The organism is Lysinibacillus sp. A4, assembly GCF_024919535.1.
Taxonomy (GTDB): Bacteria; Bacillota; Bacilli; order Bacillales_A; family Planococcaceae; genus Lysinibacillus; species Lysinibacillus capsici.
In genome coordinates, this window is record NZ_JANWTB010000007.1 from 173,015 (window position 1) to 229,837 (window position 56,823).

Annotated in this window: 64 protein-coding genes, 5 pseudogenes and 1 riboswitch (1 of these 70 running past the window's edge); of the genes and pseudogenes, 26 read left to right on the forward strand and 43 right to left on the reverse strand. The window is 36.2% G+C overall.

Features of this window, described 5'->3' with window-relative positions:
- The 4 genes from NY607_RS15840 to NY607_RS15855 form a co-directional block, all read right to left on the reverse strand.
- Positions 1 to 834, reverse strand: the 5' portion of a protein-coding gene (locus NY607_RS15840; RefSeq protein ID WP_237898832.1) for a hypothetical protein. 1,737 nt of this gene lie to the left of the window's left edge; the window shows 834 of its 2,571 coding nt (coding positions 1-834); its start codon is at positions 832 to 834; the stop codon falls past the left edge of the window.
- Between the two features lie 20 nt (positions 835 to 854).
- Entirely contained in the window at positions 855 to 1,886 is a 1,032-nt protein-coding gene (locus tag NY607_RS15845) for a hypothetical protein (protein ID WP_131520957.1), read from the reverse strand.
- Positions 1,887 to 2,139: 253 nt separating this feature from the next.
- Positions 2,140 to 3,780 (reverse strand): ribosomal protection-like ABC-F family protein, encoded by a 1,641-nt coding sequence (abc-f, locus tag NY607_RS15850; RefSeq protein WP_259419960.1) that lies wholly within the window; start codon positions 3,778 to 3,780, stop codon positions 2,140 to 2,142.
- A 320-nt stretch (positions 3,781 to 4,100) separates the two neighbouring features.
- Positions 4,101 to 4,463 (reverse strand): hypothetical protein, encoded by a 363-nt coding sequence (locus NY607_RS15855; protein WP_131520959.1) that lies wholly within the window; start codon positions 4,461 to 4,463, stop codon positions 4,101 to 4,103.
- A gap of 132 nt (positions 4,464 to 4,595) precedes the next feature.
- Here NY607_RS15855 and NY607_RS15860 point away from each other — a divergent pair, with 132 nt between their 5' ends.
- From NY607_RS15860 to NY607_RS15870, 3 genes are all read left to right on the forward strand, one after another.
- Entirely contained in the window at positions 4,596 to 5,486 is an 891-nt protein-coding gene (locus NY607_RS15860; RefSeq protein ID WP_237898835.1) for an endo alpha-1,4 polygalactosaminidase, read from the forward strand.
- Positions 5,487 to 5,557: 71 nt separating this feature from the next.
- Entirely contained in the window at positions 5,558 to 6,040 is a 483-nt protein-coding gene (locus NY607_RS15865; RefSeq protein ID WP_237898836.1) for a DUF2243 domain-containing protein, read from the forward strand.
- A 13-nt stretch (positions 6,041 to 6,053) separates the two neighbouring features.
- Positions 6,054 to 6,854, forward strand: coding sequence for a cytochrome c oxidase assembly protein (locus tag NY607_RS15870; RefSeq protein WP_237898837.1), 801 nt, complete (start codon positions 6,054 to 6,056; stop codon positions 6,852 to 6,854).
- Positions 6,855 to 6,868: 14 nt separating this feature from the next.
- Here NY607_RS15870 and NY607_RS15875 read toward each other — a convergent pair whose 3' ends face one another.
- Both NY607_RS15875 and NY607_RS15880 read right to left on the reverse strand, forming a co-directional pair.
- A complete protein-coding gene (locus NY607_RS15875) occupies positions 6,869 to 7,378 on the reverse strand; it encodes a DNA-deoxyinosine glycosylase (protein WP_259419963.1) in 510 nt (169 codons plus the stop codon).
- An 18-nt stretch (positions 7,379 to 7,396) separates the two neighbouring features.
- Entirely contained in the window at positions 7,397 to 8,191 is a 795-nt protein-coding gene (locus NY607_RS15880) for a DUF2268 domain-containing putative Zn-dependent protease (protein ID WP_131520964.1), read from the reverse strand.
- A 105-nt stretch (positions 8,192 to 8,296) separates the two neighbouring features.
- On the opposite strand from NY607_RS15880, the gene NY607_RS15885 reads away from it, so the two are divergent.
- Entirely contained in the window at positions 8,297 to 8,557 is a 261-nt protein-coding gene (locus NY607_RS15885; protein ID WP_004231722.1) for a hypothetical protein, read from the forward strand.
- Positions 8,558 to 8,622: 65 nt separating this feature from the next.
- Here the strand turns inward: NY607_RS15885 and NY607_RS15890 are convergent, their stop codons facing one another.
- Positions 8,623 to 9,357, reverse strand: a complete 735-nt coding sequence (locus NY607_RS15890; protein ID WP_131520966.1) for a polysaccharide deacetylase family protein — start codon at positions 9,355 to 9,357, stop codon at positions 8,623 to 8,625.
- Positions 9,358 to 9,628: 271 nt separating this feature from the next.
- Here NY607_RS15890 and NY607_RS15895 point away from each other — a divergent pair, with 271 nt between their 5' ends.
- The 4 genes from NY607_RS15895 (at position 9,629) to NY607_RS15910 (ending at position 11,662) form a co-directional block, all read left to right on the forward strand.
- Positions 9,629 to 9,751 (forward strand): hypothetical protein, encoded by a 123-nt coding sequence (locus NY607_RS15895; RefSeq protein ID WP_255501615.1) that lies wholly within the window; start codon positions 9,629 to 9,631, stop codon positions 9,749 to 9,751.
- 181 nt (positions 9,752 to 9,932) lie between these two features.
- Positions 9,933 to 10,235, forward strand: coding sequence for a YunC family protein (locus NY607_RS15900; RefSeq protein WP_004231716.1), 303 nt, complete (start codon positions 9,933 to 9,935; stop codon positions 10,233 to 10,235).
- Between the two features lie 108 nt (positions 10,236 to 10,343).
- A complete protein-coding gene (locus tag NY607_RS15905; RefSeq protein WP_131520967.1) occupies positions 10,344 to 10,970 on the forward strand; it encodes a DUF2238 domain-containing protein in 627 nt (208 codons plus the stop codon).
- A gap of 47 nt (positions 10,971 to 11,017) precedes the next feature.
- Positions 11,018 to 11,662 (forward strand): SIMPL domain-containing protein, encoded by a 645-nt coding sequence (locus NY607_RS15910; RefSeq protein WP_131520968.1) that lies wholly within the window; start codon positions 11,018 to 11,020, stop codon positions 11,660 to 11,662.
- Between the two features lie 41 nt (positions 11,663 to 11,703).
- On the opposite strand, the gene NY607_RS15915 is transcribed toward NY607_RS15910, so the two are convergent.
- The 3 genes and pseudogenes from NY607_RS15915 to NY607_RS15925 all read right to left on the reverse strand — a co-directional run.
- Positions 11,704 to 12,351 carry a uridine kinase family protein gene (locus tag NY607_RS15915; protein ID WP_259419967.1) on the reverse strand — a complete coding sequence of 216 codons (648 nt, stop codon included), beginning with the start codon at positions 12,349 to 12,351 and terminating at the stop codon, positions 11,704 to 11,706.
- Positions 12,352 to 12,426: 75 nt separating this feature from the next.
- Positions 12,427 to 12,969, reverse strand: a complete 543-nt coding sequence (locus tag NY607_RS15920; protein WP_259419969.1) for a histidine phosphatase family protein — start codon at positions 12,967 to 12,969, stop codon at positions 12,427 to 12,429.
- An 85-nt stretch (positions 12,970 to 13,054) separates the two neighbouring features.
- A pseudogene (locus NY607_RS15925) lies at positions 13,055 to 13,183 on the reverse strand (EamA family transporter); the annotation flags it as partial.
- Between the two features lie 320 nt (positions 13,184 to 13,503).
- Here NY607_RS15925 and NY607_RS15930 point away from each other — a divergent pair.
- On the forward strand, positions 13,504 to 13,746 hold the full coding sequence (locus tag NY607_RS15930; protein ID WP_259419970.1) for a group-specific protein: 243 nt from the start codon (positions 13,504 to 13,506) through the stop codon (positions 13,744 to 13,746).
- A 49-nt stretch (positions 13,747 to 13,795) separates the two neighbouring features.
- Here NY607_RS15930 and NY607_RS15935 read toward each other — a convergent pair whose 3' ends face one another.
- From NY607_RS15935 to NY607_RS15970, 8 genes are all read right to left on the reverse strand, one after another.
- Entirely contained in the window at positions 13,796 to 13,954 is a 159-nt protein-coding gene (locus NY607_RS15935; protein ID WP_004231699.1) for a DUF1540 domain-containing protein, read from the reverse strand.
- Positions 13,955 to 14,051: 97 nt separating this feature from the next.
- The gene (locus NY607_RS15940) at positions 14,052 to 14,936 is read right to left on the reverse strand and encodes a helix-turn-helix transcriptional regulator (RefSeq protein WP_259419973.1); all 885 of its coding nucleotides are present in this window, start codon (positions 14,934 to 14,936) and stop codon (positions 14,052 to 14,054) included.
- 69 nt (positions 14,937 to 15,005) lie between these two features.
- Entirely contained in the window at positions 15,006 to 16,262 is a 1,257-nt protein-coding gene (locus NY607_RS15945) for an erythromycin esterase family protein (protein ID WP_310794751.1), read from the reverse strand.
- Between the two features lie 24 nt (positions 16,263 to 16,286).
- Positions 16,287 to 17,024, reverse strand: coding sequence for an ABC transporter permease (locus NY607_RS15950; RefSeq protein WP_131520972.1), 738 nt, complete (start codon positions 17,022 to 17,024; stop codon positions 16,287 to 16,289).
- On the reverse strand, positions 17,024 to 17,731 hold the full coding sequence (locus tag NY607_RS15955) for an ABC transporter permease (RefSeq protein ID WP_237898846.1): 708 nt from the start codon (positions 17,729 to 17,731) through the stop codon (positions 17,024 to 17,026). The genes NY607_RS15950 and NY607_RS15955 overlap by 1 nt, the downstream gene beginning before the upstream one ends.
- Complete coding sequence (locus NY607_RS15960; RefSeq protein WP_131520974.1) at positions 17,728 to 18,639, reverse strand: ABC transporter ATP-binding protein; 912 nt, start codon at positions 18,637 to 18,639, stop codon at positions 17,728 to 17,730. Before NY607_RS15960 ends, NY607_RS15955 begins: the two co-directional genes overlap by 4 nt.
- Positions 18,640 to 18,749: 110 nt before the next feature.
- Entirely contained in the window at positions 18,750 to 20,123 is a 1,374-nt protein-coding gene (locus tag NY607_RS15965) for a HAMP domain-containing sensor histidine kinase (RefSeq protein ID WP_237898847.1), read from the reverse strand.
- Positions 20,120 to 20,788, reverse strand: coding sequence for a response regulator transcription factor (locus NY607_RS15970; protein WP_016992630.1), 669 nt, complete (start codon positions 20,786 to 20,788; stop codon positions 20,120 to 20,122). Before NY607_RS15970 ends, NY607_RS15965 begins: the two co-directional genes overlap by 4 nt.
- A gap of 428 nt (positions 20,789 to 21,216) precedes the next feature.
- Between NY607_RS15970 and NY607_RS15975 the strand changes: the two are divergent.
- Positions 21,217 to 22,080, forward strand: a pseudogene (locus tag NY607_RS15975) (LysR family transcriptional regulator).
- A gap of 56 nt (positions 22,081 to 22,136) precedes the next feature.
- On the opposite strand, the gene NY607_RS15980 reads toward NY607_RS15975, so the two are convergent.
- Positions 22,137 to 22,577 carry a VOC family protein gene (locus NY607_RS15980; protein WP_048394038.1) on the reverse strand — a complete coding sequence of 147 codons (441 nt, stop codon included), beginning with the start codon at positions 22,575 to 22,577 and terminating at the stop codon, positions 22,137 to 22,139.
- Between the two features lie 332 nt (positions 22,578 to 22,909).
- Here NY607_RS15980 and NY607_RS15985 point away from each other — a divergent pair, with 332 nt between their 5' ends.
- On the forward strand, positions 22,910 to 23,755 hold the full coding sequence (locus NY607_RS15985) for an aldo/keto reductase (RefSeq protein ID WP_016992626.1): 846 nt from the start codon (positions 22,910 to 22,912) through the stop codon (positions 23,753 to 23,755).
- A gap of 55 nt (positions 23,756 to 23,810) precedes the next feature.
- Here NY607_RS15985 and NY607_RS15990 read toward each other — a convergent pair whose 3' ends face one another.
- A complete protein-coding gene (locus tag NY607_RS15990) occupies positions 23,811 to 24,194 on the reverse strand; it encodes a winged helix-turn-helix transcriptional regulator (RefSeq protein ID WP_016992625.1) in 384 nt (127 codons plus the stop codon).
- Positions 24,195 to 24,304: 110 nt separating this feature from the next.
- Here NY607_RS15990 and NY607_RS15995 point away from each other — a divergent pair, with 110 nt between their 5' ends.
- From NY607_RS15995 to NY607_RS16015, 5 genes are all read left to right on the forward strand, one after another.
- Positions 24,305 to 25,489, forward strand: a complete 1,185-nt coding sequence (locus NY607_RS15995) for an MFS transporter (protein WP_054549682.1) — start codon at positions 24,305 to 24,307, stop codon at positions 25,487 to 25,489.
- A gap of 158 nt (positions 25,490 to 25,647) precedes the next feature.
- The gene (locus tag NY607_RS16000) at positions 25,648 to 26,598 is read left to right on the forward strand and encodes an ABC transporter substrate-binding protein (protein ID WP_066037947.1); all 951 of its coding nucleotides are present in this window, start codon (positions 25,648 to 25,650) and stop codon (positions 26,596 to 26,598) included.
- A gap of 440 nt (positions 26,599 to 27,038) precedes the next feature.
- Positions 27,039 to 28,610, forward strand: coding sequence for a helix-turn-helix domain-containing protein (locus tag NY607_RS16005; protein WP_259419978.1), 1,572 nt, complete (start codon positions 27,039 to 27,041; stop codon positions 28,608 to 28,610).
- Between the two features lie 114 nt (positions 28,611 to 28,724).
- On the forward strand, positions 28,725 to 29,129 hold the full coding sequence (locus NY607_RS16010; protein ID WP_241489992.1) for a YuzC family spore coat inner layer protein: 405 nt from the start codon (positions 28,725 to 28,727) through the stop codon (positions 29,127 to 29,129).
- Positions 29,130 to 29,210: 81 nt separating this feature from the next.
- Positions 29,211 to 29,316: riboswitch (SAM riboswitch) on the forward strand.
- A gap of 89 nt (positions 29,317 to 29,405) precedes the next feature.
- Entirely contained in the window at positions 29,406 to 30,143 is a 738-nt protein-coding gene (locus tag NY607_RS16015) for a cyclase family protein (protein ID WP_048394025.1), read from the forward strand.
- Between the two features lie 30 nt (positions 30,144 to 30,173).
- On the opposite strand, the gene NY607_RS16020 is transcribed toward NY607_RS16015, so the two are convergent.
- Together NY607_RS16020 and NY607_RS16025 are read right to left on the reverse strand one after the other, a co-directional pair.
- Positions 30,174 to 30,770 carry a DedA family protein gene (locus NY607_RS16020; protein WP_066037945.1) on the reverse strand — a complete coding sequence of 199 codons (597 nt, stop codon included), beginning with the start codon at positions 30,768 to 30,770 and terminating at the stop codon, positions 30,174 to 30,176.
- Between the two features lie 61 nt (positions 30,771 to 30,831).
- Complete coding sequence (locus NY607_RS16025) at positions 30,832 to 31,605, reverse strand: Cof-type HAD-IIB family hydrolase (protein ID WP_054549687.1); 774 nt, start codon at positions 31,603 to 31,605, stop codon at positions 30,832 to 30,834.
- 321 nt (positions 31,606 to 31,926) lie between these two features.
- Here NY607_RS16025 and NY607_RS16030 point away from each other — a divergent pair, with 321 nt between their 5' ends.
- The 3 genes from NY607_RS16030 to NY607_RS16040 all read left to right on the forward strand — a co-directional run bounded on the left by NY607_RS16030 (position 31,927) and on the right by NY607_RS16040 (position 34,538).
- A complete protein-coding gene (locus NY607_RS16030; RefSeq protein WP_016993422.1) occupies positions 31,927 to 32,610 on the forward strand; it encodes a DUF2225 domain-containing protein in 684 nt (227 codons plus the stop codon).
- 22 nt (positions 32,611 to 32,632) lie between these two features.
- Positions 32,633 to 32,986 carry a hypothetical protein gene (locus NY607_RS16035; RefSeq protein ID WP_016993423.1) on the forward strand — a complete coding sequence of 118 codons (354 nt, stop codon included), beginning with the start codon at positions 32,633 to 32,635 and terminating at the stop codon, positions 32,984 to 32,986.
- 139 nt (positions 32,987 to 33,125) lie between these two features.
- Entirely contained in the window at positions 33,126 to 34,538 is a 1,413-nt protein-coding gene (locus NY607_RS16040) for an erythromycin esterase family protein (protein WP_048394022.1), read from the forward strand.
- A 49-nt stretch (positions 34,539 to 34,587) separates the two neighbouring features.
- Here the strand turns inward: NY607_RS16040 and NY607_RS16045 are convergent, their stop codons facing one another.
- The 3 genes from NY607_RS16045 to NY607_RS16055 form a co-directional block, all read right to left on the reverse strand.
- On the reverse strand, positions 34,588 to 35,763 hold the full coding sequence (locus tag NY607_RS16045) for a DUF4272 domain-containing protein (protein WP_259419980.1): 1,176 nt from the start codon (positions 35,761 to 35,763) through the stop codon (positions 34,588 to 34,590).
- A gap of 1 nt (position 35,764) precedes the next feature.
- The gene (locus NY607_RS16050) at positions 35,765 to 37,066 is read right to left on the reverse strand and encodes an SMI1/KNR4 family protein (RefSeq protein WP_259419981.1); all 1,302 of its coding nucleotides are present in this window, start codon (positions 37,064 to 37,066) and stop codon (positions 35,765 to 35,767) included.
- 184 nt (positions 37,067 to 37,250) lie between these two features.
- Positions 37,251 to 38,081: a MerR family transcriptional regulator gene (locus tag NY607_RS16055; RefSeq protein ID WP_009370580.1), complete on the reverse strand. Its 831-nt coding sequence runs from the start codon at positions 38,079 to 38,081 to the stop codon at positions 37,251 to 37,253.
- A gap of 86 nt (positions 38,082 to 38,167) precedes the next feature.
- Here NY607_RS16055 and NY607_RS16060 point away from each other — a divergent pair, with 86 nt between their 5' ends.
- Positions 38,168 to 38,635, forward strand: coding sequence for a GNAT family N-acetyltransferase (locus tag NY607_RS16060; protein WP_048394017.1), 468 nt, complete (start codon positions 38,168 to 38,170; stop codon positions 38,633 to 38,635).
- Complete coding sequence (locus NY607_RS16065; RefSeq protein ID WP_259419984.1) at positions 38,622 to 39,965, forward strand: MATE family efflux transporter; 1,344 nt, start codon at positions 38,622 to 38,624, stop codon at positions 39,963 to 39,965. The genes NY607_RS16060 and NY607_RS16065 overlap by 14 nt, the downstream gene beginning before the upstream one ends.
- A gap of 42 nt (positions 39,966 to 40,007) precedes the next feature.
- Here the strand turns inward: NY607_RS16065 and NY607_RS16070 are convergent, their stop codons facing one another.
- The 3 genes from NY607_RS16070 to NY607_RS16080 all read right to left on the reverse strand — a co-directional run bounded on the left by NY607_RS16070 (position 40,008) and on the right by NY607_RS16080 (position 42,915).
- Entirely contained in the window at positions 40,008 to 41,039 is a 1,032-nt protein-coding gene (locus tag NY607_RS16070; RefSeq protein WP_066037941.1) for a S66 family peptidase, read from the reverse strand.
- Positions 41,040 to 41,264: 225 nt separating this feature from the next.
- Positions 41,265 to 41,798, reverse strand: a complete 534-nt coding sequence (locus NY607_RS16075; RefSeq protein WP_259419985.1) for a GNAT family N-acetyltransferase — start codon at positions 41,796 to 41,798, stop codon at positions 41,265 to 41,267.
- Between the two features lie 64 nt (positions 41,799 to 41,862).
- Positions 41,863 to 42,915, reverse strand: a complete 1,053-nt coding sequence (locus NY607_RS16080) for an AI-2E family transporter (RefSeq protein ID WP_048394009.1) — start codon at positions 42,913 to 42,915, stop codon at positions 41,863 to 41,865.
- Positions 42,916 to 43,337: 422 nt separating this feature from the next.
- Here NY607_RS16080 and NY607_RS16085 point away from each other — a divergent pair, with 422 nt between their 5' ends.
- The gene (locus NY607_RS16085; RefSeq protein WP_131520996.1) at positions 43,338 to 43,727 is read left to right on the forward strand and encodes a RidA family protein; all 390 of its coding nucleotides are present in this window, start codon (positions 43,338 to 43,340) and stop codon (positions 43,725 to 43,727) included.
- Between the two features lie 86 nt (positions 43,728 to 43,813).
- Here NY607_RS16085 and NY607_RS16090 read toward each other — a convergent pair.
- Positions 43,814 to 44,032 (reverse strand): annotated as a pseudogene (locus NY607_RS16090) (TetR/AcrR family transcriptional regulator); the annotation flags it as partial.
- On the opposite strand from NY607_RS16090, the pseudogene NY607_RS16095 reads away from it, so the two are divergent.
- Positions 44,015 to 44,224, forward strand: a pseudogene (locus tag NY607_RS16095) (MFS transporter); the annotation flags it as partial. The pseudogenes NY607_RS16090 and NY607_RS16095 overlap by 18 nt on opposite strands.
- A 48-nt stretch (positions 44,225 to 44,272) precedes the next feature.
- Here NY607_RS16095 and NY607_RS16100 read toward each other — a convergent pair.
- The 5 genes from NY607_RS16100 to NY607_RS16120 form a co-directional block, all read right to left on the reverse strand.
- Positions 44,273 to 45,211: a ring-cleaving dioxygenase gene (locus NY607_RS16100; protein WP_193767365.1), complete on the reverse strand. Its 939-nt coding sequence runs from the start codon at positions 45,209 to 45,211 to the stop codon at positions 44,273 to 44,275.
- A 75-nt stretch (positions 45,212 to 45,286) separates the two neighbouring features.
- Positions 45,287 to 45,880 (reverse strand): NADPH-dependent FMN reductase, encoded by a 594-nt coding sequence (locus NY607_RS16105; protein ID WP_004231581.1) that lies wholly within the window; start codon positions 45,878 to 45,880, stop codon positions 45,287 to 45,289.
- A 137-nt stretch (positions 45,881 to 46,017) separates the two neighbouring features.
- Positions 46,018 to 46,362: a YunG family protein gene (locus tag NY607_RS16110; protein WP_131520998.1), complete on the reverse strand. Its 345-nt coding sequence runs from the start codon at positions 46,360 to 46,362 to the stop codon at positions 46,018 to 46,020.
- A gap of 22 nt (positions 46,363 to 46,384) precedes the next feature.
- Complete coding sequence (locus NY607_RS16115) at positions 46,385 to 46,909, reverse strand: GNAT family N-acetyltransferase (protein WP_237898866.1); 525 nt, start codon at positions 46,907 to 46,909, stop codon at positions 46,385 to 46,387.
- A gap of 16 nt (positions 46,910 to 46,925) precedes the next feature.
- Positions 46,926 to 47,345 carry an Lrp/AsnC family transcriptional regulator gene (locus NY607_RS16120; protein ID WP_131521000.1) on the reverse strand — a complete coding sequence of 140 codons (420 nt, stop codon included), beginning with the start codon at positions 47,343 to 47,345 and terminating at the stop codon, positions 46,926 to 46,928.
- Positions 47,346 to 47,455: 110 nt separating this feature from the next.
- Here NY607_RS16120 and NY607_RS16125 point away from each other — a divergent pair, with 110 nt between their 5' ends.
- Positions 47,456 to 47,860 carry a carboxymuconolactone decarboxylase family protein gene (locus tag NY607_RS16125; RefSeq protein WP_131521001.1) on the forward strand — a complete coding sequence of 135 codons (405 nt, stop codon included), beginning with the start codon at positions 47,456 to 47,458 and terminating at the stop codon, positions 47,858 to 47,860.
- Positions 47,861 to 47,900: 40 nt separating this feature from the next.
- On the opposite strand, the gene NY607_RS16130 is transcribed toward NY607_RS16125, so the two are convergent.
- A complete protein-coding gene (locus NY607_RS16130; protein WP_131521002.1) occupies positions 47,901 to 48,320 on the reverse strand; it encodes an Rrf2 family transcriptional regulator in 420 nt (139 codons plus the stop codon).
- A 103-nt stretch (positions 48,321 to 48,423) separates the two neighbouring features.
- Positions 48,424 to 48,951: a cupin domain-containing protein gene (locus tag NY607_RS16135; RefSeq protein ID WP_259419987.1), complete on the reverse strand. Its 528-nt coding sequence runs from the start codon at positions 48,949 to 48,951 to the stop codon at positions 48,424 to 48,426.
- Between the two features lie 245 nt (positions 48,952 to 49,196).
- Between NY607_RS16135 and NY607_RS16140 the strand changes: the two are divergent.
- A pseudogene (locus NY607_RS16140) lies at positions 49,197 to 49,499 on the forward strand (US22-like family protein); the annotation flags it as partial.
- A gap of 29 nt (positions 49,500 to 49,528) precedes the next feature.
- Here the strand turns inward: NY607_RS16140 and NY607_RS16145 are convergent.
- From NY607_RS16145 to NY607_RS24330, 5 genes are all read right to left on the reverse strand, one after another.
- Entirely contained in the window at positions 49,529 to 50,650 is a 1,122-nt protein-coding gene (locus NY607_RS16145) for a serine hydrolase (protein ID WP_237898868.1), read from the reverse strand.
- Between the two features lie 13 nt (positions 50,651 to 50,663).
- On the reverse strand, positions 50,664 to 50,798 hold the full coding sequence (locus NY607_RS16150; RefSeq protein ID WP_217492442.1) for a DUF4303 domain-containing protein: 135 nt from the start codon (positions 50,796 to 50,798) through the stop codon (positions 50,664 to 50,666).
- 77 nt (positions 50,799 to 50,875) lie between these two features.
- A complete protein-coding gene (locus NY607_RS16155) occupies positions 50,876 to 51,319 on the reverse strand; it encodes an SRPBCC family protein (protein WP_237901020.1) in 444 nt (147 codons plus the stop codon).
- Between the two features lie 123 nt (positions 51,320 to 51,442).
- Positions 51,443 to 52,891 carry an Msr family ABC-F type ribosomal protection protein gene (locus tag NY607_RS16160; RefSeq protein WP_237898870.1) on the reverse strand — a complete coding sequence of 483 codons (1,449 nt, stop codon included), beginning with the start codon at positions 52,889 to 52,891 and terminating at the stop codon, positions 51,443 to 51,445.
- Positions 52,892 to 53,164: 273 nt separating this feature from the next.
- On the reverse strand, positions 53,165 to 53,209 hold the full coding sequence (locus tag NY607_RS24330; protein ID WP_112118014.1) for an erythromycin resistance leader peptide: 45 nt from the start codon (positions 53,207 to 53,209) through the stop codon (positions 53,165 to 53,167).
- Between the two features lie 203 nt (positions 53,210 to 53,412).
- Here NY607_RS24330 and NY607_RS16165 point away from each other — a divergent pair, with 203 nt between their 5' ends.
- Positions 53,413 to 54,252 carry a YitT family protein gene (locus tag NY607_RS16165; RefSeq protein ID WP_036079667.1) on the forward strand — a complete coding sequence of 280 codons (840 nt, stop codon included), beginning with the start codon at positions 53,413 to 53,415 and terminating at the stop codon, positions 54,250 to 54,252.
- A gap of 188 nt (positions 54,253 to 54,440) precedes the next feature.
- Here NY607_RS16165 and NY607_RS16170 read toward each other — a convergent pair whose 3' ends face one another.
- Positions 54,441 to 55,349 carry a D-alanine--D-alanine ligase gene (locus NY607_RS16170; protein WP_131521006.1) on the reverse strand — a complete coding sequence of 303 codons (909 nt, stop codon included), beginning with the start codon at positions 55,347 to 55,349 and terminating at the stop codon, positions 54,441 to 54,443.
- 4 nt (positions 55,350 to 55,353) lie between these two features.
- Positions 55,354 to 56,802, reverse strand: a complete 1,449-nt coding sequence (gene pdxR, locus NY607_RS16175) for a MocR-like pyridoxine biosynthesis transcription factor PdxR (protein ID WP_131521007.1) — start codon at positions 56,800 to 56,802, stop codon at positions 55,354 to 55,356.
- Positions 56,803 to 56,823: the final 21 nt, after the last annotated feature.

Consider the following 56,823-nt stretch of genomic DNA (forward strand, 5'->3'; position numbering starts at 1 on the left):
TACGCTTTTTTTGTCGTCTTGTGTGGATACAAAATTTACAATATTAGCATTATCTTGTATTTCAATTGACAATGGTGGTGTTCGATAATTAGTAATAAAATAGAAGCTGTCTTCTTTTAAGAGAAACTCGAAAATCAATCGATTTAAGAAAGTATAATTAATCTTAACTTCATTCGAGAAATTTATATTTGCGCTTACCTCTTCTAATTTCTCTTTTTTTGAACTTGCTCTTTCTACCAATCCAACTCTTGTCATATTCGCAAATGGACTTGTTTTTAAGGAAGCTCTAGCTAACACTTTATATAATGTATCATCAAGCTTTCTTTCCTTATTCTTATGATCTTTTGCATTCATTTCTTTATATGACTGTAGCTTTTTATAAATATTGGGTTGAATCATTAATAGATAATCTTGAATAATCTTACTATTTGATGCCTCGTGCAAAATCTCTCGACTCTCTACACTTAGATTTTCAAATAATTGATTATAGTTTTGATTTAATAGGTGTTTATTTTCCCAATACTTATGAAGTTCTTTAAGAGCTTGCTCCATCTCTGGATTTAAACTAACTTTAATCTTATTCAAAATGTTAATAAATTTGTTATATTGCTCGTTATATATAACACGTTTCAAATTCAGTAGATTATTGTCAAAAGAATAAGCAATTTGATTTTCAAGTAGTTCAATTGTATTTTCTTTATTTTTTAGAAAAAGAGAATTATTTTTCTCTATTTTATTTAATAGTAAAGTTATACTTCCTTCTCTTTTCAATTCGATTGAAGCTTTGGGTAGTGAATTTTTTCTTACTAAAATAAATGGATTTAATTTCCCCATTTTATTCCTCCATTACATATCTAAATACGAATTAATAAATCCTCATAATCTTTTTGAACATCCTTTATCACACAATATCCATAAAAGTGTTTTTTTAGCATATTTTGCTCGAATAAAGGCAGGGTTACGTAAAATAGGTTTACTACATTTCGATAATGAAGCATCTGATCAGAGAGTATAAATTCTTTTAAGTTATCTTTTCTTAAGAGAAGATTATGGAATGGGCTATTTAATTCACTAATGTTATTAATAAAATGTTCATATTGATCCTCTAGGTTTAAATATTTAGTATCACTTTCTTTATAAAAAGGAATATCCATTATCATCTGAAGATTGACCTCAGCCCAACGTTTTTTCCATTCCTCTAAAACTAAACTCTCCTCTAAAGTAAAAATAAGAGTCTCTTTATAGAGATTTGAATAGAGCGAATCAAAATACCCTTTTAGATCATAATTTTTATTTTCTAGCTTTAGTCGAGAAAAAAAGCCAATTACGTGTGAGACATAGGAAATATATCCATCCTTTATTTCACCATTAAAAAATAAAGAAATATATTTAAATTGTTCAATGAAAAAGTGCATTATTTTTTTTTCATCCATTGTTGGTAATAGTTTTTGAATTTTACTGTGAATAGGCTGTAACTGGTATCTGTATTCTAAAAATCTATTTTCATGAAATGGAGAGTTGTATATTCCTGATTTCGTTTTATTTTCTATGAGTACTGTGCCATCCTCTTTCATTTCCACTTCTTTAGTATTTCTTAACTCTAAATCCGTAAGTCTTTTTTGTTCTTTTTCATATTTTTTCATTTTTCTTAGGATTTCTGTATTTGATAATGGATTGTTTCGCTTATACTCACTGACGATCTCCTGTATTTTCTTAAAAATATCCATTTCACTTTCTATACTTCGAAAATTAATAACAATACTAGGACCGTTCAGCCAATCTGTATCAAAATAATAATCAAGTATATTCTGTTCCAAAATCAACTTATCTATTTTGTTCATTAATTGTAATTTGCTAGACGAGTAATCAAATATTTTAATTGACATTTTTCCTCCCCATTTCAATATGCTTAAATAGTTTTGACTTACCTTGTAAATTAATAATAGTTTATTTTCATTCAAGAGTATTTTTTTTCCTAATTAAATAATTTAACTATAAAAGTGCACTATTTTTTATAATCAAAAGCACTTTTGATATTATTTTTTTTATTTAGGATTAACTTTTCAGCATTAATGCTTTCAATAATTACAAATAAAAATAAGACATCCATTAATTCAGGATGTCTTATTTTAAGTCGTGTTAGGATTTGACTTTCAGCTCATTAATAAGCTTCGTCAGCTCATTAAACTTCTGGTCAAGCAGTGCGTAGTCCTTATCTTTTACTGTTAGAAAGCTCAGTTTGCCTAAAATCTCTTGCCTTTCCGTTTCAAGCTTTAAACGGAGAGCCGCTGTATCATCCACTTTATTCGGTGTGACTTCTGTCCACTTTTTCTTGATGTGCTGACCGTGAAGCTCCCAAACACTGTTCGTGACTTTTTCTAGAAAGTATCGATCATGTGAAACGACAAGCAATGTTCCATTATATTGAGTAAGAGTATGCTCTAACTGCTCACGAGAAGGTAGATCAAGATGGTTTGTCGGCTCATCTAAAATAAGAACATTTTTATCCTCTAAAATATAAGCCATCAGCTTACACTTTACGCGTTCTCCCATACTCATTTTGCCTATGGGAGATGTCCAATGTGTCAGTGTAAACCCTAAATTCTTCATCAAGTTGCGCACTTTAGCACGCTCTTCAAATGTCTCTTGATAAAAATATTGCTCTGGTGTCTGATCAAGTGGTAAATCAAATACTTCCTGTGTCAGATAACCAATGTTTGCAGCTGGTGATACCCATACTTCACCCTCAGCTTCTAGCTTGCCTAAAAGAACTTTTAAAAAGCTTGTTTTCCCACTTCCATTCTTTCCTGTGATAGCTATCTTATCTCCAAATTGAGCCGTAATATTCACATCGTTAAATAGTATGCGTTCACCAAATTTTAAAGATAAATGCTTGATTTCCAGTAAGCGCTTGCCAACTCGTTGATTCGTGCCTAAAGAAAAACGAATCTCTGCTTCTGGCTCCACTGCTTCCACTCTTGTCTTCGCAAGTTCAGCCTCTAATCGCTTTTTCTTAGATTTCACCTGAGAATCTAAACGCTTTGCTTTCACACGATGGTACTCCTTAAAACCTTCCAGTTTTGTTGACTGGGCGTGGCCCTTTTGTGACCAAGACGTCAGTTCCGACATTTGAGCCTCAATTCGTTCAATGTTTTTTTGCTGCTTCTCGTAGGCACGTTGCTGTGTTAATCGTCGGTGTTCCCTATCAGCCATGTAGCTTGTATAATTGCCATCATGTTCAATCAGGCTTTTTTCCTCAATAGACCAGATTTTTGTGGCAACCTTATCTAAAAAATAGCGATCATGTGATACCACGATGATTGTCCCCTTATAGTTTTGTACTTGTCTGATGAGGAATGCGGTACTTCGTTCATCTAAATGATTCGTTGGTTCATCAAGTAATAAAATTTGAGCATTCTGGGAAAAACCTTCTGCAAGACGCATTTTCAGCTTTTCACCCCCACTTAACGCTGCAAATGACACATTAGGTACCTGCCACTTAGCCAGCAGATCAGCTTCTCTTGCGGATACTTCTAGTTTGTCAAAATGAGCTAGCTCCTGTTCAACAAATGTAATTTTTAAAGCCTGTGCTCCCTGAATTACTCCCATAGTTGGTGATAATGTACCTTGAATCAATTGTAATAATGTCGATTTCCCAGCACCATTCCTCCCTATAATGCCGATGACTTCGCCTTTTTTTACTGTGCCTGTCACATGCTCAAATAACAACATATCCTTTATTTCATAACGTACATCCTGTAATTTTAAAAGTTCCTTCATACTATCCATCCTCTCCAGTTGGAGGGACAAAAAAATCCCTCCAATTCATTTGGAAGGATTAGTCGCTACAATATCATACACAAATAAGCTCCAAAATTATTGTGAAAACAATCTTTGGAGTAGCTAAACATCAGCAGTTGTTTGCGAATATAAAGCAATTATTATGAAAAATGGGCAGACTAATCCTATTTTTGTTGTTCGTGAAATATAAAATTTCCTATACAAAAATTAAGATTAGTTATTCATTAGCCACCCATCTTCCCTTCATTTATCGTTACCGTCATTGTAACATCATTTTTTTTAAAATTAAACTCCCTAGTCTATCTAAAACATTCATAGGAGCGAATTTGATTTCTTGAAATGGTACGGAAATACCAGCCATATCTTCGACTCCATCGGAAGCCAGCAATGATTTCCCTTCCTACAGCTGTTGGGAAAAACCAAAAACTTCTACCACTATTCATCCAAATATACGTATTTCTAAACAAACAGGAACGTATACCACTTGATCCTACTCGCCAAGCTGGAATAGGTGGCGAAAAACCTGGCGGTGTGCTCATTGGCATTTGTCCTGCTGGAGGGGGTCCGAAATGACTTGGCCCAAATGACGTTGTTTCAAAATCATTATAATCTCCCCAACCAGGTCTTCTAAAATTATCTTCTCTAAATGGATTATTATACACACAAACCCTCCTTTTACATTATTCAATATATGTAAAAGTGCGATTCACCGTTGAGCCATTGCCCATTTATCGAAGGTAATCCATTTCCTATTACTGTATAATGGAAGGGATATTTTTCAAAAAGGAGTACTTATGAAAAAATTATTATTACCCTTACTAGCCATGCTTATCGCAGGGGGGATGTGGATGTTGCTTGCTAAAAATCCAGTATCTCCTTCCACTAGTATCCAAGCTAAACTTACTGATGTAAAAGATTACAAATACTACTTAGATAAAGGCAATGATGCCATTGGCAAGAGCATGATGAAGTTAGATTTAGTGATTGTAGAACCAATTGAAATGCAACAGAAGTATATCATCAATGCTCAAAAAAGCGGTACTTTAGTGTACGGCTATATAAATGCTATGGAGGCAGACAAATGGAATACAGCACTTTATCATCAATTGAAAGAAGAAGACTTTTATCGAGACAAACAGGGTGAAAAAATGTATTTTGCCGAATGGGATTCTTATTTAATGGATATGACTTCTACGCACTATCAAGACATTTTACTAGCAGAAGTCAAGAAGCAAATTGTTCAGAAAGGCTTAGACGGCGTGTTTTTAGATACGGTCGGTAATATCAATTCTTATTTACCTGAAGATGAACAAAAGTGGCAAAATGAAGCCATGTTATCTTTTATCCAACAAATCAAAAAACGACATCCAAATATATCTGTTGCTCAAAATTGGGGATTTCAAACACTCGCCGATTATACAGCACCATATGTTGATTTTATTATGTGGGAGGATTTTTCGTATCCTGTGGTAGGAAAAGATAAATGGTCACTCGATATGATGCAACAGCTTGTCCACATACGCAATAAATTTGGTACACAGGTGATGGCAATTGGTTTTGAAGAAGAAGCAAAAAGCCGTGCATTAGCTGAGAAGCATCATTTCAAATTCTTTTACAGTCCTGCTGGTTCTTACTATAATAGCTGGCAATCATCCTTACTTCCCTCTGACAAACGACTGTTTTGAGGGATATTTGTTTAAGAGCTCATCTCAGGGGTAGACTAAAAGAAAATCAGCTTGAGGTGATAGGATTGGATATGACGAATATGTATGAAGAACAAAAACATAAGCATGAAAATCGCTTTCAATATAAGCAGCGTAACATGTGGACTGGGATTTTATTTGGGCTTGGGGTGGTGGCATTCATAGATGAGGTGATTTTTCACCAATTATTACACTGGCATCATTTCTATGATAAGTCTACAGCAGCTATTGGACTAGTTTCGGATGGTTTATTTCATGCATTCAGCTTTTTTGCTACGATTGGATCTGCTTTTTTATTGGCTGATCTACATAGAAAACATGGGTTTTGGCTAAAAAGATGGCTAGGCGGTATTTTTCTTGGAGCAGGCTCATTTCAGCTTTACGATGGAATTATACAACATAAATTCATGAAACTTCACCAAATTCGTTACAATGTTGAAATACTTCCCTATGATATCGTTTGGAACATATTGGCGGCGCTATTAATAATTATCGGTATTGTCTTACTGCTCCAAACAAATCAAAAAGATCGATAGGAGGTGGCGCATCTTGCATTCTCACGATGTTCATGCTCAAAACTTTCCTATTATAGTTCAGCTTCTACTGGCCTTGCCATTTGTTCTAGCTCTTATAGGCTATATCCTCGCTGTTATTATTTCGAATCAATATAAAAAACAATGGCCTCATTTCCGTACTATCTGTTGGATTGTTGGAAATGTCTGTGCTCTGATTACATTAATCGGCCCATTGGCTGCTCTTAGTCATATTCATTTTGACGCACATATGATAGGACATTTATTGCTTGGCATGCTGGCACCATTACTTATGGCTTTAGCAGCACCCATGACTCTGCTGTTAAGAACCTTATCAGTAAACAAGGCACGTTTTCTCTCTCGGACACTAAAAAATCCGTATGTTCGTTTTATACGTCATCCAATTATTGCATCTATTCTAAATGTAGGAGGTCTATGGTTACTCTATACAACCTCACTTTTCAATTTGATGCATGAACATATACTACTGTATGTATTCATTCATCTCCATATTTTTCTAGCGGGTTATTTGTTTACTATTGCCTTTATTTATATTGATCCTACTCCACATTCATACTCTTATGTTTTTCGATCCCTTACATTAGTAGTAGCATTGGCCGCTCATGCCATATTGGCAAAATTTATTTTTGCAAATCCGCCTCGTCATGTACCCTCCACAGAGGCAGAACTAGGTGCTAAGATCATGTACTACGGTGGAGATGCTATTGAAATCCTTCTTGTGTATATTCTCTTTTATCAATGGTTTAAAAGCACAAGGAATAGTATTCACCCCAAAGCAGCGACTTCATCACGCTAATCTCGCCCTGTTGATTAAGTTAAATAGGATTGGATAATCCGCCAGTCCTCTAGCTTTTCAGTGAACGTTTTAATATTTTTCCCTGGTATTGGACTTGTTGATGGCATTTTTTTATAGGCTCGTCCTTCTAGAAGCCCTAAGCCAATATGCTTTTTAAAAACCTCAAATGCCTTCGCTCCATTAAAAAGCACTAATTGGATATTAGGGTATTGTTTAAAAAGGGTTTGAAAATCATTGGGCTGTTCATTGCGTATCGCTGCATCTAAACTTCCTTCGCGTTCACAAGTTGCAATCGTGTCCCAAAGACCGATTGCATTGTTTTTTAATAAGGCTATTCTCTCTGTATAATCATTTGGAATCGCTATCTCTAATAACTTACCCATAATAGGCCAAAAGTGATTGCGTGGATTGCCAGAGTACTGCTGTTTCTCTAACGATTGTTTTCCTGGCATGGATCCAACAATGAGCACCCTTGTTGATGGGTCTACAATTGGTAATAATATATTTTTTAATTCATTGGACACAACAATCACTCCTTTTCTCTATTGTAACGGAAAATTCGAACCAGCAAGTAAATCTTGGCTTGAAATGAACAAGGGATGTTGACATGAATGGTTCATTTTATATGACTGCACAATTTTGTAGCCTATACAGTAGCCGATCCAAGATGGAAGGGCCCCCCCGTATAGAAATGGATGATGTTGTTCGATTCCTTGGAGTTGTAAATTCGGTAAAAAATGATGCTCCCATAAAGCTAAAAGTTCTTTATCTGAGTAGAATTGCAACCAAGGAGAAATCCACTTTTCCCCATATAAATCTTTCACCGCATCTTCTGCTAAGCCTTCTAAAATGAGAGTATCCAATAAAGTCATATCGTCTAAACTTTTTTTTAATATGTGTATACGACAAACATGGTTATATTCATGAGCAAATAATGCTTGAAGCTCCTGCTTATCTAAATCACCCACAAATAAAAAAAGCGAATGAGGATAAGCGACACCATTTTTATTGGTTATCGTTTGCTGCTGAGTTATTGGGAAAATATAAATTGGTATTGATGGGCCATTCCATTTCCTCTGTAGGTATAGGAACTCCTGCTGTACACTGGCCCATACTTTTTGCCTCTTTAATTTTTCAACATCGACTTCCTCATGAGGTAAAAAAAGACCCTGTTGCTGTAATGTATAGTGAATTTCTTCTGGAAGCCCATCTTGAAATAGTTTGACCAATCGATCACAAAGAATGGAGCATTGTAAGCTTGTTCGCTCATCCTTTCTAGTTGATTTTCTAGCACTTACAAATTCATTTAACCACTTATCCGTTGACACAACTGCCATATTATCACCTCTTCACAGCATATGCCTTGAATAGACAATCGGCTAGTGATAAATCCATCAAATCGCATATATTAGCTTGTAATGACATTGAAAGGAGGGATATGTGTGAATCCAGCTGATGCTTATAGTCTTTGCTGTAAATATCATGGTAAACGTGTTCGAATCTCAGATTCATCTGGTAAAGTACATGTTGGAGAAATCACAAGGGTAGATAGAAGACAGGTATGGATTCTACCTGATAGAAGATATAGTGGTTATGGTTTAGGGTTTTGGGGATTTGGAGGGTATGGAGGAGAAGGTTTTGGCTATGGAATTGCTCTAGGAACAATTTTAGGTATTGCACTAGCTCCAATTATTTTCTTCTAATTCAAACCTTTTATTTAAGTGAAAAAGAAGCCATTTCAAACTTTGTTGAGATGGCTCATTTTTCATTATTGAACTTGCTCTTGTTGCTGTTTGATTTCAATCAGCTCGGATATTGTAACAAATGTGTAGCCTTGCTTTTTTAATGCAGGTAGTATTTCTTCTAGTGCTTGAATTGTTTGTGTACGGTTCCCGCCACCATCATGAAATAAAATAACATCTCCAGGCCTTGTTCCCTTCATTACCTTTTGCACAATTTTCCTTACACCAGGCTCTTTCCAATCTTGCGTATCCTGATGCCAGGACCACATTACTACCTTATAGCCGTCCTTCACAGCCGCATTAATCATAGCATCCGTATAATTTCCACCAACGGGACGGAATAAAACTGGGGAAAAACCAGTAATACTATAAATCGTGTCATTTGTCTGTTGAAGCTCCTCTTGCAATTTTTTGATGGAAACTTTAAATGGATGTGTATACGTATGATTTGCTAATTCATGGCCTTCTGTATAAGAACGTAAAACAAGCTCTGGATATTTTTCTGCATTTTTTCCAATAATAAAAAAGGTGGCTTTTGCATCATATTTTGCTAATAAATCTAGCACAGCCGCTGTGTATTTAGGATGTGGACCATCATCAAAGGTGAGTGCAACAATTTTATCCTTTGTTTTGATATCCCAAACAACTTCCCCTGTCTCCTCATAATAGGGACGACCTTTATCTGCGTAGCCTTCCTGCACTAAAAATCCCGAGATGATTAAAAAGAAAACCATAAAAATGAATACGTAAATACGTGTCATAGCATCACCTCCCAAGTCCGAAATCACAGAACTCCGTCAACTTACTATTTACGAATTGCCATGAAATATACTTGTGAAGGATTGTCTGTTTTCTCCTTTTAATTATTTCAGGAAAATTTTAAACGTTATTTTTAATTTTGAACAATATGTGAAAATCTTTGAATAGTACTTTATTTTTTTATTTATTGGTGTAAAATTAAATCAAATCTGATATATAACAGTTATTATAAATATATAAATGTTATGCAACACAACAAAGGGGATGACATATATGTGGATTATTACAGTATTTGAAGAAAACACTTATCGTATGTTTGAGTATAGTTCTAAACGTGAGGCAACAAATGCACTACATAAATTTAAACAAACCGCTTTGCTTTCTTATACAAGATAATAAAGGATAAAAGGAATCTATTCATTTGAGTAGATTCCTTTTTGTTATAAAGTCCCTCCTAATTCCTTTCATCCTTATACATCTAACAACATATTTAGTTAGTTGCCATGATTTTTTCCTAAAAATGTCGAACACCTTGCTAGCCTTCACCATATGTATATAGAGAAAAGGAGTGATTTCAATGGTGACAATTGAACCTATTATGATTAAAGGGCATTTCTTCACTGCAGTAGTTGTTCAATTACCTAAAACAACATTACTAACTATTTCTAATGATACAGGCTACATTATGTGTGGTGCTTTAGATGTCGGCCTATTAAATAGTCGCTTAGTTGATCGAAAAATTATTGCTGGTCGTGCAGTAGGCGTGAAAACAATTGACGAGCTATTAACAGCTCCATTAGAATCTGTAACTTATGAAGCAGAACAGCTTGGTATAACAGAAGGAATGACTGGTGTAGAAGCACTTTTAAAAATGATCTAATTGGCTAAAAAAAGCGTCAACTAGACGCTTTTCTTTTTTGTTTGTTAACCTAATTTGAATAAGCAATTTCCCCATTCCCCATACTGTGGGACAAAGGGAGTTGTTAGTATGAATAGTAGGCAACATGTTAAAATACACGCCACCTTACTTATTATTGTTTTAATTGTTTTCATCTGGTCTGTTATAAAGCCGTCCTCCTATTTAGATTGGCTAGCTGAAGTTAGTCCTGGAATTGTGGCAATAACAGTCGCTGTTTGCATTTATCGTAAATTCCGCTTCACCACATTTTCTTATTTTATTATTGCTCTCTTGTCGATCCTGACATTTATAGGTGGGCATTATACCTATTCGGAAGTCCCTCTTTTTAATTGGATAAAAGATGAGTTTCATTTACAACGTAATCACTATGATCGCTTTGGCCACTTTTTAAAAGGTTTATTAGCCATCGTAATAAGGGAAATACTAATTAGGAAAACACCACTTACAAAAGGAGCTTGGCTTACAGGTATTACGATCAGTATTCTACTCGCAATTGCCGCTTTTTATGAAATCATTGAATGGTTAAGTACAAGAATCTCGAAGGGAAGTAAAGGAGCAAAGGATTTTTTAGGCATGCAGGGAGATAAATGGGATGCACAATGGGACATGTTTTTAGCCTTGCTGGGAGCTATTTTAGCTTTACTTCTATTCACAAAGCTCCATGATAAATTTTTAAAAAGAATAAACAAATCGTAAATATTTTTGCATAGCATGATTATATAACCAATGAAAGGTGGTATTAGATGTACTATGCACAGGTCAATCAACAAACACATCATCCATCACGTACTATGATTGTAATCGGCTATGGACAGGTAATGGCTACACCTAGCTCTGTACAATTACAAATTGAAGTCCAAACACAGGGCAACCATGTACAAGGTCCTCAACAGGAAAATGCGGCAATCATGAATGAAGTTATGCAATCACTTCTCGCACTTGGTATTCCAAGAGAACAAATTCAAACGGCTAGTTATACCATCACACCACTATATAATTTCGAAGATGGCAAACAAATTTTTAATGGCTATGAAGTAGTCAACGCCATTTCGGTCAACGTTTCGGATACCAATGATTTGGGCTTAATCATTGATACGGCTATAGAAAATGGGGCAAATCGAATAACCAATATTCAGTTCAAAATGGACCATACCGATGCTTACTATCAGCAAGCATTAAGTTTAGCGCTACAGAATGCTCAATTGAAGGCGAAAACAATAGCAGAAACTATGCACCTGCCTTTGCAGCCATTCCCTGTAGAGATTGTGGAAGAGCAGGCTAACACACCTATCCTTTATCGCTCTATGGCTGTATCCTCGGGAATTACGCCTATAGAACAGGGACAAATTGCTATTGATGCTACTGTTCGTGTAAAATTTCAATACTAAAGTTAGAGCCTTCCGCTAGTCAAAGTGCAGAAGGCCCTCATTTATTTTACAAGTGTATTTTTTTCAATACGGATTTCATCATCCTGAGTTTTAATAACCATATCAAAATGCTGGCAATGTGGATGCATAAATAATTCATATTGAATACGTCGCTCATCTTGTGATTGTTTTAAATAATTTATATCTGTCCCTCTTTCCAGCACATCACGATCTGATCTTCTCTTAAGCTCTGTAGCCCCATCCGTATAAAAATAAATCTTTAAATCGAGTAACTGCGGATCTATAAATGCTACACACATTCCTTCTACTATCGTGATCTGTTTTTTCGAAGAAATTAATGTACTTTTCATATAATTTGTATCGATTGTCATAAAATCGAGCCCTGCTCTTATCATCTGAACATCTCGCTCCAATGATGGCAGATGATGAGCAGCGGGATGACAAGCCGTCATTTTAAAACGATGATGCTCATTTTGATATGTATAATTAAGTATTGTTTGCTTGCGAATATCCGAATTCACAATATACGGATCAGTATTCAAATAATTCACTTCATCTTGATCTAAAGCATGTATAAGTTTTTTGGCAAATGTCGTTTTTCCAGCAGCACCATGACCAGAAATGCCGATTATGATTTTATTATCAGCCTGTTTAACCCATTTTAAAATTTCTTTTAATATCGTCTCCATCTTACTCTCCTTCACTATAAAAGGTATGGCAAGAAACAATTCCTACCATACCACTTAATATTAGCCTTCACTTTACTATGCTCCCCATATTCGCTCTATCATTACTTCATTATGCTGAGGGCTTAGTAGAAAAACATCTGGGTTGCTTAAATTTTTCCAACAGTGAAAATCAACATCCTTATCATAATACTTCAGTAGCAAAGAGATGATATTGCCATGACTCACGATTAATGTATTATCAACATCCTGTGCAAATGCATCTTTTACAAGGTCTACAATTCGATGCATCGCTTCATTACTGGATTCTCCACCATCATATTTTAAATCCTTATCCACAAATGTCGCCTGTAATTTTTCGTACCAATCTGGTAAATCTCTAGTACTTAAAAGGCGCTCCGAAAGACGTTCATCAATTTCAATCGTCATACTTTCTCTACTACTTAATGGTTTAATGGATTGGATTGCTCGTAAGAAAGGGCTAGATACAATTCGATCAATTTTTAGATCCTTGAAAAACTCAGCTAAACTATCTGCTTGCTCTATTCCCTTCTGTGTTAAGGGTGCATCTAGTGATTGTCCTTGTGCGAGACAATGTCTAATGACATAAATTTTCCCCATACATACCTCCTCGTTTAGAAAGTCATTTATAAACGATTATTATACCCCGTTTACTAAATAGCTACGATTTAAATGTTCCTATTCATTATCTCACTTGTTCTACATTTTTCCGCCCAAAATAATTCGTCCCTATCACACCAATAATAATCATGACGCCACCAATAAGATGATATAGATGGAAATCTTCCTGTAAAAATAAGACCCCTGCCAAAATCAATCCTCTAAGGAAATCTGTATGCATAGCCATATCATTCTATCGAGACAGGTGAATACTTCTAAGATTATTGATCATTTGGCACAACAAAATATTTTGTTAGATCCTATTAAACGTAATTATTTAGATGCATTTTATCGGGAACGTATTATCAAACTAAATGTATCAAATATAGACGAATTCAAGATTGATGTTGGCATAAGGGAAATCGCGCTAGCCCTTCATAACACGAGCAATTATTTCTAAAGCACATTATTCATGAAACCTTATTGTAGCTCATATAATTAGACATCATAAATTGGTTCAATAAGGAGGATTCAATGCAATCTGAGAAATTGCGACTAAGGAAGATTCAACGTCTTGCATATGAAATTATGGATGAGATGCACAAAGAAAAGCATCGCAAAGAAATGCACAAATTAATTCCGATTATTGATAACTTGTCGCGGGCAATTGGGGATTTAACAGATTCTGTTGGTAAATACTCACTGGATTATGTAGAGGAAAAAGTGAAAAATGCCCATGCTCTTTTATTTAACAAAGAAAAGGTAGATATTTATTAATCAAGACCAGGAAAAAGGGTAACCATAATACATGGCTACCCTTTTGACATTAATGCGTTTCAGGTTCGAATGTTTTACAGTCTGTTTCCTCGCTGTTGGAAGCATGTTGTCCCTTTTGGCTGACAACATAAATTTTTTCAGCTGTGCATTTGTTACCAGAATCCCAAAATGTGCAGTTATTGACTTCACAAAGAATTTCTTGTGCCATCGTCTCACACCTCCTCTTTGTTATCTTTAACAAATTAGAGGTAATCAATACGTTATTCAAAAAAGTCACTTCGCAATTATTGTAAGAGCTGTCTGATTCACTCCATACTGAAGTCTAGATTAGTAGGATGATTTGATAAATGTTCCTGCGTAAGCATATTTGTTGAGGGTACCTTGTTGTCAACTTCTTCAAAACGGAAGCCATCTGCCCAGACTTTACCCGAACCAATTAGTAACACACCAAAATAAATGGAATTACCTTCTTCAGGTACGTCTAAGACAATCGAATAATGATTCCATTCAGTAGAACCTGTCACAGGGCGTTGATCCATATTATCAAATTGAATCGTATCACCTGTACCATTGTCAATACGCATCCATGCACCACACTTTGTAGCATCTGCCGTCTTTAAGTAGCATGACATTTTCAAGCGTTTCCCTTTATAGTCAGCTGCCAGAAAACCCTGCATCATTGTAGCAAATTGACCATGATTTGCTGAGGCAGTTGTGGAATACAATACTCCTGAACGCTTCCCTGAATGAAATACCTTGTCATCTGTATGAAATTTATACAATTCTGGATTAGCACCACTCAACACCCAACCTTTAACCTGTTCAACTGTTTCCATGTAATGTTCCTCCTCCATCATATTTAATGATTGCATTACTTTTCGATACTTCCCTGGTGGTAAAGCATAAACTTCTTTAAAGGCTCTTGTAAAAGCCTCTTGTGATTGAAACTGAAGTGTAACAGCAATCGTTAATATCGATACATTAGAGTACATCAAATAACTCGCTGCCATAGCTAGCCGACGTATACGAATATATTCACCAATCGTAAATCCCGTTTCTTGCTTAAAAATTCGGCTTAGATGGTACTTCGAATAGCCAGCAGTATTAGGAAGACATTCAAAGGAAATTTCTCCCATCAATTGCTCCTCGATATAGGCAATAGTTCTTTGCGTCGCTTGACTATACTCCATGTTACTCACCTCATCTTTATCATAATGGAGAAGGAAACAGATTTTTTGATGGAGGTTGCTAAATTTAGCTTAATCAATTATTTTTGTTGGTGTTGCTTCTTGCACAACGATGAGACCATCATAAGCTTCCTCAGGTGTCATTTTAATGGTGTACAGCATTTGTGTCAGCTTATACCACGGACGAAAATCATCGCCGATATTGCCCATTCTTTGCTTTTTGGCAAGAATATTCGCCAGCTCCTTCGATTGTTTGGCAGCTTCAAAATTCACATAAAAGATGTTATTATCAATGTCACTAAAGGCATCCACTAAAGCATTGTGATGCTCAATCGAATATTCCTTTCGTGCACCAGACCCATTTTGTGCCTGGAATGTATTTTTCACAAAGTCTGTGCCAATCGCAAAATATTGATCTTTATATATCTCACTTAAATAATGCCCCATCGATTGATAGCCTGCCATCGTAGCAGAAGTTTTCTCAATATGACCATTATGAGCAGACATTAATACCTTATCATGACCTTGCGTTGCTTCATATTCAACAATCCATTGTAAATTTTCAGCTAAATATTCGTCCCGCAAATTCATATAATTACCATCATTTAAAAATAATTGCGTACGCTGCTTCATAATTTGCGCATATTGAACAGCAAATGCAAATTCATCCTTTGAAGATTGTTTCTCATACATCGCCTTGTTTGCTTGTAAATCGTTGATTATTGTATCAATCGTTTTATCAAGCTCAAGTAGCTGACTATCCGATAAATCTCTCATCGTTTTGTTGGAAACATGCTCTAGCTTAGTCGTGAATTTTCGTGCATTGTCAGCATGTACCTTGGCGTAAAAATCAAGTAACCCCTTTTTGCTGTAATCATAGCGCTGCATATCATTGCCATAAAAATAAATTTTCTCTTGATCATCAACTGTCTGGTTATAGTCATGCATCCACTGCACAAACTCTACCATTTGTTCGGTTTTGTAGATACCATAGTCTAACGCTTTTATAGCTTCCTCCGCCGTTCCGACACCGTTTTCGATAAATTGGTTTATCTGCTGGGCTCCACCAAAATCTCCTTCTAAAACGAAAACATGGACATTTTCATTTTTTATCATCGCTTCAAATACATCTTTTTTTAATGTTTGAAATTCGATATTGCCATGTGTTGCTTCCCCAAAACCAATAATTTTTACATCATCAGGAATGTTGATATCTTTAATTTCATTCGTATATTGTGTGGCATCTTTTACAATCTCTCTCTGTCCACATCCTACTAAAGCTACTAATAGCATCGATACTGTTAAAAAACGTAAGCTACGTTTCATCATTCTCATGTCAATTCTCCTTTTAGGTTAAATGGATTTTCGCTGGAAATAGTAATATCCTCCGAGGAAAAATACGATGAATCCGCCACCTACTACGGTTAACAATTGCTCCCACGGTACAAAGAATACATCGTCTGTATTGCCACCTATATACATCATCGAAAAGGGTTGTGCCCAAGGATAATACGGACCAATTCTTTCAGAATTCACTGCTAAAATTGATGGTAAAGTAAATATGACATTAACAGCAAATGGAGCAGCAAAGCTTTTAAACATAATGGACATCCACAATTGCAAGGCTACTAATGGCAATGTCGCTACCCAGCCTCCCACTATGCTTTTCCAAACAATCTCCATAGGAAAAGAATCTGTATAGCCTTTTACCATCCCAACAGCAAAGACCGAACCTAAATACAATATCTGCATTGCTAAAACAAGCAGCATAATCAATATGTATTTAGCTACAAATACCTTCCCTCTTGTTACAGGTAATGCTAAAAGCTGCTTCCATCCACCAGACTGATGTTCATACCTACAAATAAGACTGGTAAAAACACCAGAAATAAGTGGTAAAAATAATAGAGCATATGTTAAATTCATCGAAAATAACGATACATACCACTCATTGATCTCAATCCCCTGCATGTTGTCCTCTAAATTAGCGGATAGGCCTATAAAAAGTCCAATCATGGGTCCTGCTAAAATAATCGGTACCATTTTTGATTTACGTAACTTAAACCACTCAGCTTGAAGTAAAGCAATCATTATTTCACGTCCCTTCTTGCAAAATCAACCATGCCGATAATATAGAGTAAGATACCAATTCCTACGCCTAATAAGACATTGATCATCGGCTCATTCCATTGGTTCATCAATGATGGCCATCTCCATATCATCCAATCTGGAAGAACATAGGAAGAATAGGCAAAAATCACCCCAAAAATGCCTACAGTTATCGGAATCCCTTGATTATGACTTACACTCGCTATCCACAATTGAAGTGCCAAGATAGGTAATGCTGCAAACGCAGGGAAATAGCTATATTTTGCAAGCTCCATGTAAGGTACCGTGTCACCTAATTCTAAAAACAGCCCGTAGCTCAGCGTAAAAAACATTAATAACGTTGAAGCGAAAAATAGTAAGATAGCTAACAGCGTAAATTTAGACAAATATACGGTTATTTTGGAAACAGGTAATGCAATGAGTTGTTTCCAAGCATTGGTCTCATTTTCAATGCTTGCTATGAATGACGTAAGAATGGCAATACCCAAGACTATGGCAAGCGGTGTAAATGAATGCACATTTAATAAGAAATAGCCCCAATCATCCTCACTTTGCTGTAAGAGGTACTCCTTTCTTACGCCATAATTGACCATTTGCAGAGCAACCACTCCTAAAGGGCCGATAAGCGTTAGAAGCCATAATCCTTTACGTTTGATTTTTAAGAAATCAGCAGTTAAAAGCCCCATCATATCCCCTGCTCTCCCATCGTCATTTGCAAGAATATATCCTCCAATGAGCGTTTCTCTTCCTCGACTCGGAATACGGATATACCCTCCTGAACAAGAACTTGGACAATATGAGCAACCTTTTCATCCGAGCACTCTTCTAAGAAAATCACACCACCCTGATAATCTGCCTTAATACCATTTGCTAATAAGAAACGCCATCCTTTTTCACCATTGCTTACTTTAAAGATAACCTTTGGTTGGGCAAATCGACGCATAGCTTCAATAGAATCTTGGAAAATTAATTTCCCTTTCAAAACAATCCCCACTTGTGTTGCCATTTGATCAATCTCTGATAATAAATGGCTGGAGATTATAATGGTCATGCCATATTCCTCTGGTAATCTTTTAATTAAATTACGAATCTCTATAATGCCTGAAGGATCGAGGCCATTCGTTGGTTCATCTAAAATAAGTAATTCAGGACTATGTAGTAAAGAAGCAGCAATACCAAGACGTTGCTTCATTCCTAAAGAGAAACCTTTGACCTTTTTATGGGCAGCTTCCTTCAAACGGACAATTTCCAAAACTTCATCGATTCGAGTTTTCGGTACACCTAGTATTTTTCTTAGTGCCTCTAGATTCTCATAAGCCGTTAAATGTGGATAATAAGAAGGGTTTTCCACCAACGAACCAATCTTAGCTAAAATTTGGATACGTTCCTTCGTAATATTCTTTTCAAAGACTTTAATTGTTCCAGAAGATGGCTTCATTAAACCTAGAAGCATTCGAATTGTAGTCGTTTTACCTGCCCCATTCGGACCTAAAAATCCATATATTTCACCTTTGCGAATTTGCAAGTTCAAATTTGATACAGCTTGCTCTTTCCCAAAGCTTTTTGATAAGTTTTGTGTTTGTACGATATACTCCAATGTCCTCACCTCTTTAACTATCTTAAAAAGGGAAGTTTAAAAAAAGTATGGGCTAAGTTTAAATTTTGTTTAAAAATTCATTTCTATCATAAAAAAAATCTGCGAGGCATTTATTTCTTAAGCTTCGCAGATTTTTTTATGATAATTTTTGTACCAGAGTGATCGGAATGAATATCCCATTCAAGATGCATGCCCTTTATCATGACATCAACAATTGATAAGCCAATACCAGCGCCCTTTGCATTCGACTCATTTTTCATCCCTTGCCCATGATCCTCCACAATAAATGCTGTATAATACTCCGTCGATTGCGTTCTCACACTTATATACTTACCACTATTCGCGTGGCGCAGTACATTTTGGAAAATATTATCAAATACTCTCCCTAACCATAATGGATCAACACGCCATTCAACAGGTTCAAATGGCTGTAGCTCAATATCGATTATGAAACCTTCTCGCTCGAAAACTGGATACCATGTCGTTAGATGTTCCCTTACAAATCGGATAACATTGATGTCGTTCGGTTCAAATTTATATTTACTTGCCATAAGCAATGTGTAGGACATCAAATTTTCAATTAAAGCATCAATATTCACTATGGATGCGTCCATAGCCTTTAATGCCTGCTTCCCTTCCTCAGATAACACTTCTTTGCTAATTGTATAGGATTGAGCTCTTACCTTCGTTAAAGGCGTCCGTAAATCATGTGATAGATTAGCAATCAGTTCACGTCTTAGCTGTTCTTCCTTCTGTTGACGTTGTTTACTGTCTCGCAGTTCACAAACCATTCTGTTAAAACTATGCTCCAATTGCCCAATCTCATCTCGTTTTTTCACCTGAATTTCAATAGGTAGACCATCTACATCACGTATTTCCATAGCCTCTTGCAGATGTAATAGTCTTTTTCGAATTCCCTTGAAAAATAAAAGCGACACTACAATAAAAAATAAAATAACTGCAATAACACCAAAAAATAAAAAGTTACCATAGTTATCATAGACCTTTATAAGTGGAGGATTAAATGCTACCCTTGGAATCTCTAATACAATAAAGCCATTTGATATGTCATCACCTAAGAAGGCAATAACAGTAAATGGATCGTCTCCATAACGTTCTTTTATAAATTGAGTTGTATAGGCTGGTGTCCATTTTGCTGGTAACTGATCCTTCACATTCAATGTAGTCAGTAAGTTCCCCTCTTCACTTACCCAAAACATAGAAGCCGTTGGAAATTGCTCCTGCCACTTTTGAAATAACTGCGTAATCGCATCATCTGTTGCATTGGTCATATTTTTAGCCTGTGCATGCCATTGCTCTTCAATATCACTTTCTACAAGTACTCCACTTGAAAATTCTCCTGTCCCTGTCTTTGTAATGCCTAATACGAAAATAGCAACACCCAGATAGGAGATTTGTACAATAGATATGGCTAATACAATAATCAGCATATATTTTGCTAATAATGATCGAAAAAATATCATTGTTTCACCCTATAGCCAATGCCTCGAATTGTTTCAATAATCATAGGCTTTGCAGGATTGATTTCTATTTTTTCTCTTAAGTAACGAATATGCACCATGAGTGTTTTATCACCCTCTATATAGCTCTCACCCCAAACACCCTCATAGAGTTGTTCCTTCGTTAAAATTTGATTTAAATGACGAATAAAATACTGTAATAAATAAAATTGTTTTCCTGTCAAAAGAATTTCTTCTTCATCAATCGTATTGATTATTTGCATATCTTTCGTATCAATTTTAAGGTGCTGCAATGTCAGTACATCATCACTTTTTTGATATCTTCTTAATAATACTTCCAGTCTTGCTACGAGCTCATCAGGGTGAAATGGCTTTGTTAAGTAATCATCAGCAAAATGCAGCCCTTCAATTTTATCTTCAACAGCTGTTCGTGCTGATAACATTAGAATTGGCAGGTCTTTATTTTCCCGTTTAATTCTTTTACCTATGGAGAAACCGTCCAATCCAGGTAGCATCACATCTAATATAGCAATATCTTTTGAGTTAATATGTTGTTCAAGCCCCTCCCCTGATTCTAGCCATGTCACATCATAGCCTCGTTCAGTTAATTCTTTGCTTACCCATTGTCCGATTTCTTTTTCATCTTCTATGTATAATATACGAATCAATGTTCATCCTCCTTGATACATTTAACTTGTAATAAAAAATTTATAATTTCCATACATGGTTATTATAGGGGAACTGTTATTTATTTTCTTAGGAAATTCAAAAACGTTGACTAATTAAAAAAAGCAACTACTAAAAGTTGCTCTTTTATAGTATACGCTGCTACTTTATCACATGCTTCAAATTCATTTAAAAAGGTGTTGGAAATCTGTATTACAAGGCAAGCCTCAAAGCATGGGAAGAATCATATACCCCTAAAATGGAAATATCTTTCCATCAATGTTGCTCGCTTCACATTTAGGTGCTGGAAAAAAAGAAACTTCACTTCTTGTTTTTTTGATAAATATGCTAACATGGCCCTAACTATATTGGAGTATTAGAGAAATATAATTTACTTAGGTTTTCCTTATAATAGAGGGGGTGTTTATGTTTGGATATTAGACAGCTAATCTATTTTATAGCAATTGTGGAGGAAAAAAGATTTCTGCTGCGGCTGAAAGGTTACATATTTCTCAACACCATTAAGTCAGCATTTCAAAACGATGGAGGAAGAACTCGGTTCAAAGTTGGTAGAAAGGAGCGGCAAGTATTTTGAAGTAACTGAAGCGGGAAATACGTTATATAAATATGCATTGCAGGTTGCACAATTAATGGAAGAGGCAGAAGCAGAGGTCAAGGATATTGGATCAGGCCTTCATGGTTTATTGACATTGGGCATTAATACATTTTCAGTTGTTGAGCTACCTCAATTACTACAACAATTTCAACAATATTATCCAAAGGTGACTTATAAAATTCAACAAAACGAATCTTCTTTAGTAAGGGACCGTGTTTAGAACTTGCCATCATTCGCTTACCTTTAGAATTAGATGATTTCTCTGTTCTTCATATGTACACTGAACCATTTTACTTTATACAATCCAAAAAATTCGACTTCTTAGAACACGATGTATCTTTAGTTGACATACAAAATTGGCCAATCCTTTTACCAAGCACTGAAGGCTTAGGCGTACATTATTCGATATTAGAAGCATTTTCTCGCTTCCAGTTGCAGTCCCACATTGTTGGAGAATGCTCAGATACGGCACTGTTAATGAACTTGATTGCTGCTGGCTTTAGCTCCTCTATCGTACCTGAAACTATTTTAAAGCAATATGGAGATTTACCACTTCATACATACAAAATTCCATCAGCAGAATTATCCACCTCAGTAGGACTCGTATGGCTGAAGAATCATTATTTATCTAAAGCCGCTCAAAACTTTGTGGATTTAATGGGGAAGTATTATTGTTAACGATTAATAAAAAAGAGAACAAATTAGAAACGTTAGTTTGCTCTCTTTTTGAACAGTTATTGAATAATCAGCATATCATTCTCATCAAACTGCCACATGTCGCCATAGGCAACTTCCCAATAGTAGCCATTTGGATCTTGAAAATATCCACTATAGCCACCCCAAAATACAGTTACGGGCTCCTTAATAATTTCTGCACCCGCCTTTTTTGCTAATGCAAAGACTCGATCTACTTCTTCTTTTGATTTACCATTATAGGCAAGCGTGATTCCACCAAAGCCTTGGCTAATTTCTGGTGGATTGGATTCATTAATATCTTTGACTAAACGTTCAATTGGAAATAACGATATTTTTGTTCCTCCATTATTAAAGAACATGACATCGGGATTCGTCTCCTCTCCGTATACCACCACTTCAAAACCCAGTCCCTCTCGATAAAAATTTAGAGATTCCACCATATCTTTAACACCTAATGTAATTAAATTTAAACGATTCATCTTCAAAATCCCCTTTTTAAAGTATTACTACTTTAATTCTCTACCGAACGTATATTTCCTTTTATTACCGCAAGAAAAATATTTGTTTAATTGTCTCCAAAGCCTTTTGTAGACTACTCGATATTTTTTACTAGTAGTTAAGACCAATCAGGTGTGACATTTTTATTTAATCGTTCATCATCAATAAATATTTTTATTCCTCTAATCATTGCCAGCTCACAAAAGTTACCTCTACGTTTCTATGACACAAAAAAGTACGTACTTTTTTTGAGAGTTTATTAGCAGCATAATGAGTAAGCAATCCAATAATCACAAAACATGGAGGACTAAAAATGATTACTCATTTACAAGATACAATCACTTTAAATAATGGCCTACAAATGCCTGGTATGGGTTTAGGGGTTTTTCAAGTAGAAAATGACGCTACTGCAGAAATGGTTAAAAATGCTATCGAGGTTGGCTATCGAAGCATCGATACTGCTGCTATTTATGGCAATGAAGCAGGTGTAGGAGAAGGTATTAAACAAGCTCTAGCATCTACTGGCTTACGTCGTGAAGATTTATTTATCACATCTAAAGTATGGAACGATGGTTTAAGCTATGATGAAACAATTGCAGCATATGAAGAGAGCCTAAAAAAATTAGGATTAGATTATTTAGACCTTTATCTAATTCATTGGCCTGGTAAAGATAAATATGCTGAATCGTGGAAAGCACTTGAAGACTTATATGAACAAGGCAAGATCAAAGCAATCGGTGTATGTAACTTTACTGTGGCACACTTGGATAACTTATTATCATTTGCTCATATTAAACCTGTTGTGAACCAAGTGGAATTCCACCCACGCTTACAACAAGTGGAGCTTCGTTCATTCTGTGACAAGCACCAAATTCAACTTGAAGCATGGGCACCTTTAATGCAAGGTGGACTTCTTGAAGATGAAACAATTTCAAAAATCGCAACAAAATACGGAAAATCAAATGCTCAGGTTATTTTACGCTGGGATGTACAAAATGGAGTGATTACAATTCCAAAATCAGTACGTAGAGAGCGTATGATGCAAAACGCTGATATCTTTGACTTTACTTTAACAGACGAAGAAATGGCATTAATCAATGAGATGAATCGTGAACAACGTGTTGGACCAAATCCAGATGAATTTGACTTTGCTCTATAAGCATTAAAAAGAGGAAAGAGACTGTCTTGTATATGACAGTCTCTTTCTCCCCTCATTATGATGTTTGCTGCATGGCAATATCATCATCACGTTGTTTTAACAGTACATCTTCACCTTTATCCTGTAATAATTCAACATGTTTTTCACCCCACGTACAAAGCATGTTCAGAATTGGTTCCATTCCTTGTCCATAGGCTGTTAATGAATATTCAACTTTTGGTGGTACTTGATTGAAGACCTTTCGATTGATTAACCCAGCCTGCTCCAGTTCCCTTAATTGGTTTGTGAGCATTTTTTGTGAAATACCTGGGATCAATCGTCGAAATTCGTTTGTTCGAATTTTACCATGGTGGTTTAAATGACAAAGAATAACTGGTTTCCATTTACCACCAATAACTTCTAGTGTAGCTTCAACACCAATATTATAAACTTTTTGCATCGTAAACCTCCTGTAATATCCAAAAGTAACTAAAAGTACTCTACATATCTTTTTGGTATGTATGAATATTACTACACATAATAAAAAAAATCAAAGGAGATAGTAGTAAAATGTCAAAATCAAAAAAGCCAAATGCTAAACTTACCTTACTAGCACTTGCTATCAGTGCATTTGGTATAGGGTCCACTGAATTTATCAGTGTCGGACTTTTACCATTAATTACAGATGACTTTGGTATTTCTCTTAGCACAGCTGGCTTAACCGTTTCTATATATGCACTAGGGGTAACTGTTGGGGCTCCCTTACTAACAGCTTTAACATCCCGCCTTAGTCGAAAAACCGTATTATTGCTTGTCATGTCCATTTTTATAGTGGGTAACCTAGCAGTCGCTTTAGCTCCTAATTTCGCATTACTATTAATCGGACGTATTATTTCAGCATTAGCACATGGTGTGTTTATGTCCATCGCTTCTGTTATAGCAGCAGATGTAGTGGAACCAAATAAACGAGCAAGTGCTATCGCCTTTATGTTTACTGGCTTAACATTAGCTACTGTAACAGGTGTCCCACTCGGTACATTTATTGGACAAGTAACAGATTGGCGTATGTCATTCATTTTTATTGTTGTCATTGGAATTGTCGGTTTAATTAGTAATGCATTTTTAGTACCTAGCCAATTATCGAAAGGCAACCCCATCTCTATCCGTGATATTGGCAAAGTATTAGGCAATATTCGAATGATCTTAATACTATTCATTACCGCAATTGGATACGGCGGTGCTTTTGTTGTCTACACATATGTTTCACCTATTTTAGAGCAATATATGGGGTATTCCCCACATACAGTCGTCATTATTCTAGTTGTCTATGGTATTTGTGTAGCTATCGGTAATACTCTTGGAGGTCATTTTGCTAATCATAATCCGCTACGTTCCATCTTTATTATTTTTGTTGGACTTGCATTGGCATTGCTTGGCATTGGCTTTACTCTTGAATCACCTATTATGGGATTAATAATGGTGCTGACAATGGGATTGTTCATGTTTATGAATGTCCCAGGATTGCAGCTATATGCTGTTCTACTATCTGAAAAATATATACCATCAGCAATTTCAATGGCCTCAGCATTGAATATTTCTGCTTTCAATATTGGCATATTTTTAGGCTCATATATCGGAGGCTTTATTATTCGCCACCAATCGTTGGCGCATACGCCTATATACGGATTCCTGATGGTTATGCTAGCTGCAATTGTTACACTTTTATGGTTACTTTTCGATAACAAAAAACAATAACTCTCTGAATTTCATTTTGTATAAAAAAGTAGTAGAGAATGTGTATTGTTTGTTGATATGTAGTATCCTATAATTTACTTGAACCAAACGAGAATGATTATCATTCTAATTTAAGGGAATACCCTTACTGTTTTAGTAAATCTATAGGAGTGAATAAAATGCGTAGAGGTCGATATTTTTCATTTGTAGTTTTCTTTGCACTTATATTCGTATTAGGTGCCTGTGGCTCAAATGAAGTAAAAGAGGATACAGCTACAGAAGAACAATCATCTAAAGATACAAGAATTGTAGAAGACGAGTTTGGAAAAGTAGAAATTCCTACAAATCCACAGCGTGTAGCTGCTATCTATTTGGAAGACTATTTAACTGCTTTGGATGTAAAACCCGTTGTGCAATGGTATCACCCATCTTGGGGAAAACAGGACTATTTAGGATTAGATGTTCCTGAGTTCGACATTACTGGTAGCATGGAAACATTATTACAAGCCAAGCCTGATTTAATCATTGTAGATGGTGCCGCGGACAAGGCAAAGTATGATGAATACTCAAAGGTAGCGCCTACTTACCGCTTGAAAGAAGATATTCTACAAGATCCACGTGAAATTGCGAAAACAATAGCTGATGTTTTAAATATTTCCGATAAAGCAAAAGAAATGGTTGATCAATATGAGCAACGTGTTTCCGATTTAAAAGCAAAACTAGATGAATCAATCGAAGACGAAACAGTTGCTGTTGTACGACTAAATGTAGCAGATAATACATTAGCGTTATTTGGTATTAAAAATCGCTACTCTGGCTATATTTACACAGAGACAGGCTTAACACCACATCCATTAGCCCGTGATATGACAGAGTTTCACGAGGTTTTATCAGAAGAGGCTATCACGGAATTAGATGCGGATCATATCATCCTTTTCCCTTCAAACGGAACATGGGAGTCTAAAGAAAACCAAGAAGCCATTAAATGGTTAGATAGTACACTATGGAAAACACTCCCTGCTGTAAAAAATGGGCATGTTTATATTGCTGATCGCACATATTGGCAATCTGGCGCAATCACAGCCAACTTGCTAAAGTATGATGATTTAGAGAAATGGTTCGTCAAATAATTTTCCAAAGAAAGCTCTTAATGAGGGCTTTCTTTGGCTTAGTGTTAAAAAACAAAATAATCAATAGCACTTTTGTGAAGGAGAAAATGGATAGGTGTTGTCACTCAATAAGTGCCTAACCTCTCTTTAATAGACTTTTTTGTTCCCTACTGCTAGTACGAAAGAAGACGTTAGCAGCATGGTTGATTGGAGTGGAGCCAGCGTCACTCCTAGGGGATTTAGCGTCACAGGTGAGACCCTGGAGCGAACGCAAGTGAGTGAAGCGGCTCATCAGACGCCCCCCGGAAAGGACGCTGGCGGAGCGGAAATCAACCCCTTGCCTTGCTAAAGGGGCTTTTTCTACTAGTCACATGATCTTTTTTCAACAACATGAAAGAAAGCTCTTAATGAGGACTTTCTTTGTGTTGTTCTGCCAATTCAAAAAAAGGGGTGAATTATCAATGGGTAACTTAACACATGTTTATACGTTACAAAATATCTCTTACTCAATTCAATCATCAAAAAAGTTATTGATTAGTAGTGATTTCTATACACTTTTCATCGTAATGGATGGTAGCGGAAAGCTAGCCATAGATCATGACACCATTCATTTTAGTGAAGAAAAGTGCATATTAATTCCGCCAAATAACACGGTTAGTATCCATATTCAAAGTGAGCACCTTTGTTTTTATCAATTACAATTCAACATTGTCAATCTCAGCAATAGTCAGAATTCATATAGTCATTTTACAAGTATCAGCGAACGACATCTTCTCCCCTTTTCACAATGTCATAGACTGCTAGAAGTCATCTATCAGAACCGGTTAGCGGAGGATGAACACACGATTTTTGAACAGCATGTACACTTTCAAGAGCTGATGTTATTACTCTTACATCAAACCATACCCGAGCAGATGCAAAAGAATGATCGACAATCTGTTGAGCAGTCCATTAACCATTTACATAAACATTTTGAAAAAGAGTGGACGGTTGAGCAGCTAGCACAGCTAGCTGACGTACCAAGATGGAATTATACGCGCATTTTTAAAGATATTACGGGACAAATTCCTCTTCACTATTTAACTAAACTTCGTATTGAAAAAGCTAAGCAATTATTAATGACAACAAATGATCGAGTATTTGAAATTAGCCAGTCTGTCGGATTTAATAATGAGTATTATTTCAATCGTCGTTTTAAAGAACATATTGGCATCTCTCCAGGACAATATCGAAGAAATCAAAGCAGCCATATACGTGTATTTGCACCATTCTTAGAAGATTTCTTTGTTGCGCTTGGGATTACGCCAATTGCTCAATTCAGTCATTCAAAATGGGGGAAACAAGACTATTTAGGTCTACAGAAAGTGCCAGATATCGATGTACAAAATAGAGAAATGGATCGACTCTTTTACTATAAGCCAACTTTAATTATGTTAGATTCTGGTGTAGAGCGTTGGGAATCCTTTCAGCACTTAGATGAAGTAGCCCCCGTCTGCCATCTTTCACACCCTGGAGAGAATTGGCAATCTACTTTATTTAAAATTGCAGATCTAACAGGAAAAACCTCCTTGATGCAAGACGTAATCCTACAATATGAAGATAAAGTACAACAAGCAAAAGGAATTCTTAGCAAATCTGTTTATGGGCAAAGTGTAGCATTTCTCCGTATTTCAGCCATTGGCATTACTCTATACGCGGGTCCTGAATGTGGCTATACGGGCCCCATTTTATATCGTGACTTAGGTTTAATGCCACATTCACTAGTATGGAGTATTCCGCACAATCAACGTAAAGCACAACTGACATTTGCTCAATTGTTGCAATTAGATGCTGATCATTTATTTATTACCTTTGATAAACAACATTCCATTTATGAAAATGAGGAACGTGCTATTTTAAAAACTCCTACTTGGAAAAACCTAGCTGCCGTTAAAAGCAACTGTGTCTATGAAGTAGACTTTTTAACATGGATGAATTATGGCATTTTATCACATAGTAAAAAAATTGATGATGTCTTAAATGTACTTGGCTAAAAGGAAGCTTACTTTAGCTTCCTTTTTAAATGATTAGGACAAACATTGCACTGCTAATAACACCGAAAGCCGTTTTGCTACATAAGATAGGATATCAGTTATAGGATAGGAGGAATGACCTTGTATTACAATCCTTATCCGTATTTTGTGCATCCCTATCATTATCCAACATCGCCTATCGCTAATCATTTTGCCATTAGACCCTTTTCGCAACATCTAGCAATGCCGACCAATAATCCTTTTCCACCTGTCGATACACACAAATTAAAAGCTTCAGCATCACGGATAAAGGCAATGATGCAGCAAGCCCAATTACTTACGGATAAAATAGATAGCTCCCAACAATTCGCACATGATTTAATGAATGCTGCTCAACTTTCAAATAAAACAGAGGTTGAAAAATTAATCACATCAACAGGCATTAAGATGAAATTTGAAACAAACTATACACCAGACAGTTTTAGAATACGTCTTATTGATAATGATTGTTGTGGAGTCACCTTAAATTTGAATTGGTGAAAATTCCTAGTGAACTTGTAAACTATAAAAAACTATGCTAAAGTGTTTGTATTGTTATTTCTGAAAATTCTTATATTACTTTTCTTATCAAGAGAGACGGAGGGATTGGCCCGATGAAGTCTCAGCAACCAGCTAACAGTATGGTGCTAATTCCAATTGGCAAAATGATCAGCCTTGAAGATGAGAAGAAGAACTACCGTTGTTGCAGCAGGAGTCCTCTTCTATTAGGGGACTCCTTTTTATTTACAACTATTTTTACAGAAAGCAGGGAAATCGATGTCTAATGAACTTTTACAAGCATTGCAATTATTAAAATCGAAACAGTGGGTTGACTTAACACATACATTCGGCCCTAATTCACCACATTTTTTTATGTTTGAGGACGCTAAATTTGAAACGTTATTTTCTCATAAGGACGGTTTCTTCGCTCAACAATTCACGTTCCCTGGTCAATATGGCACACATATCGACCCACCCATTCATTTTGTGCGAGATACTCGCTACTTAGAAGAATTAGAACTAAAAGAGCTTGTTCTTCCCCTTGTTGTTATTGATAAATCACAAGAGGCTGCGAGCAACCATGATTTTTCATTAAGTGTTGAAGATATTCTTGATTTTGAGGACAAGCATGGAGAAATTGAAGCAGGAACTTTTGTAGCATTACGCACAGATTGGAGTAAGCGCTGGCCAGATAAAGAGGCTTTCAGTAATAAGGATGCAGATGGACATAACCATATCCCTGGCTGGGGTTTAGAAGCTTTACAGTTTTTACTAAAAGAACGCAAGGTAAGCGCAATTGGTCATGAAACTTTCGATACGGACTCTGCTGCTGATTTTCGTAAAAATGGCAAGCTAGATGGCGAATATTTTGTACTTGACCAAGACACCTATCAAATTGAGCTAATGACGAATTTGGACAAGCTACCTGCGAAAGGCGCTATCATCTTCAATATCGTACCTAAGCCAGAAAAAGCATCTGGCTTCCCTGTGCGCTCATTTGCTATTTTGCCATAACTTAAAAGTCGGTATAGCGTATACCGACTTTTATGTTTGTCCATTTCTTTTTTTGAATAGAAAGTAAACAATGAGCATCCCTACAATAAATAAAAGGATAAGATAGATACTATAATGAGTCAGATAGTATCCAACAAATCGCCATTTCTCTCCAAGCATCTTTCCTAATGATATAAATGTGAACGTCCAGATAAATGCCCCTGTATAGGCAAAAAGCGCAAACTTTCTATAAGGATAATTATTAATAGCCGCAATATACGCTGTCAAATGACGTACCCCGGGGATAAAATAGCCAATTAATAATAGGGTAGGTCCTATTTTTGTAAACATCTTTTTCGTAAAGTCAATTTTTTGCTCTGTAATATGAATTTTAGGCCCATATTTCTGCAATAACGGTAAGCCAAAACGATAACCAATATAGTAACTTAAGGTAATGCCTCCAACCGCACCAATCATTGCACTGACTAAAGCAGGAATATGTTCAAGACTTTCTCGGTAAACACTATAGCCTACATAAGTTAGAAACACCTCATCAGGAAGTGGCACCCCTACAATACCTCCAATTAGAATCACGATAATTCCAAAGTATCCGTAATGTTCAATTAGAGACTGCACGTGATGTGCCATAAATCATCCCACCTAAAATTTATTAAAATCTACCTGCTATATATAGTGTAGCCTCAGCGCTCTAAATGACTTGAAGCTGACGTAAAGCAAAATTGATACCGCCATCCGTAGATGTCTTTGTAACAAAATTCGCAACACTTTTTAGAGCTTTACTACCATTTCCCATGGCAATTCCTACTCCTACATATTCCAACATGTCAATATCATTATCCCCATCCCCAAAGGCAATCGCATTCTTAGGGTCAATATTGAAATGATCAAGCACCGCTTTAATAGCTATAGACTTCGAAACATCCTGCTGTAATACATTCACAATATAAGGATGCCAACGCTGTAAAAATATATTCGAAACTTGGCTAGTATATCTTTTTTCAGCCAGCTCATCCGCATATAGACACATGAGAAAAACCTCTTCATCTACAATTTTTTCATTTATATGTGGAAAATCCCGTAAAGATAAAGTTTCTTGCATCGCTCTTAAAGCTACTGGACTTTGTATGCTATTCATGGATAGCTGCTCTGTAAAAAATGTTAGGCTATGCTGCTGTTCCTGTGCAAACGCCTGTACATTGTGGACAATTTCTTTGGCAATCGGAGTTTTATGTATGACAAGATCCTTATGTTTCACATAGGCCCCATTTGCAGTAATAAAGGTTTCAATCCCCAGCGCTTTTAACTCATAGCACATAGATAAGGGTCTTCCAGTAGCCGCTACAAGATGGATTCCTTTTTCTTGCAATAGCTGAATAGCTTGTTTTGTACTTTCTTCCACACAGCCATCCTCGTAATTAATCAATGTGCCGTCTACATCAAAAAACACGATATTATACTTCATTTTGAGCACTCCTTCATAGTCATTTAGAACCAATTTATAATTTTTCTCCCATGAAATATGTGAAAGTATTTTGACAAACTTTAAGCAAACTATATAACTTCCTTTTGCACCACCGATAAAAACTATTACAAGCGTATTTATAATAATATTTAACTAAAAATTCCTTGAATATTTTTATTTAATAATTCTAAAGGAGTATACCAAAGAACACAAAATTGTTAAAATAAAAGATAATATCTTAAATACATTGAACGATAAAATTTTACGTATAAATAGAACAAAAGAAATAAAATTTTAGTGCACGCAAAGGAGTTGATTCTTATGGCATTTAACATTTACTACTATGAAAGTAGTGTGGATTGTAAATTTTGCAAAAAGCAGTTTACAACATATAAAGTTCGCCCTAATCGATATAAAATTATCGAAGAACAGACGGATTTCATGCCTGTTTACGATGGCCTAAACCCTTTGCTATATGAAGTTGCCGTATGTCCACATTGTGGTTATGCCTACCATAAATCTATGACACGGACATATGGACCTTTCATGCTACTCATTGATGAACTATACATTAAAGAGCTCCAGAAACCTATGGATATCTGTCAGGAACGTACAATTGATGATGCCATTATCAGTTTTAAGCTCGCCTATTTAGTATCCCGTGCATCAATGGAAGAATCTCTTTTAATGGCGAATTTCGCTTTAAAAATTGCTTGGCTCTATCGATTAAAAAAGGACGAAGAATCCGAAAAGCGTTATCTTTTTGCAGCTAGAGACTTTTATAGTAAATCCTTTGCCTCTAATCAAGAAGGCGGAGAGAGAATTCAGTTTTTACATGCTGAATTAAGCCTTCGACTTGGTGATATTCCTGAAGCAAAAAAAGGATTTTCACGCTTAATCGCTGATCGAAATGTTTCGCCAAAATATCGCAAGCTTGCACGCAATCGTTGGGAAAATTATAAATATGACGAACAACCCATAACAATTAATGAAATCATTAATTAATGGGACGAGGAGATGATTAATTATGTTGCTATTTCAAAAGAAAATTGATGTGAGAGAAGAGGATATATTTTCAGAGCTACATCATTTTTTATTAAGAAAAAATAATCGCTACCTAACAAACGAAGAGGTTGTCGCTCTAACAGGCGTATCATCTGAGCTGCTTTACAAATGGGTAAAAGCAGGAAAATTAAAGAACTCCATTTTTCCTAATTTAGGGGCTCCATGCGAACGATGTGGACAGATTACGCAAGCTAAAATTTGCGTGAGCTGCTCTTCCTCCATTGTTGGGACATTAAAACAAGAAGAAAAGGATCGTGCATGGTTTAACCAAATTCAACGTAACCATGTAAGAGCAAGTACGTATCACTATAAATAGCATTCCAACATCTCCATCAATTGGAGGTGTTTTTCTTTTTTACATACTAAATTTAAACTAATTTTAAACAAATTCTTCCTAAACTTTAAACTTGCCTTTCTATAATTAGTATCAATATAAAGTGAAGGGCTGATAATTAATGAGGAAAGCTAGGAAACATAAGGTTTTATTAAGTTTTGCACTGGCAAGTTTAATGACAGTAAGTGGAGTAGTAAATGTCTCTGCTGCTGTCCCTGTAAATGAGCAGATTATTAAAAACGATTCTGCTGTCAAACAAGCTAGGACTTCTAATGAAACATTACTTGATTGGAAAAAATGGGCGAATGACCATGCATACAGCCTGTCATCCATCCAGCCTGAAACGTTTGACGGACAAAAAATTCCCGCTAACAAATTTGACGATTTAGAGATGCTAAAACCTTTATTACATGATAAACGTATTGTCTTTTTAGGGGAAAGCTCTCATGGAGTGGCGCAATTCAATCTAGCGAAAACACGTTTAATACAATTTTTACATCAAGATATGGGCTATAATGTCCTTGCCTTTGAAAGTGGTATGGGTAATGTGATGAATGCTCAAGGACAAATTGATAAACAAGCAGCTCTACAAACAATGAAGGATGCCATTTTCGGCGTTTGGTGGACAAAAGAAACTTTGCCTCTGTTTGACTATGCAAAATCGACTCAAGCAACAGAGCAACCTCTTGTACTTACTGGCTTCGATATTCAACAACAAGGAGCATTTACGAACGGAGATTGGCTGCAAAACCCTAAGTTGGCTCAGCAATTCAATGAAGCTGAGAAGCAACTTGCTGAATGGAGCTCGGGAAAAGATTTGAAGGGCTATCAAAAAGTAAAAGCTACTATAATTGATGTATATAAACAGGTAAAATCACAAATACAATTCAAAGAAAAAGAGCTACAGGCAGCTTATCCAAAAGAGCCTCATATTGTAAAACTAATGGATCGCACTCTAGCAGATCGTATTCGACTAGCAGACGAATATATAGAGTTAACAATTCAGTCCAATATCGACATTGAACAAAATAATATAGAATCATTTTTGCAAACTATGGAATGGCGAGATCAAGCGATGATGGAGAACTTACTTTGGTTAGCTGAAGAGGTGTACCCTACAGAAAAGTTTATTGTATGGGCTCATAACGATCATATTCGTAAAGCACAATCGGATGTAATGGGATCTCCTTACCCAGTTAAATTAATGGGGGAACGTTTACCTGATATCTATAAGAAATATAGCTATGTATTAGGTCTATACATGACTAGTGGAGAGACAGCTAATAATATGGGAGAACCTATGCCTGTTTTACCTCCTGTCAAAGGATCTATTGAAGATATTCTGTCTTCAACAAATAAACCTTACACATTCATCGATTTACGCAATCGACAAAATGAACGAGGCAACTCATGGATGTTTGAACCACGCTTATCCTATAGTTGGGGAATGATACAGGAAAGTCTTGTTCCGCGCGACCAATACGATGGTATACTTTTAATAGATCAGGTGAATAAACCAACTTATATCAAATAATCTCTCTTATTAAACAATAGCAAACTAGATTTCCTAGTTTGCTATTATTTTAAGTATCCATCGATATAGTATCCCATTCTTCGTCTTGATATCCAATCATCCAAAATAAGCCTCTCCGTCTTTCCATCACAACACTTTCATTTAATGCTAAAGGAGCTTCTTGTCCATTGATGCGGCTATCTACACAAGCCCAATGTAATCTGTAAATTTTATCCGCCTCATCCACTATATCTTCCTTACTGCGCAGTACCGTTTGACCATAAAATTGCTCAAATGTCTCGCAACGAGAAACTACTTGAATTGCATATTCACAATCACATACATCGTCAGGGAAATTTAGCTCTTCCACAAGTCCCAATGCCCAAATAAGTGTCCAATAGGCTTCATATTGCCATGATATATTGACAGCTTCTTGAGCACCAGGATGCTGAGCCTCAAGAAAGAATTTTTCATGCTCCGTTAAAAATTCATGCACCTCATATGTGTGTAGCATATTGGTAAAGAACTCTCTAGACTCCTCAATATCACCCTTCTGTGCTACATCACAAGCGAATTGAATAACAATCAACAGGGCAACTGCTCTTCTTGCAATATCCTCTTGGCTTTTAAATTGAAGATTTTCTACTGGTGGTAGCTGAGGAAGCGATGCCGCATAAGGTATGTTCTTCTCTTTTAAAAAGGCTATCGTTCTAATTTTTCGTGCCTCTCCCTGCGCTGATGTGACCTCTTGTGCATGTATCTTTCTTGTACAAGCATGTGGTTGAAAATCAGATGGACCTGATTCTCCATTAGGATAAACAATAACCATACCGTTCTGATCCAGCAAAGTACCATCTGATAGGAAACCAATCCCCCCTATGCTTGCTAGTAATTTTATAAATTGCTGCATATGGTCTTCTGTCATCTCTTTGTTCATTTCGATTGCAACGACAGTATTGAGCACTGATATTTGAATCATTATACGTTCTTTTAGCTGTTCATCTTTAAATGGAATTTTATCGTAAAAGCCCATCATCCCAGGTATATTTTTTGCAAAATAATCAGGGTGCGTATCTTCAGTTAAAATGTTTATAGAACATCTATATTTATTAAATAAACCTCTTGATTTTAATAAATATTCGTTTTCATCTTTTTCAATAATGAAGCTTTTTGCCAATACATCGGATAGTTTATCCTGAATATCATCTGTATCATTTTTGGAAGCGAATATCGTAAAATGGTTCAATCTACTCTCTCCTTAGTCGCATATAGCATTTTAATAACCAATTTTCCAAACAACTAAGCGCTTGGCTAAACAGCTGTTTATTTTTCCGTAGCACCTCATGTTCAACCCAATATGCCAGCAAAGGACGCCATTTTTCTTCGTCTATCATAGTTGTAGGTGTGATTCCCCGCTGCATCATCTGACAAACAGCTCGGATGGATGTTAGCCTCTCTACTTCGTTGCCATTTAACCACTCGTATAATGTCTCTGCACTTGGTTGTGACTCAGCTAAAAGTGTATCCCACCCATCAATAGGAAACGTGACATAGGATCTCATCCAGTCTATAATATTTGGATGGTGAAATTGGCGTAGACGATATAGGGCAGTATAGGCATCAATTCTATCTTTTTCGATATCCATTAAGATAAAAGATTGTCCTTCATTAACTGGCAAACAATGTACTGTTACATAATCACGCAGCCAGTCAGGTACGTCATTCTGTCCTTGCCAAAGTTCTCTCGCCCAATTTCCCGCCTCACTCGGACATATCTTGACTAAAATTTCACTCCACGCCTTTTGTTCTGATTGAGATTGAGCTCGCTCTAACTTATGTCGAAGAGCCTGATACACCTGTACTCCATCAAAATGCAAAAATGCCTCCTGCACGCTTGTTTTTTTCACCCCATGCATGGAAACATAATGAAGTAAAGATGCTAAGCTGGATTGAGCCTGCTGTAAATTAGAGCTTAAATATTGTTCTAGCCAAGTTAGCCATAATTGTGAGCTAGCCAATTCAATATCCAATCCATTTTCACTACAAAATTGACGATGCTGGCCGCAATCTACGCCAATACAGCCTAAAGCCGTCATATTATCAACGTAAGAATGAAAGCTGGCAGCAAGCAAATCAAGCTCATCTTCTTCATGGCTCCAATACCAAACCGTTTCGTCGTCAAGCTTAAGGAGAAGGGCATCTCCATTACCGGCCGTAAAAAATTGTAAATATTGCTGTTCATACGATTCATCATTCTCTCCAAAGTAAGGAAAGTCTAGAGCTTTTAGGCTCCAGCCAAATTCACCAGAAGGCGTATCTAACAATTCAGTGGGAAGTATCGCCTCATCTGGTAATGACCAATAAATACTTACTTGCTTTGAGCAATTTTGCAACAGTTGACGAAACCCATTAGGGATTTGTACACCAAGTCTTTCCTCAACCTGCTGTAACTCTTGCTCGGTAGCGACTGGCCGCATTTCAATCGGATGTACACAAGCTCCCTGCTGCTTCAATCGCTCTACTAAATGATTCCAACGCTCAATCCACATTGTCTCTAACCTCCATATAAGGCTCATGTGATGTCATACTTCTTATTTATCGTCAGGAAATCATTTACTGATTAGGCTAACTTTAAACAGAATGACAAAATGCTATTATTTTACTGCCATCTAAACCTTCGTATATGATAAATGTCTCAGCTATATTCATTCTTTTCTATTACGTCTTAATGAATTATTTTACTTTCTTTACTTCCATCATAATTTTGGTTACATACTCTTCTTCTCGATTTTTCATTACGGCATCATAAATGTATTCCTCGTATACATACTGACCTAGCTCATAACCCTTTTCATGCATGACATTAAATAGCCGTGTGTATGTCTCACCAAGTTTTGAGGAGGGGCCTACATGATAACCAATCACAAATTCACCCTCTATCGCCTTAAAATAAGGATGCCCTTCTCTTGGATGAGGCTGCTCAATATACAAATAACTATAGTTATCGTAATTCCCAGCTAACACTTGCTCTCTTCTTGTTATCCCTCCAATGGGATACCCCGTATCTAATTGAGAGCGATCCAATTCCTCAATAAAGTCAGATACAGCCTTCACAAACTGCTCTTCTGTAGAATTCTCAATATTTTTACTCAAATATAATGTATCTTCAGGAAAATACTCAATCGTGATATCTTTAAAATTTAGATGCAGTGCTTCCTCTGTCATTTTGATTTTGACATCAATAATATTCTCAATCATTTCTAGTTCTCTACGCTTCTTCGCAACATGCTCTTTTTGTTGGTGCATCAATTCTAAAAAATTTTCAGGTGATTTCTCTGCCATATAATGCTGAATATCCTTTAAGGACATCCCCACTGCCTTTAATAATTCAATAACACCGAAAAAATCATATTGAGCAAGTGAATAATACCTATAATCCTTACTATCTTTCATGATGGGAGATAATAAACCAATTTGATCATAATAAATAAGTGTCTGTTTATTCACCTTACATAATTTAGCAAATTCACCAGTTGTAAAATACTTTACATTTTTATTAAGCATTTTTTGAGTTTCCTCCCTTGACTATATAGTTACTATATACTTTAGATTGTACCTATTCAAAATAAAAATAGAAAGGTTTTGACATTATGTTCACGGAGATTCGTGACATTACAGCTTTTAACAAGAAAGAAATTTTAGCATTACGCATCGCTGACAATCAGCAACATTTTATTGAATCTACAGAACAATGCTTAGCAGAGGCGGAAATGGATCGACGCTTTACGCCTTTAGGTCTGTATAAAGATAACACCGCTATAGGCTTCGCTATGTACGGCTTATTCCCTCATGATGATTACAGTCAACGAGTATGGCTTGATCGCTATCTAATTGCAGAACAATACCAAGGACAAGGTTTGGGAAAACATTTTTTACAGCAACTTATTCAATATTTAACAGTAAAGTTCAACTGTCTTCAGATATATTTAAGTGTTTATGACAATAACGCTGTAGCTATCCAGCTGTATAAACAATTTGGTTTTATATTTAATGGTGAGCTAGATGATAAAGGGGAAAAAGTGATGGTTTTGGAGGTGCATGGTTATGACAACCATTAATCCAATTGAAACAAAGCCACTGAAACCATTATTTTTATCATACTTATTCCCTGCAATGATCGGGATGCTTTTAATGTCCGTCAATATATTGGTAGATGGCATTTTCGTTAGTCATGGCGTGGGACCTACAGCTTTAGCTGGAGTTAATATAGCTGTTCCTATTTTCTCTATTTTGCTTTCTATTTCTCTATGGATTGGCATGGGAGGAGCTACTCTTTTCTCGATTTCTCTAGGAGAGGGCAATAAGCAACGTGCCCATCAACTATTTACATTGGCGTTTTCTACAATGCTAGTGGTTGTGATAACGATTATTGGATTTCTCGCGTTAAATCTAAAGGACATTTCTTATATATTCGGAGCGAGCGATGATACGTATCCGTATGTGCAGGAATATTTACATGTAATTTTGCTCTTTGGGATATTTTACACAATTGAAAATTTATTAAGTATTTTTATTCGGAATGATGGCAACCCAAAATTGGCTATGCTGGGCTTAATTACAACATCGGCTTTGAATATACTCTTAAATTATGTTTTCATCTTCGTACTAGATTATGGCGTGACTGGCTGTGCCTTAGCGACAGCAATAGCTACAATTATAGGTACGTCTGTGCTATGTCTTCATTTTTTCCGTCCTCAATCTGAGTTAAAATTTGTCACTTCATTTTTAAATCTATTAGATTTGAAAAAAATTTTTGCTATAGGTTTACCTAGCTTTATTGTTGAAGCTTCCGTTGCAGTTATCGTTATTTTGTATAACGTTACATTTTTACATTATTTAGGTGCGAATGGCGTTACTGCCTATGCAATGGTCAATTATATCCATACTGTCTTGCTGACTATTTTCCTTGGAGTCGGTATGGCTCTACAACCATTAGTAAGCTATCACCACGGGGCAAGATTACTTGAAAGATTAACTGCTTTATTGAAAATCGGTTTAGCTACCGCATTTATTTTAGGATTAACAACAGCTCTTATAGCTCTTCTTTTCCCTTCTCAATTAATGGCGTTATTTGGAGATAGCTCATTTGAAATTCGCAGTATGGCAGCACAAGGCTTTGTACATTTTGCCATTGGCTATGTATTTTTAGGGATCAACATGGTGTTCGCAGAATTCTTTCAATCCATTGAAAAAATTCGTATTGCTACAACAATTATGTTACTACGTAGTATTATCTTATTTATCCCTACTCTCATCATACTACCCAAGATACTTGGCTCGCAGGCTATTTGGTGGACCTTCCCAGTAGCAGAAGGAATTACAGCATTGCTTATTTACTTGTTCATTAGGAAAAATCCAAGAACCCTTTCATCTCCTGACCATGCTTAAATGAAAGGGGACCTCATCAAGGTCCCCTTTTAATATGTTTGCCTAACAAAATTGCATTTTTAGCGTACCTCTTCCTTCTTCTACTATTACTTCCCCAACTGCTCCATTCACTAGAATTAATTGAGGGGGGACATGTCCAATATCTACTTCATAGAAAACTGGTATTCCCATCTCGTCAAAAATATCCCCTAATGCATCCACCAATGTAAAGTCCCCTAGATTTTCATATAGTCCTGCTCGTCCGATTAGAACACCATTACATTTATTGAACCAACCATTATACTTTAATTGCCATAAAGCTCGGTAGATTTTTGCTGCATCCATACCAACACTTTCTAAATACCATATTGTTCCTTCCTCAGAGCAATATTCGTTAATAAATGATTGAACGTAATCGAAGGGCGTACCTATAAGAATTTGCAATGTATTTAAACAGCCACCTATCAACCTACCTGTCATACGATTACTACGCTCTTGGTTTAGAACTTTCCATTCGGTTTCACTGTCAAAATAAAATCCTGTAGCAGGATTTTTATAAACTTGCTCCCAGCTCGATTGAAAATAGTGAGAAGAGCTTTGAGTTATTGAATGACCAGTCTTACATGTAATTACGTCTATCCATTTAGAAGAAAGTTCATCCCATTGAGGTGCAGATAATTCAGTAAAATTCACCCCATGTGCGGATGCGTACCCCGTCATGGTTGTGTATACAAAAGATAAAGTACTAATATCTGAATACCCTAATATCCATTTGGGTCCCGCTTTTTTTAATTCGTCCCAATCGATTAAAGGTAATAACTCCATTAGAAAACTGCCTCCCCACGGTGGCATGACGACATCTATTCGCTCATCTAATAAATAGTCCATAAGTTCAGAGACTCGCTTTTCTTTTGTTGTACTTCTACCTTTAAGCTGCGTCCAGGTAGTATTTCCAATAATAACTTTCATTCCTCTTTGTATTAATTGTTTTTCAGCTTCTGTTATTAATAGATGAAGATGCTGTTCGACTCCACTAGAGGGTGCTGTCACGCCAATCGTAAGAGGCGTTTTTAAAGTAGGATATTGTATTTTCATTTACCATCTCTCCTTTATGCCTGCAAAAAATAATTGTTTTACAACAACAAGATGATTTTGGGTCTCTTAATTAGTTTTGCTATATCAGATTTAGAATGCATTTTAACTAAAAATACAGCTATGAAAGTTTCAACACTATTTCTGTCCTTCACACACAGAAATTTTTACCAATTATACTTGTGTTCAGAAAAAAAACCAACACAAAAATCTGTGCTGGTTAAATTTCTACTTTTGAATTTTCATATATTCATCACGCAACAGACTCATAATGATTTCATCAGAAAATGTATTATTCATAAACAAGGCCTGCCTCAAAACACCTTCTTTTTTAAAGCCGACCTTTTCATAGGATTTAATTGCTCTACTATTGTGTGAATATACCTGTAATTCTAAGCGATTCAGATTTAGCTCCTCAAATGTAAATCTTTGAGCAAGCCTAACTGCTTCTGAACCCATACCTCTGCCACAATTCTCTATATTATGTAAAGCTATACGGAACACTGCCTTTTTATTATCTAAATCAACCTCCATAATCGCCAAATCACCAATTACCTGATCATTATCAACTAAACAAATAGCAAAATCATAGCGAGAAGAATCTGCTTTAAAGCGTTTGATCGCCTCTTTGATTTGTTCCTTTGTTAAGATGTTCCGTGTTCCTGTCATATACATGATTTCTTCATTTTGAAAGCATCTTATAATACTATCACAATCATCTTCACGTATTTCTCTTAAATAGACCTGTTGACCTTTTATCAATATAAACACCTCTTGTGCATTAAATAAGGAATCATCATGTATGTAGATGATTCCTTTGTTAGAACTATTCCATTTGTTTTTCAGTGTGTACCTTCACCGATTTCTTCGCAGGGTCTTCCGAGGAGGTTACACCTAGAATATCAAGCAGGAACATAAATAGTGGAATACCTATGATTAGTCCCCATACACCAAGGAAATGCTCAGAAAAGAGAATGACCATAAACGTATAGAAAATCGGTAAATCTGTTTTGGCAGACATAAGCTTTGGATTTAAGAAATACGCTTCAATGGCATGTAAAACCATAACAATAACTAAAATATAGACGATGTACATCAAACCACCAATGCTATATGCAATAATACTTAATGGTATTAATGAGATGATAACGCCTGCGACTGGAACTAAGCCTAAAATAAAGAGCATAATCCCAAGTGCAATCAAATGTGGGAAGCCCATAATAGAAAGGGCGATGACGGATAACACACAGTTAACAGCAGCAATAATAAATTGTGCTTCAATTACTTTACCAAATGAGCGGATGAATATTCTTGAGAAATAATGAAGCTCATCGTAAAGCGGTCCAATTTTACTATCCTTAAACTTAGCTGTAAACTCAATAATACGATTCTTTTCTAACAAGATGAATAAACTCAAAATTAGAGAAATCAATATTTGCATAATGATTTTACCAATATTCGTAATATTTTTAAGAGTTAAATCCACACCTTGCTCTAAATATTTCCCGAGCTCTATTTTCTCAAAAGTCGGTGCTAAGTATCTCGCAATCTCATTGTCATCTGGGTCGAGATTAAAACTTGCAATGAGGTCAAAAAGCTGTGTGATCTGCTGGGTCACAATCGGTAAATATTTGTAAATAACAGCTACAATACCCGCAACAAGTAAAAGATATAATGTTACCGTCACAGCTTTTTCATTCATCGGCGTATATTTTCTTATGCTTTTCGTTGTTTTGGTAGTAAGCTGGTTCATCAAATAAGTAATAATAAACGTAAGTAAAATTAGATTGATCATACTACGCATTAAATATAATGCAAGAGCAATCCCAACTAGAATAATAAAACGCTTAAATCCATTACTCCGAAAGAAATTATTCATTTATTCACTCCTTCTACAAAACGGCCTCGCTGCCTCTGCTACCTAGGGCTACACTATAAAATTGATTTATAACAATACGCATCATTCTTATGTAAAAATTTCCCTCTCATTTAATGAGTATAGCCATCTACCTTCAAAATAAGACGAAATATATGTTTCTTTTAGAAGTGTCTGTATAAAACCTAAGGCGGGGTTGAAGTGAATTGTATGTCTTGTCAAATTAAAAAGTCGAAACTCTTATCCTTTGTGAAAGCTTTACCAGCGTATTAGCCAAAATTCTATAAATCTATTATAACCCTTTAAACCAGCATATCCAATTTGTATGTTCTTTTATAATGGTATTTGTATAGAACTTTTATCAACTATTACTTTATGCTATTTTGATTAGAGATATAAATTAAACAGAGACAAGGACTGATTCTATGAAAATTGCGAGAAACCCTCAGAACATTCATCCACCCGTTGCTCCTTATGTTCATCAAATTGAGGTGACGGGGCCTCAGAGATGGTTAACACTATCTGGACAAATCGGCATGATAGCTGATGGATCTATACCTGAAGATGCAATAGCTCAATTGAAGATAGCACTTGAAAATATTAAAAGAAATCTAGATAGTGCCGATATGGAAGTTCAAGATATTACAAAGCTCGTCTTTTATTTAGTGGGGGATATGGATGCTATTCAACGAAAGGAAATTATCAGTGACTTCTTGGGGGAACATCTTCCATGTACAACATTAATGTATGTCGTTGCACTCGCTACGCCAGCTTTAAAGGTTGAGATTGACGCATGGGCTTGTAAGGATTTATAAATTCATCCTATGTTTTATAAACTAAATTTGTGCATTTTTTTTATTTTTCAATACCCCTTTAGCAGTGCTAAAGGGGTATTGCCTTATTATTTAAGTAATGTCAGCGTCGTTGCAATAGCGTTATCAGCAAACGAGCGTTGTGGCTGCGATTTCAGCATAACTGTTAACCCTATTAACGCAACAATTAATGCTTGCGCTAAAGACTTTGAATCCGTGTTCGCCTCTAGTTCTCCTGATTGAATTCCCCGTTCAATTGTCTCCTGAAAAATTACTGATAGATAGAGTTGATGCTCACTGCAAATGAGGCGATTCATATAAATCAATCATCTTCTATATCCCGCGCTGTAACATTATTATTCGCTACAGCCTGCGGAATGTCTGTTGCCAATATTTATTTTGCTCAGCCGCTGCTAGATGAATTATCGAATGATTTTGCTATTGATCAATCAATTATTGGTTTGATTATTACTATCACACAAATTTTTTATGGGCTAGGCTCTCAAAAATCTCTCCAACTTTAGCTTAGTTTGATCCTGCAAGCCTGCTTAATCAAGCTCACGTACTTTAATCGGAATTAATGTTCTTTCTAATTGTTCACGGTGCTGCTCGTACTGAGGTGGCAACATTAATTGACTACCCATTGTCTCTTTTGTCTCGTCATGAGCAAATCCAGGAGGATCTGTAGCGATTTCAAATAAAATTTCGCCAGGTTCACGGAAATAAATCGCATTAAAATAATTACGATCTTTTACTTCTGTTACATGTTGTCCATGATTCATCACATACTCTTGCCATTCTAAATGATCTGTATTATCTTGAGCTCTCCACGCAATATGATGCACAGTTCCTACACCCATTTGGCCACGTTGACCTGCAACTGTTTTTAAATCCACTGTATTGCCGATTTCTGCACTAGAAGTATAACGCGTATAGTCACCTTCCGTCGCTACCTTTTCAAGACCCATTACTTCTGTTAAAACTTTGGCAGTTTCTTCAGGGTGACTTGAGAATAGTGTAGCTCCACCAAATCCTTTGATAGCAACCTCAGGTGTTACTTCACCAAATGACCATTCGTTGAGCCCGCCTTTCGCACGTGCCACGAGTTCAATATGCAAACCATGTGGATCATCGAATTGAATGACTTGCTCACCAAAACGTTCAGCTTTTTGGAAAGGAATCGAGTATTTCGCTAAGCGATTAACCCAAAATGGCAGTGCTCCTTCTGGTACAACATACGTTGTAACGCCAACCTGACCATCACCAATACGTCCTTGATAAGCATTAGCCCAAGGGAAGAAGGTAATGATTGTTCCTGGTTTCCCACCTTTGTCACCGAAATATAAATGATATGTGCCCGGATCATCAAAGTTTACTGTTTGTTTTACTAAACGTAAGCCTAATACTCCCGCATAAAAATCAATATTCTCTTGCGGATGTCCTACGATCGCTGTGATATGGTGTATACCTGCTGTATGTTTTTTCATGTTAACAAGCCCTTTCATGACTATATTTCTCACCTATACTATGCCCTATTTATACCTACCTCAATCTGTAAAAGCTTAGCGAATTGTATACAACGCTTTAGACCATGGGATCAATTGATCTAACATTTGGTTTACTGAATCTATTTGTACTTCTTTTGGTTTAAATTCTGTGCCATTTTCAAAATCTGTGAATAATGATAGTGCTGGATGAACACGCACATCTGCGATTAAAAGCTCACCCATAATCCCACGTAAATGTTCTGCTGCACGAGCACCGCCAACAGAACCATAAGATACGATTCCAGCTGCTTTGTTATTCCATTCAACACGTAAGTAGTCTAGTGCATTTTTTAATGCACCTGTAATAGAGTGATTGTATTCTTGTACGATGAATACAAAACCATCTTGTTTAGCAATAATTTCTGACCAACCTTGTGCTCCTGAAGCATCCTGTCCTGGCTCACCTAATAATGGTAATTTATAATCAGCAATATCAATCACTGTATAATTGGCATCTCCACGTTGATCTGCAATTTCCTTTACCCACTGTGCTACTTGAGGGCTTACACGCCCCTCACGAGTTGATCCAATAATAATACCGATATTTAATTCTGCCATTGTTTGTTCCTCCTCTTTTTTTGTACGAAATAATTTATTAAAAAACCCCATAATTGTACCTCCTGGCGAAGCTAAAGGTTCGAATTCATTTATCTTGAATTTATTTATCTTGAATTCGAGATAATAATAACACGATATTTTTATAAACGTCAACAACTTTGTTTTGAAAATTAAAAAGGCAGAGATAATTAATTCTCTGCCTCCCCTAAAAGCTTATAAACTTGTGTTTTTAGATAACGATATTGACTATCATTAGTATCTTGAAAAGCCTCTACCCTATTTGAATCAATATCTTGGTAGTGGATTAGATATGGAAATTGTTCCTCGGAGAAATCCTTTCTTTCTCCATTAATAATATTATAAAAGTGCCAGCCTTCCTCAAGAAATGTCTTCCTAATTTCTCCGCCAAGAATATCCTGCACAACTAATGAAGTGACGCCACATTGTCCTTTTGCAGGGTTGTCCACACTCCATTTAGAACTTGATTGAATGGACCATGATTTTCTTAAGGCATTTAATACATCTTTTTCCATGCAAAAACTCCTTTCAAACACGTTAAAATGGGACTTCATCCATTCTTATTGGTGTTGACTTCCCAACTACCCAATCATCTTTAATAGAACCATAGACAATACTATCTGTCACAGTACCATCTTCATTTTCCCAAGCATTTCTTAAATACCCTTCCTTCACAAAGCCAGCTTTACTAAAGCATTTTCGCATTCCTATATTATCAACTCTTGTGTAGCCTTCAATACGAATTTTCTTTCTTTCGGCAAACAGATATTCTTGTAGCCAATGAAGTGCTTTGACACCATATCCTTTGCCTCGATAATTTGCCTCTAAACGGAGATCAAAAAGAGGGATCGTATCGTCTATATCATGAATAAAGATAACGCCAACTTTTTCTCCATCTTCTAGTATCCAATGTGTTTCACGATTGTTCTGATAGTATCCTTCGGCATATGCAGCTCGAATAGCCTCTTCTTTTATGTAGGAATTCGTGTGATACAACCATCTATTTTGCGTTAATAAATGAACTAAATCATCAATTTCTTCTTCAAATAATTTTATTTCCATACATATCTCCTTTCATCTAAACGTCCTCACATATATCTGAAAAAATAAAATTAGTTTTTGTATGTGCATATGGCTGTAATGCATCAATAAACTGCTCTACATCAGGAAAAGATTGAAAATGCCCCTTTAATAAAAAACATGACTCACCTGAAATGCGATAACAGAAGTCTATATTTGTATAAACCTTCAGATGTTCTTTAAAGTCTGCATAGCGGTTATTTTTGATTGTCGCCTCAACAATCGCTTCAATTGGATAACCCAATGCTTTCTTATTAATAGCTAACGTATATCTCTTAATGACCTTCTGTTCCTCTAATTGTCTTATTCTTTCACGAACTGCTGGTGCAGATAAGTGAACCCTTCTTCCTAGCTCGCTCATAGAAATTCGACTATCTTCTTTTAATTCTTTAAGTATCATTTCGTTAATGAAATCCATTTTGTAAATACCCCTTCTTTTTGAAGGAAAACAATCATATTTCCCTTCGAATTGATATGTTAACTTCGTTATGAACATTTTACACTAATTAATAGAAGGAGGAATGATTGATGACACTTATTCAATTATATGACAAGGGCTTAACACCCTTTCAACAATTATTAGGCTACAACAAGGGAATTCAGCTGCACTGGCAGCAGTTGGGGGAGGTACTCGAAAAAGACGGGCATCTATCCACTTCATTAAAAGAAGAGGTTCGAAAAACTTTAGCTCAAAAAAATGGCTGTCAGTATTGTCAGGCAAAAGGCAAGCCTGATCCCCAGAACTATGATGAGAAAACGGCAGTATGCACAGGTTTTGCGGAAGCATTCTTAGCTGCTAAGGGGCACACCGCCCCCAACGTCACGGCTGTATTAAAGGACTATTTAACAGAAGCGGAGATTAGTGAGCTACTAGCATTTATTTGCTTCACGACAGCACAGCAATATTTTGGCGCACTCATGCAATTAAAATAATAAGGAGCTAGGGGCGAAACCCTAGTTCCTATTCCAGCTGCTATCCTTTTAATTCCATTTTATTAGCTATATCTATAATAAATTTCTTACTAAGCTCTTCTTTCATATTATTTTCAGCATCCACCATCACTTGCTCAATGAGACAGCCTTGATGATGGAAGGAATCTTCGTGATCAGAAGAGCAACTAAATAATGAGGTTTGTCCTTCAATCGCATAAATAACCTCTAAAAACGAAATTTCTTGGGGGCGCTTAGAAATGCGGTAACCACCGTTGACACCTGGGTTTGACTCAATTAAGCCTGCCTTCACAAGCTTAGTTAATATTTTGGAAAGATAGGTTGGAGATAATTTTTGCATTTCTGCTAAAGACTCTACACTCATTGATTTCCCTTTAGGATTGCGTGTTAAAAACACCATTGTATGTAAAGCATAATTTGTTGCTTTTGAATACTTCATCATTCATCACCCTTCATTCAGGACCTTTATTATCTGCAATTAAAACACATTCTATCATAATTCAAGAAAAAAGCATGTTTTGTATGAAAACACGCTTTTATGATCCCTAGTCATGCTGTCCATAACCCGCTTCTCCAGCAAGAGCATCAGCCTTTGTTACTTGTACAGTCCCAAATGGATGATTTGGTGGCGCATAGATCGTGTAAAGCTTTAGTGGTTTATCCCCTGTATTCGTAACATTATGCCATGTTCCTGCTGGTACCATAATAGCCGTATCTTCTGCGACATGTCTCTGATAGTTTAAATAATCTCTAGTTGGCCCCATTTGAGTTAATCCATGCCCCTCCTCAATACAAATGAATTGGTCCACATGTGGGTGTACTTCTAAACCAATATCTTCTCCGACATTAAGACTCATCACCGTTACTTGTAAGTTTGACCCTGTCCACAATACTGTACGATAATTTTTATTGCGCTTTGTAGCCTCTTCAATGTCGATAACAAATGGTGTTGGTCCAAAATCATTCTGGACATTACTTCTTGGCGCTCGTTCTGCCTGATTTGGATAGGCCCAATAAACAGGTTGATAACCGTAATGATACGATTGATAATTACCGTAATAAGGGTGGTACATTTATCTCAATCCTCTCATGCATGATAACGCTATAGTATGCAGCTGAATGAAAGAAGGTACTCACATGTAGTGTGACTTAATTGAGTAATCTTTATATATAGACTGGAGGTAGATACAGTGTATGCTAGATTAACAAAAAAGCTTGCAGGTAATCCTGCGATTAAATGGTTTTCTGGACACGTTGAGCAGAGTTAGGATTCGATTTACCACCATCCTATTGCTGGTGGTTAAAAAATTATGGCAATGGGCAGCTGAATGGTGGATCTATTCTCTCAATCGGCCCACCAGCATACAGAGACATCAATGATCATGATATTCTCTATATACATCGTCTTAACTTGGCTGACGAGGAGTGGTGTAAACAATTTCCGAATAGATTGGATTTATTTATTCCAGACTCTGACGAATTGTACTTCTTTGATCGTTCGTCTAAAGATGAACACGGCGAATTTCCAGTTATGTGCTATGACTTAATGAATGACATGATCTATGAATATGCCTCTTCTTTCTCAGAATTTCTTGAAAAACTGATTGATGAGCGTAGTTAATAGTATGAGTTGCCTTATCTATGGGCAACTCACAACTCGGAAAATTCCTCTTTCAAACGCTTACGAAATTTATCATCTGTAAGAAATTTCAATTGAAAACTATTCATACTATTTGAGAGCTTAATCTGCTCCATTGTATTTAAGTTGTTAGCGAAAAAGGCTATTTCTGTTTGATTTCCATCTTTATCTTCCGCATAGGCTGCTAGTGTTAACACAAATGCCGTCGATCCTCCCTTTTGACCAGCATGTTTTAACCATGCTTGATTTCTAGGATTCTGCATCAATTGCTCCAACACGGGATCTAAATATTTATGTACTTCTGCGCTAAAGAAATTTTTACCATTCAATTTTTCTAAAATAGAGATGTAATCACTTGTTGTGGCCCTTATTAAACGATCAGACCATATCTTTTGAAAATCCATATTGAGCATTTTTTGAGCTTTTGTTTTCTCCTCAATTGTTAAAGGATGTTCTATCCAATTCGAATGAATAGCCAATGCACGCTCACGATATTCAACCATATCCATTTTTCGCAAAGCAGTTAATGTTGCTTTTTTCGTTAAATTTTTTTCCTCCATCAAGTGAATGGGAATATAAAGTGCACTTACAATTGGATACAAAGGTTCATGATCCTCTACATTTAACTGTGTAAGCACATCATTAAATATTTGAAAGTCTAATACATTCATTAAATATTCCGTATTTGCATTGGAGCTATAGGCAATCATGCCATTTGCTACTTCACTTAAAGGTACACTATCTGCACCCTGAAGGTTTAACTGCGCCAACCATGCTTTATGTGCGCCGCCATCTGTTTTAGGAATGTAGAATGCCTCTAACTCCTTTAGATTTACTTGCTCTTTAGGATTAATACGGCCATCAGCTGCTTGTTGCGCATAGGCGATGGCTACGATTATTTTAACCGTACTTGCTAACGGTAGCTGTTCCTTGGTGTTTAGCTCCACCCAATGTTGTTGATTATATTGAATGGCTACAGAAATATTTTTATCCTCTTTATGTTCCTTGATAAATTGCACGATATATTCAGGATCGTTCTTCTTGATTTCTTTTTGAAACTTCCAAAAAATAATGCTACATACAAAACCTATACAAACCAAAACACTGCCAATCATCCAATACAACTTTTTCATATTCATCCCTCCATCATTCAGCTGCTTCTAACAACCATTGCTGTAATACTGTAGACGACTGGTTATTTAATCGTAATGCTATTTCTGTTTTTATTTCTGGAGGCATCACTTCAACAAGTATGCATACAGAATCCCTTGCTTGATTCACCTCGAATAACTCTTCTTAGCACAAACTAATTCAGCTCCAATTGCTCGATGATATCGATCGTTGACATACTCTCCTCCTTAATGAATTAGAGAAGCTCGTAAATTGCTAACCCCATTTTCTAAATATCCTTTGAGGCACGTTAATGTATAGACCCAACCCTCTTTTTGGCCCATCATTTTTGTCACAATTTCTGGGTCATGTGCATTTAACCCAGATTCTACAACAGTAATAATTGTTTCACTTTCTGATTCTTCAAAAGTGATGGTAACCATTGTCACTTCACCATGCTCTTCTCCCCAAACAAACACAATTTTTTTATTCATCTCCATTTCAAGCACAGTGATCACACCCTCTGCACCATACTCCTCATATTTAAGCGTGATTCTTTTACCTTCTGCCCATCTTTCGGAACTGCTAGAAAACCAATAATGACCGATTTCAGTAGGGGAAATAATGGCTTCAAATACTTTATGGGCTGGTTGATTGATTTTTAGTTTCGTCGTCACATCCGTATTTATCATCATTCATCTTCCTTTTTCATATTGTCTATCTACACCTTCGCCGAAATTTTCCATTAACCTTCCTTCCTAATAAAAATTCACTAAAAAAGGTGCGATTCTCCTAATGGAATCGCACCTTTTCACTTAAAGTATTTTTTTATTATGAACAGTCAACTGAATATCTGCTACATTGTCGATAAAATTTTTATCATGTGTGACAAAGATTATTGTTCCCTCATAAGCAGCTATAAATTGTTCAAGGGCTTCGAGTGCTTGAATATCTAAGAAATTAGTTGGTTCATCCAACAGCAAAATATTATAATTTCCTAAAAATAGGCGACAAAGCTGAAGGCGTATGGCCTCACCACCACTAAGTGTGGTAATTTTCTTTTGTAAATCAGTGCCAGCAAACTGCATGGAATGAAGTACGCTTCGTAATAAACTTTCATCATATTCAGAGCGATTCTTTAAAAATTGTAGCACTGTTTCCTCACCAGCAAATTGGTAGCTCATCTGATGAAAATAACCTATTTTAGCCTTTGGAGAAATAGTTATTCCCTCACCAGTATTAGCTATATGTTTTAGTAATGTACTTTTACCACTACCATTTTTACCCTTAAGCGCAATTTTTTTACCTAACGGGATTTGGAAGCTGACCTCGTGTAATAGTACCTTATCTTGAGCATATAAAGTGAATCGATCTGCCATAATGGGATACTTATTATGCAATGCCAAGGCTTTTGATTGCCGAAAAACAATTTTTCTTTCCTCCTGCACCGCTTCTACTTTTTGAAGCTTCCCTATCCGATGTTCGATAGCTTTTGCTGCACGCTGTACAGCTTTTTGACTTGTGCCTTTGGACTTTGTCATAAACATACGATTAGGTTTAGCGTTAGCCTCTCTTTTAGACATATTGCCTGCCTGAGCAATCTTTTCAGCTTTTTTCATTTTTTCATCTACAGCTTTTTCAAGTCTGCTCTTTTCTTTCAAATATTGATCATGAGCCTGATTTTGTTGATCTTGCTCTAATTGCTTTTGCATGGCATAATTGCTGTAATTTCCTGAGTAGATCGTTACCTTACCACCATCTACCTCCCATATCGTTGTAACCAGCTCATCTAGTACAGCACGATCATGGCTGATGAGTATGAGGGCCCCATAATAATAACGTAATTCATCTAATAAAAATGAAATTCCAAGTTGATCCAAATGTGTTGTCGGCTCATCAATAAGCAAAGCTTCCTCATAAGAAGTAAATAATTGTGCTAGCTTTAATCTTGTTTGCTCTCCACCACTTAATCCTTCAGAATACGTAGGTACTGCTAATTTCCCTAATAACTGTGGATCGGCCTCTATTAACGTTGGTGCCTTCATCTGTTCAAAATATCCGAAATGAACATGACTTTTCAATTTCCCACTTATCGGTTGTATCTTGCCAGCAAGTAACTTCATCAACGTACTTTTACCTACACCATTTTTGCCAACGATACCTATCCGGTCAAATTGATGCACAGCTAATTTTTCAATATTTAATAGTTCTTTATCTAAATAAGTAACGACTACATTCTCTAACTCAAAGCAAACCTTTTCCATATTGCTACCTCCCGAAATTGATCATTCCGTATCGATAGCGATGGTATCGATACGAGCTTTTAATCAAAGCTCGTATCAAAAGAATAATAGACTATACATTTCACTTTCCTCCCTACATTCAATAAAAAAACACAGACAATTTGCCTGTGATGTAAAGTAAAAGAGATTGATTGTAAGACAAGCGTCTTTTTTCTCATGATGATGAAGATGATTAAAAAAGGACAGACTATCCCATTTACTCTGGTGTACAAAACAGAGTTTGGCCCTATTCAGTTACTGGTTCAACATTGGGAAACGTAGTCTCATAGCATGTGTCATTTTTTAATAACCCTCCTAGCAGTGTTACGACTATTATAAATTTTAGCTATAATATGTCAAGTTTCCAAAGTTCTCTCTAAAGACACACTAATTACTGTCGATATATCACAAATGAACATTCCAAAAAGTATATCATTTGGTGAAAACCTGATATAGTATGGAATTTAAGAAAAAATAAAATTTGATTTGGTGGTGTTATGTGAATGAAGAAATACGTTATCGATATTTTAATGATTATGCTTGGATCACTGCTTTTTGCCCTAGCAGTTAACTTATTTGTTATTCCTAATGATTTAGGTGAAGGTGGCGTAACAGGCTTAACGATTATTGCTTATTATCTGTTCGGATGGTCGCCAAGTATTGTCAGCTTTGTTATGAATGCAGCTTTACTTATCGTTGGTTATAAATTTTTAAATAGACAAACAACAATTTATACAATCATAGCGGTCTCATTCCACTCTTTATTTTTACATTTAACAGAAACGTGGTCTATTTCTTCAGATGAGATTATCGTCAATACAATTTTTGGTGGCGTATTTGCAGGAGTCGGTATTGGCTTAATTATAAGAGTTGGTGGTACAACAGCAGGTTCTACAATTTTAGCGAGAATCACTAACAAATATCTTGGATGGAGTATTAGCTATGGACTTTTATTCTTCGATTTAATTGTTGCTTTTTCATCTTATTTTATCATTGGTGCGGAGGCATTAATGCTAACAATTGTTATGCTGTATGTTGGTACAAAGGTAATGGAGTTTGTTATTGAAGGGGTTAACCCTAAAAAGGCAGTTACCATTATCTCCAAAAAACCAGAAGACATTGCTGGACAGGTAACTGCTTATATGAATCGTGGGGTAACTGTACTATCAGGTCATGGTTATTATACAAAGGAACAAAAGGAAATCCTGTATATTGTTATTAGTAAGCAAGAAGTTGTAAAGCTTAAAAAAATTGTCAAGGAAGTAGACAAGGACGCATTTATTGCCATTCATGATGTAAGGGACGTTTTCGGAGAAGGCTTTATTGAATTAGCAAAATCATAAAACAGTCAAAACACCTTTTGTAGATAACAACAAAAGGTGTTTTATATTGTTGAAAAAGATTTCACTAGCAGAAAAAGAACCTTTGGCAAAGCGAAGGGTTGATTTCCGTTCCCCAATTAGAAGTAGCTTGGAACGGATATTCATTTTCACCTTTCACAAAAATTCTATTGGTGATTTTGTTTTTCTATTTACCTATTTCTATCAATCTGTAAGGAGCTTTCGATAATACTGTCTAATAGTGCTGAATAGCTGATCCCCGCTGCAAGGGCACTTTTTGGTAGGAGGCTATTTTGCGTCATGCCAGGCAATGTATTAACCTCCAACACATAAGGAACGCCATCCTTAATTAACATATCTACTCTTGCATAGACAGTGCATCTTAAAGCCTTGTAACTGATCATCGCAGCCTTTGCAACTCGGTCGTGAATTGCAAGTGGTAGTTCCACAGGCTCCTCTACTGTAGAAGCATCGTCATATTTTGCCTGGTAGTCAAAAAATACTGCTGTATGTTTGATTGACAGGATTGGCAATAGCTGTTCATTAAGGATGGGGCATGTAATTTCTTCGCCAATCAAGTACTGCTCAATAATGATTTCGTTATCCCACTTAAATACCTCTGTAACTGCAGCTAATAAGGCACTCCGGTCATGGACAATTTGAACACCCACACTAGAACCACCAGCATTTGGCTTAACTACAAGTGGATAACCCATAAGCTCTATATCCTGTAAGGGCAACTCCTCTCCTTTTATGAGATGCACCCAATCTGGCGTTGCAACACCTTCATATCGAAGGATTTTTTTAGCCATATTTTTATCCATGCACAAACTACTTGCTAGAAGACCGCTTCCTGTATAAGGAATACCCAACGTTTCTAGCACCCCCTGAATCGTACCATCTTCCCCAAACTTACCGTGAAGTGCTAACAAAGCCACATCAATATCACCCACCTTGTCAATTACCTCTTTGTTGTTATCTAATGTGATGGCCACAACTTCGTATTTTTGCTTATCTAATTGAGTGACCATTTCCTTACCTGTCATAATGGAAACCTGCTTTTCAGAGGAAGTACCACCCATAATTACGCCAACCTTCATTTTTTCAACTCCTCATAACGTTTTTCAATGTATCACCAATGATTTGAATACCTCGAACAATATCGTCATCTGCTAAACGAGAAAAGCCTAAACGAAATGTATGACTACCTCTTCCATTTGTATAAAATACATCACCTGGATAAAATACCACGCCCTTGTCATAGCATTTCTCAAGCAACAATCGTGCATCTACGTCCTCTTTTAGTTCTATAAAAAGGTGAAGCCCCCCATCCCCTGTTATCCTGCTATAGGGAATGTATTGCATACAAGCTTGACGGGCAAGCTCATATTTTTTCTTGTAAACAAATCTTGCTTTCTTTAAATATTTTTCAAAGTAACCATCCTGTAAATATTGATATAACACTGCCTGATCCAGTGTTGATGTATGAATTGTTCGAGCTCTTTTCATACTTTCCAAGCTATCAATTAACTCCCTATCTGCTAAAATCCAGCCAACACGTAAGCCAGGGAAAAGAATTTTAGAAAAGCTACCAATATAGACAATGTTATTACCTATACCGCTAAAAGCGATTAGTGGTGCCAAATGCGAGCTTGAATACCTTAATTCCTCATTAAAGCCATCTTCTATAATGGGTATTTGATATTTGGAAAAAAGCTGAAAAATAGCACTCCTTTTCTCGGAGGAAGTGACAATTCCTGTTGGATTATGATAGGACGGGATAAGATAGGCAAAATCAAAGTCCTTATCTGCTAATGTTTTTTCCACCTGTTCCATGTCAATCCCGTCATCTTGCATATCGATGCCATGTACGTCTAACCCATGCAAACGGAAAAGCTTCAATGCTGCATGATGTGTAGGATTTTCACATAGTACACGCCCTGATTTTTTAGCTAAAGAGGACAATAAAATATCTAGACCTTCTGTAAAACCATTTGTAATTAAAATATCTTTATTAGAAATGTCCACACCTTTCATCTCCATATAGCTAAGAAGGTGGTCAATTAAGGGCTTATAGCCCTTGGCATAGCCATAGTTTAAGACAATATCTCCTTCAATGGACATCCTTGTGAGAAATGCCCTTTTGAAATTTTCAACATCAAAAAGCTTTTCTTCTGGAGCTATACTAGTAAATGAAATCATGCCTTTTTTCCAGTGTATATCTTGTCGTATTAAATCAATTTCATCAGCTAATAAAGTTGTTTCATTCAGCCTTTGTTTCCAATCTATTTCAATAGAAGAAGTTTTCAATGTAGTAACCTTTCCGATAAAATGCCCTTTTCCTTTCACTGCATAGATGATGCCATCTAGCTCTAATTCGGCATATGCGTTCAGCACCGTGTTTCTACTGACCGCTAATAACTTACTAAGTTCACGGGTAGATGGAAGCTTTTGATGTTCCAACAGATGCCCCTTGACAATCATGTCTTGAACATAATCCTTCAATTGTACATAAACTGGTCGTTCATCCATAAGCTTAAAATCACTAAACACTTCCTAACCCCCTTGCTTCAT

Bases quoted from the DNA above. Each gene is read 5' to 3' on its own strand.
- NY607_RS15845 (WP_131520957.1), bottom strand. From the start codon at position 1,886: ATGTCAATTAAAATATTTGATTACTCGTCTAGCAAATTACAATTAATG.
- abc-f (WP_259419960.1), bottom strand. From the start codon at position 3,780: ATGAAGGAACTTTTAAAATTACAGGATGTACGTTATGAAATAAAGGAT.
- NY607_RS15860 (WP_237898835.1), top strand. From the start codon at position 4,596: ATGAAAAAATTATTATTACCCTTACTAGCCATGCTTATCGCAGGGGGG.
- NY607_RS15865 (WP_237898836.1), top strand. From the start codon at position 5,558: ATGACGAATATGTATGAAGAACAAAAACATAAGCATGAAAATCGCTTT.
- NY607_RS15880 (WP_131520964.1), bottom strand. From the start codon at position 8,191: ATGGCAGTTGTGTCAACGGATAAGTGGTTAAATGAATTTGTAAGTGCT.
- NY607_RS15890 (WP_131520966.1), bottom strand. From the start codon at position 9,357: ATGACACGTATTTACGTATTCATTTTTATGGTTTTCTTTTTAATCATC.
- NY607_RS15895 (WP_255501615.1), top strand. From the start codon at position 9,629: ATGTGGATTATTACAGTATTTGAAGAAAACACTTATCGTATGTTTGAG.
- NY607_RS15900 (WP_004231716.1), top strand. From the start codon at position 9,933: ATGGTGACAATTGAACCTATTATGATTAAAGGGCATTTCTTCACTGCA.
- NY607_RS15905 (WP_131520967.1), top strand. From the start codon at position 10,344: ATGAATAGTAGGCAACATGTTAAAATACACGCCACCTTACTTATTATT.
- NY607_RS15910 (WP_131520968.1), top strand. From the start codon at position 11,018: ATGTACTATGCACAGGTCAATCAACAAACACATCATCCATCACGTACT.
- NY607_RS15915 (WP_259419967.1), bottom strand. From the start codon at position 12,351: ATGGAGACGATATTAAAAGAAATTTTAAAATGGGTTAAACAGGCTGAT.
- NY607_RS15920 (WP_259419969.1), bottom strand. From the start codon at position 12,969: ATGGGGAAAATTTATGTCATTAGACATTGTCTCGCACAAGGACAATCA.
- NY607_RS15930 (WP_259419970.1), top strand. From the start codon at position 13,504: ATGCAATCTGAGAAATTGCGACTAAGGAAGATTCAACGTCTTGCATAT.
- NY607_RS15935 (WP_004231699.1), bottom strand. From the start codon at position 13,954: ATGGCACAAGAAATTCTTTGTGAAGTCAATAACTGCACATTTTGGGAT.
- NY607_RS15940 (WP_259419973.1), bottom strand. From the start codon at position 14,936: ATGGAGTATAGTCAAGCGACGCAAAGAACTATTGCCTATATCGAGGAG.
- NY607_RS15945 (WP_310794751.1), bottom strand. From the start codon at position 16,262: ATGATGAAACGTAGCTTACGTTTTTTAACAGTATCGATGCTATTAGTA.
- NY607_RS15950 (WP_131520972.1), bottom strand. From the start codon at position 17,024: ATGATTGCTTTACTTCAAGCTGAGTGGTTTAAGTTACGTAAATCAAAA.
- NY607_RS15955 (WP_237898846.1), bottom strand. From the start codon at position 17,731: ATGATGGGGCTTTTAACTGCTGATTTCTTAAAAATCAAACGTAAAGGA.
- NY607_RS15965 (WP_237898847.1), bottom strand. From the start codon at position 20,123: ATGATATTTTTTCGATCATTATTAGCAAAATATATGCTGATTATTGTA.
- NY607_RS15980 (WP_048394038.1), bottom strand. From the start codon at position 22,577: ATGAATCGTTTAAATTTAATTACATTAGGTGTTAAAGATATGGTGGAA.
- NY607_RS15985 (WP_016992626.1), top strand. From the start codon at position 22,910: ATGATTACTCATTTACAAGATACAATCACTTTAAATAATGGCCTACAA.
- NY607_RS15990 (WP_016992625.1), bottom strand. From the start codon at position 24,194: ATGCAAAAAGTTTATAATATTGGTGTTGAAGCTACACTAGAAGTTATT.
- NY607_RS15995 (WP_054549682.1), top strand. From the start codon at position 24,305: ATGTCAAAATCAAAAAAGCCAAATGCTAAACTTACCTTACTAGCACTT.
- NY607_RS16000 (WP_066037947.1), top strand. From the start codon at position 25,648: ATGCGTAGAGGTCGATATTTTTCATTTGTAGTTTTCTTTGCACTTATA.
- NY607_RS16005 (WP_259419978.1), top strand. From the start codon at position 27,039: ATGGGTAACTTAACACATGTTTATACGTTACAAAATATCTCTTACTCA.
- NY607_RS16010 (WP_241489992.1), top strand. From the start codon at position 28,725: ATGACCTTGTATTACAATCCTTATCCGTATTTTGTGCATCCCTATCAT.
- NY607_RS16015 (WP_048394025.1), top strand. From the start codon at position 29,406: ATGTCTAATGAACTTTTACAAGCATTGCAATTATTAAAATCGAAACAG.
- NY607_RS16020 (WP_066037945.1), bottom strand. From the start codon at position 30,770: ATGGCACATCACGTGCAGTCTCTAATTGAACATTACGGATACTTTGGA.
- NY607_RS16025 (WP_054549687.1), bottom strand. From the start codon at position 31,605: ATGAAGTATAATATCGTGTTTTTTGATGTAGACGGCACATTGATTAAT.
- NY607_RS16030 (WP_016993422.1), top strand. From the start codon at position 31,927: ATGGCATTTAACATTTACTACTATGAAAGTAGTGTGGATTGTAAATTT.
- NY607_RS16035 (WP_016993423.1), top strand. From the start codon at position 32,633: ATGTTGCTATTTCAAAAGAAAATTGATGTGAGAGAAGAGGATATATTT.
- NY607_RS16040 (WP_048394022.1), top strand. From the start codon at position 33,126: ATGAGGAAAGCTAGGAAACATAAGGTTTTATTAAGTTTTGCACTGGCA.
- NY607_RS16050 (WP_259419981.1), bottom strand. From the start codon at position 37,066: ATGTGGATTGAGCGTTGGAATCATTTAGTAGAGCGATTGAAGCAGCAG.
- NY607_RS16055 (WP_009370580.1), bottom strand. From the start codon at position 38,081: ATGCTTAATAAAAATGTAAAGTATTTTACAACTGGTGAATTTGCTAAA.
- NY607_RS16060 (WP_048394017.1), top strand. From the start codon at position 38,168: ATGTTCACGGAGATTCGTGACATTACAGCTTTTAACAAGAAAGAAATT.
- NY607_RS16065 (WP_259419984.1), top strand. From the start codon at position 38,622: ATGACAACCATTAATCCAATTGAAACAAAGCCACTGAAACCATTATTT.
- NY607_RS16070 (WP_066037941.1), bottom strand. From the start codon at position 41,039: ATGAAAATACAATATCCTACTTTAAAAACGCCTCTTACGATTGGCGTG.
- NY607_RS16080 (WP_048394009.1), bottom strand. From the start codon at position 42,915: ATGAATAATTTCTTTCGGAGTAATGGATTTAAGCGTTTTATTATTCTA.
- NY607_RS16085 (WP_131520996.1), top strand. From the start codon at position 43,338: ATGAAAATTGCGAGAAACCCTCAGAACATTCATCCACCCGTTGCTCCT.
- NY607_RS16100 (WP_193767365.1), bottom strand. From the start codon at position 45,211: ATGAAAAAACATACAGCAGGTATACACCATATCACAGCGATCGTAGGA.
- NY607_RS16105 (WP_004231581.1), bottom strand. From the start codon at position 45,880: ATGGGGTTTTTTAATAAATTATTTCGTACAAAAAAAGAGGAGGAACAA.
- NY607_RS16110 (WP_131520998.1), bottom strand. From the start codon at position 46,362: ATGGAAAAAGATGTATTAAATGCCTTAAGAAAATCATGGTCCATTCAA.
- NY607_RS16115 (WP_237898866.1), bottom strand. From the start codon at position 46,909: ATGGAAATAAAATTATTTGAAGAAGAAATTGATGATTTAGTTCATTTA.
- NY607_RS16120 (WP_131521000.1), bottom strand. From the start codon at position 47,345: ATGGATTTCATTAACGAAATGATACTTAAAGAATTAAAAGAAGATAGT.
- NY607_RS16125 (WP_131521001.1), top strand. From the start codon at position 47,456: ATGACACTTATTCAATTATATGACAAGGGCTTAACACCCTTTCAACAA.
- NY607_RS16130 (WP_131521002.1), bottom strand. From the start codon at position 48,320: ATGATGAAGTATTCAAAAGCAACAAATTATGCTTTACATACAATGGTG.
- NY607_RS16135 (WP_259419987.1), bottom strand. From the start codon at position 48,951: ATGTACCACCCTTATTACGGTAATTATCAATCGTATCATTACGGTTAT.
- NY607_RS16145 (WP_237898868.1), bottom strand. From the start codon at position 50,650: ATGAAAAAGTTGTATTGGATGATTGGCAGTGTTTTGGTTTGTATAGGT.
- NY607_RS16155 (WP_237901020.1), bottom strand. From the start codon at position 51,319: ATGATAAATACGGATGTGACGACGAAACTAAAAATCAATCAACCAGCC.
- NY607_RS16160 (WP_237898870.1), bottom strand. From the start codon at position 52,891: ATGGAAAAGGTTTGCTTTGAGTTAGAGAATGTAGTCGTTACTTATTTA.
- NY607_RS16165 (WP_036079667.1), top strand. From the start codon at position 53,413: ATGAAGAAATACGTTATCGATATTTTAATGATTATGCTTGGATCACTG.
- NY607_RS16170 (WP_131521006.1), bottom strand. From the start codon at position 55,349: ATGAAGGTTGGCGTAATTATGGGTGGTACTTCCTCTGAAAAGCAGGTT.